Genomic DNA, 57,671 nt, shown 5'->3' on the forward strand with positions numbered 1-57,671 from the left:
CACTCCCCTACTGCACTCGGGTTCCTCCGAGTTCGTCGAGACGAGCCTTCGCTCGGTCCCTGCAGGCCGCGTCGCCGACGCCGAGGAGATCGCGGAATCCGTGGCCTTCCTTCTGTCCGAAGCGTCCCGCTACATCACGGGCACCGAAATGGTCGTCGACGGCGGCCTGACCTCGGGCGGTATCTACCACCGCATCACGAGCGAGCTCTGAGGCGTTTCGGTTCCTCACCCGTAAAGCATGACTTCCGACGTTGCCGCCCCTCGATGCACCTCGGTCGCCCGATAATTCTGGGCAAATGCCGGGCGAGACGGGTGGTAGCGACATGGGTGTCGATGTACTGATTGCAGGAGCCGGACCGATCGGCCTGACGGCAGCGATCGAGCTACGACGACGCGGCATCGGCTGCCGCGTCGTCGATCCATTGATCGAACCACCGCAGTACGCGAAAGCCGTTGGCGTGCAGCCACGTACGCTGGAAGTGTTCGAGAACATGGGCGTCGCACAAGCGGTGCTCGACGCGTCCATCCCGATGCGCGGGCAGATCGCGTATCGGAACGGCGAGGAAGCAGGTCGCATCGAACTGTCCCTGCCACCCGACGTCCCGTACCTCTTCGTCGGACTCCCTCAGTACGAGACCGAACGCATCCTCACCGAGAGGCACTCCGAACTGGGTGGCGTCGTCGAGCGCGGGGTCGGACTCGCCTCGTTCGAGCAGGACGCGGACGGGGTCGTAGCCACGCTGAGCGACGGTTCGACCGTCCATGCCCAGTATCTGATCGGTTGCGACGGCGCGCACAGCGTCACACGTAAACAACTCGGCCTGACGTTCGAGGGCGGTGCGTTCGCCGAGAGTTACATGCTCGGCGACGTCGAGGTCGACTGGTCCGTCCCCACGGGTTACGGCGTCAGAAGCATGCATGTCGCCGACGACGGAACCACCGACGACCTCTTGGTGGCCATCCCGCTGCCGGGCAGGAAGCGTTACCGCATGTCGATGCTCGTCCCGGACGAGCTGGCGGCGCCTCCCAGCGCCGACTCCGTCGAACACGGTTTCACCGGGACGAAGGCGCCAGAACTGCATCACATCCAGGCCGTCCTCGATCGCTTGTCGCCGGAGCCGACGACCGCGTCGACTTTGCGTTGGTCCTCGGTGTTCCGCATCAGTCACCGCATCGTGAACGCCTACGGCCGCGGCCGGGTCTTCGTCGCAGGCGATGCCGCGCACATTCACCCGCCGACCGGCGCGCAGGGCATGAACACCGGCATTCAGGACGCGCAGAACATCGCATGGAAAGTGGCGTTGGCGGTCCGCGGCATCGCTGCGCCGGGACTGACCGACACGTACGACGCCGAGCGCCGACCCGTCGGCGAGGAGATCGTGGGCATGACGGTCCGCAATGCTCGCGAGGGCATCGGCGCAGGTGAGAACTCGCTGGAGACGGCGATGCGCAGGCAGGCGCAACTATTGATCTTCTATGCAGGCAGTCCGATCGTCGCTCCGGTCGACGAGACCGCGACGTCGGTCCAACCCGGCGAACGTGCCCCGGATGCGCGGGGTCTGCGCCGAGATTCGGTGGCCTACCCGATTCGTCTGTTCGAGCTTCTCGCGACCGTGAAGCACACGCTTCTGCTCTACGCGGACGGCGCAACGGGCGGGTTGGAGGATCTGGCGTCTGCGGCGGTCGACGCGGCCCATGGGCAGCTGAACGTGTATCTCGTCGTCTCGAGTCCGACGGATTCGGTCGTTCCGGTGATCCACGATGCGGACGGTGAGCTGGCGAAAGCGTACGGAGTCGACGGCCCGTCGGCGTTCGTCGTCCGTCCCGACGGCTACCTGAGCCACCGAGAGTCCCCCGCCACGGTCGAGGGCGTTCTCGCACATCTGAAGAAGACGTTCGCCTGAGGGCGGCTTCGCCGCACGTGCACGAAAATACATAGCGGGCTATGTATTTTCGTGCACATGCGATGACTTCCCCGCGTCGCAACGGTCGTCTTCTCCGACCGCATCCCACCCGATCGGAGAAATCATGGCCCTCGCACATGTCCTCGCAGTTGTCCCCATCTCGGACCTCGACAAGGCGAACGCCTTCTACGAGGCGTTCTTCTCCCGGCCTGCGGACAACAATCCGATGCCGACCCTCGTCGAATGGCAGGTCATCACTGGCGCATGGGTTCAGGTGACACTCGACGCCGACCGTGCCGGTTCGTCGATGCTCAACTTCGCCGTCGACGATCTCGAGAAGCATATCGAGGAACTCTCGACGCGTGGCATCGTCGCCGGCGACATCGTCGACGCCAGCAAGGGCGTCCGACTGTCGGCGATCGAGGATCCCGACGGCAATGTCATCACCCTCATCGGCGGATTCCGGGTCAACTATTGAAACGTTGACTTTTACTCTCGCGCAGCCCTTTTCACAGGTTCGTGTCGGTGGGTTCCGTTACCTGGTGGTCCTCCGCCGTTCGTATGGGGCGCGCAGTCCACCGTTGGAACTTCCGAGATCACCGGTCGCGAGTGATTCCCTGGCCCGGGCGCTCGGGGCGGCGTTCGAGCCTAGGGGTAATCTCCAGTAAGTGATGCCGCTCCTGACCAGTCGACGCTATGTCGATCTCCGTCTGCAGGCGAGCGCTATCTGTCGATGACCGGTACATCCCGGCGTCACCTTCTCTGATTCGAGGACTCTCCTCGGTTTCTCTCCATTTTTCGAAAGGCATTCTGCATGTCTGCGCCCAGCGCTACCCAACCCTCACGCGTGCCCGCCTGGGCCAAGTCGTTCGGGCCTCAGATCGTCGCCGGCCTCGTCCTGGGCGTGGTCATCGGCCTGATCGCGCGGTCGATGCCCGACGCCGCCGACGGCAACGAGAACTGGCTCGTCGGGACCGTCGCAACGATCGGATCCAGCTACGTCAAGCTGCTGACCGTCGCAGTCGTGCCGTTGGTGTTCACCGCGATCGTCAGCTCGATCGCCAACCTGCGCCAGGTCGCCAACGCGGCACGGCTGGCAGTTCAGACGCTGCTGTGGTTCGCGATCACCGCGTTCATCGCAGTGATCATCGGCATAGTGATCGGGCTCGTCGCACAGCCCGGTTCACGGACCGGAGTCGAGGCAACCTCGGCGAAGGATCCCAGCAGCGTCGGTTCCTGGTGGTCGTTCCTGACCGGCTTGGTGCCCAACAACTTCTTCGCCCTGGGATCCAAGACGTCGGTGACCACCGAGGCCGCCGGTGACGGATTCGCAAGCACCGCAACCACTTCGCTGAGCTTCAACATCCTCCAGTTGTTGGTCATCGCTGCCGCGATCGGAATCGCGGCGTTGAAGATCGGCGAGAAGGCGGAGCCGTTCCTGGCGTTCAACGCATCACTCCTCGCGATCGTGCAGAAGGTCCTGTGGTGGATCATCCGCCTCGCACCCATCGGCACGGCCGCACTCATCGCCAATGCCGTTGCCACGTACGGCTGGGACGCAATCGGTTCCCTCGGCGTGTTCACGGTGTCGATCTACATCGGCCTCGCGATCGTGTTCTTCGTCGTGTACCCGATCATCGTTCGGGCTCATGGTCTTTCGGTCCGTCAGTTCTTCTCGGGCGTATGGCCTGCCACGCAGCTCGGCTTCGTCTCACGCTCCTCGATCGGCACGCTGCCGTTGACCGAGCGCGTCACCGAGCGCAATCTCGGCGTCCCGCGTGAGTACGCGTCCTTCGCCGTTCCGCTGGGAGCAACGACCAAGATGGACGGTTGCGCGGCAATCTATCCCGCGATCGCGGCCATCTTCGTTGCCCAGTTCTACGGCGTCGGACTGACGTTCACCGATTACCTGCTGATCATCGTCGTATCCGTGATCGGTTCGGCCGCAACGGCAGGTACCACAGGAGCCACCGTCATGCTGACGCTGACACTGTCCACGCTCGGACTACCGCTCGCCGGCGTCGGACTGCTCCTCGCCGTCGAACCGATCGTCGACATGGGCCGCACGGCAGTCAACGTCACCGGACAGGCGCTCGTGCCTGCGATCGTCGCCAAGCGCGAAGGGATTCTCGACGAGGCTCGCTACAACAGTCCGCGCAACGGCGACCCGTTCGCTGATGACGACGTCACTCCAGCCGACGCCGAGTTGGCAAGGTAGTCAACAGAATTCCCCCTCATCGATGGTCCGCGGCAACCGATCGAACGTTGCCGCGGGCCATCGATGCTTCGTATTCACCGCCGGGATAGGCTGACCACCATGGGATCCAAGGGACCGGCAAGTCGGGGACAGAAGCGCGCAGCCAAGATCAAGGCACGTCAGCGCCGCCAGCAGACCCCCGTGGGACGCACACCCTCCGTTCCGTCCGGCGTCCTCGACGACTTCAGCGTCTGGCTCCACGACGGCGAGATGGCCGAACACGCGGACAGGGTCGTCGGGCTTCTCCGCACCACGTTGTCTCAGATGCTCAAGGCCAACCCGGACTTCTCGGTCACGTCGTGGACACCCAACGACGCACACTTCCTCGTCGACGCAGTCGAGCGCATCGAGGATTCCGATGCCGAGAACGGTGCCGCAGCGGCAACCAACATCGTTCTGACGGTCCTCGAATTCCTCACGTTCCTCGACGAGACGGACGCGTGGACCGGATCCGACGACGACTTCTCGCACTGCATGGAAGACCTCACCGACTTCATCGACAACGACCCCGATGTCCTGGACCCGGAAGACATCGAGTTGCCCGACGTGTCCGTCGAGGACGAGTCGGCGGCATTGCTCGCGTTGCCGCTCGTCGCCGGCGTCGATGCACTCGTCGAACGCGTCGGTTCGGGCGTAGCGGTGTCGGATGTGCCGGAACTGTCGGCGGCGCTCGACGACCTCGATTCCCATGACGCCGGTCCCGCGGACATCACCGCCCTCGATCACTGGGCCGTCGCGTTCGCGTCGGACATCCTGGCGGTCGACGGCAGCGACGTCACACGGGGGCCGAGCATCGAAGGGTTCCGCTCGCGTCAGACCGACAGTTTGCGCGACCTTCTCACGCATCACATTCGACACCAGCTCACGCTCAGCGAAGAGGACGTGTCGATGGGGTTGGCCAACACGTTCGCCGTGCAGACACTGCTGGCAGCGATGACGGACGACCTTCCTCTCGACAATGCCGACGAGGACTACGAGGGCCTGGAAGACGAGGACCTGCGCACCGCCCAGCTGATCGACTACCGCGTGCGTTCGCTCCAGGAGCAAGGCATCCTCACCCGCAACGGCGATTCGCTGGAGGTTCCGGCCGCTCTTCGTCGCGCCGTTCTTGCAGGTGTCGAACTCGCGGAGCCGTTCGGAGACGAGGACCCGTCGGAAGCATCATGATCGGTCTGTAACGGTGGCGGCGTCTTCACCGACATGGTGCTCGGAATTCGAAGAATAGCCGTGAAGCAGCCCTCGGCAGTCGACCTCCCGCTTCGAGCCCCTCGGTCGATCTCGGTGGACCTGCGGTGCTCACGCGCCGCATCACCAGCCCGATTCGAGGACCCCTCATGACCGATCCATTCTCACAGCCCTACGTCTTCCCCGGCGCCGACCGCCCGAAGCGTTCACGACCTCGACTCGGCAAGATCGTCGGGTGGGTCGCGCTCGTCGTCGGCGTCCTGTTCGTACTGGCGTCCCTGATCGACTTCTCTTTCGCCGGCCTGGTCGTAGGGCTGTGCGCGGCCGCCGCCGGTGGCCTGTACCTGTTCGCCGATCCGTCGAAGGGTCGCATCGTCTGGGCGACGCCGGCGATCGCCACTCTCCCGGCGCTGATCGCGTTCGGAATCTCGACGCCCACGCCCGAACCCGAGGAGACGCCGACAGCGGCGGCATTCGCGGCACCTGCCATCGCGGACGTCTCGACGACGACCGCACGTCCGACGACGACGGTTCCCACGACTACTGCACCGACGACCGTGGCTCCCACGACGACCGTGCCGACGACTGTGGCTCCGACGCCGGAAACCGTCCCCGTCTACGTGCCGCCGCCGACGACTGAGTATGCCCCCGCGCCCGCCCCGGCCTACGTTCCCGAGCCGGAGCCCGTGTACGTCCCGCCTGCGCCTGTGGTTGCCGAGGCACCGTCGTACGTGTCGTACGCGAACTGCGCAGCGGTCAGGGCCGCAGGAGCCGCTCCGATCTACCGAGGCGAGCCCGGGTACAGCTCCAAGCTCGACCGTGACGGAGACGGCGTCGGCTGCGAGTAGCAAGTGCCCACGTGCACGAAAATACATAGCCCCTATGTATTTTCGTGCACGTGCGGCGGAGCCGCCTTCTTGTCGGACCCCATCACTACTGTCATTCACGACGGGCGGATCCAGCCGCCCATCGATGGGAGGGCATCCACATGAACGACCGACTCCAGGGTTCCATCGAGAGTGCGTGGGCCTCGTACACCGAAGAGCTGGCCACGTTCGTCCCCACCCTGCGTTCACGGGAAAGCATGCGCATCGTCGCCGAGTCCGGGCTCGATCGCGGTGACGGCGATGCACCGTGGGTTCACGTGCAGCGCACGGACGACGCCCTGGAGTCCGCGGCCGTACTTGCCGGTTACCTGTACGACGGCGTCGAACCGGCCGTCGGCAACGACGACCTGCTCGTCCAACTCGGCTGGACCGAACCGGGCGAACATACCGAGCACTCCGGGCTTGTCACCAGACTGATGACTCGACCCGCAAGCGGCGCAACGGAATTCGCCGAGCGGATCGTGCGGTTGTTCAGAGAGGTCTGGGCGGTGCCGCATCCGGCGTTCCTGTCGTCCGACGCCGACACACGCGACAAGCGTCAGTTCCGCACTGCTACGGACCGGCGACTTCCGGACACCACCGCGGTGCAACCCTTGGACATCGATCATCTGCGGGCGATCATTCTCGACACCGTCGTCGACGCACCTGGAATCGACGTCTCGCGAGAAACCAACGGCGACATCCGTATCGACGGTTTCGCTCTTCCGGTGCACATCTGCTTCGGTCCCGACGCCAATTCCGTGCGTCTGCACGCCCCTTTGGTCAGCGGCGTCGTCATGTCGACTGCGTTGTCGCGCAGGCTGTCTTGGCTCAACACCCGATGGCGGCACATCACGTTCGTCGTCGCAGGCGATCAACTGTTCGCCGACAGTTCTGTCGTGACGCAGACCTACGTGCCCCGACATGTGACGTCGATGCTCTACCACCTGGGATTGTTCGTGGACTCCGTCGACGCCGCGTTCGCCGCCGAACTCGAAGGCACCGTCTACGATCCCACTCACCGCCACGCCGAGCCGGTACCGACCGTCTCGTGGTCCGACGACAGCGGCACGCTCGGAACACTCCGCGCTGCATGCGAATTGACACGGGGTCCTGTCGACGCGGCCACCGTGGAAGCCCTGTGCCGCAAGCAGGACATCGGCGAGCTCATCGAGCGCGCCGAGTTCTCGGCGCAGCGATTCCGCGATCATGCACACCGACTAGGCGACGAGCGCAGGATCCGGGCGGCCGTGATGTGCGACGCCTTTGCCGTCAGCTGGACGTACGTCGCGGACAGTCTGAGCCGCGCTTTTCATCGGCCGCCGACACCGCCCAAGCCGCAACAGATCTCATTGTTCGACCACATGGAAGAACCCGCATTGTTCGATCTCTGAGTCAGATAACTCAACAATGCGCTAAGCTCGGCGGGTGGAGACGGACCAGATCGCGGACAAAGCTTTGACCGACTACCCCAGGCCGTCGGTCGCCGTCGACGTCGCTGTCCTGACGGTGCACGACGATGCCCTGAAGGTGGTGGTCGTTCCGTCTCCGCGAGGTGATGCCCTCCCCGGAACGTTTCTCCATCCGGGCGAACGACTCGCCGATGCCGCCGACCGAGCTCTGCGAACCAAAGCAGGCCTCGGCGGCCTGGATTTCCATCAGATCGGCATGTTCGACGCCCCGGACCGAGACGAGCGCGGCTGGGTCCTGTCGATGGCACATGGTGCAACGGTCGCGCCGGGCTCACTTACGACAAGCGTCGCATTGGTGGAGGTGCACAACGGTTCTCCGACAAGGCCGTTGGCGTTCGACCACGATGCCATGACTGCATTGTCCGTCGAGGACCTGCGTCGGCGATACGCGTCGAGCATCGATCCCGGGCATTTGCTCGGGGACACGTTCACGTTGCTCGAACTTCGGCGCCTCTACGAAGTCGTGTTCGACAACGAATTCGCCAAGGACACCTTTCGACGGCATGTCACGAGCGCACTCGAAGGCACAGGCGAGACGTCCATCGCCGGTGGCGGCCGACCGGCAGAGCTGTACCGACGCACGCCGGAGCCACGTCTGCCGGAGTCGGCCTCGGCGTTGTTTCGGAGTTAGCTCAGCAACCTTGACGTCAGTGCTGCGATTCTGCTGGAGAACGCAACCAGAGTGACCACCTCGACGCGCGTTGCGGCACCGGCCACGGCGGCAACCTGCTGCGCCACAGCATCATCCACCGGCCACCCGTAGGACCCGCCGGAGATCAGCGGAAACGACACAGTCTTGGCACCAACGCTATCCGCGACAGCGAGGCTGCGAACGTATGCAGACCGCAGAATTGCCGACCGGTCCTCGTGCGCCGAATACCGCGGGCCCACAGTGTGAACGACCCATCTCGCCGGCAGACGGCCTGCAGTCGTCGCAACGGCGGCCCCGGCCGCGAGTCCGTTCGGCAGCGAAGTGTTCCGCAACGTCTTGCATTCCGCCAAAATGTCCGGCCCGCCTGCGCGATGAACGGCGCCGTCGACTCCCCCTCCGCCCAGCAAGGTGGAATTGGCCGCGTTGACGATGGCGTCGACACGCAAGGTGGTGATGTCGCCGCGAACGACGTCGATGACGGTCATGGGCGTGCTCCTGCGATATCGGCGGCCAGTGCGACGAGGTCGTCGCCGGACAGGTTCGGATATCCGTGCAGCATCGAGCGCCACCGTGAGGGAACGGCCGACGCTCCCCAGCGGGCTCCGAGCAATCCACCTGCGATGGCCGCGGTGGTGTCGGTGTCGCCGCCGGCGAGTACGCACAGTTCGAGAGCGCGTACGAGATGCCCCGGTCCGTCCTGGTCGGCCCGTGTGATCGCGCACCACGCCGTCTGAACCGCGTGCACCACCCAGCCGTTGTTGTCGAAGTCCGACGGCTGACCGGCTTCCGCCTCGTCGAGTCGCTCCCGCCAGAAGTTCGCGGCGTCCCCTGCGGTGTCCAGCCACAGCCGTACGCCGTCGAAGGTCCCGTGGAGCACCGCGTGGCGGATCGCGAACGACCACATCGCGCACGCTTCACCGGCCTGCGGATCGGAGTGCGTCAGTGCACTGATGGCCTTGGCGGCTGCGGTGCAGTCGTCGGCGTCCGGGAGAAAGGCAAGCGCTACGGGCGCTGTGCGCATCAGCGAACCGTTTCCTCCGGTGCGCCCAGTCAAGGCCGCGGCCTTCGCCGTCATGTCGGCCGCCGACGGGCTGCGGTAGCCCAGGACCTTGCGCGTCTGAATGCCGACGTCGGCCGGATCGGTGTCGTACCAGGCAACGAAGTTCGCTGCGATCGCGTCGAGCCCGGCGGCGGTGCCGATGTCGGAGTCGCGAGCAGCGAGCGCAACTGCCGCAGCCATCGACGTGTCGTCGGTCCATTCCCCTGGTGCCCAATCGAAGGTGCCGCCGCCGATCATGTCGACGACTGTCCCCGGCGCGGGATGGGTGAATTCGTACCCTGCGCCCAGCGCGTCACCTGCGGCGGTCGCCAGAAGTACACCTGCGGCGCGGTCACTCTGCTCCGACGTCAGCTTCATTCGTTCTCCTTAGCTCGTTTCTGCGCTTACCTTAGCGCGACTTCGCGCAAAGCGTCAACCACTACCCCTCCCACGCAGACACACATACTCGCCGCACGAATTTTTCGGCATATACGCAGGCCAGACCGCTACTGAGAAATCGATCACGCTCGCGGCTTCCATTTGCTGATACTTCGAGTTACATTAAAAGCATGTTCGCCCCACGTAGGAGGAAGCGATGACACTGACGTCAGAAGATGGCACGATCTCGATCGACCCCGACGCGGAGACCGAGCAGTACAACGAGACTCTGCGGCTTCTGTCCGAGGGGTCGGTGCACAAGCACTTCGATCCCTACGTCGACATCGACTGGGAGTCCGCCGAGTTCGCGGTGACCGAGAACGATCGCCGCTGGATTCTTCCCACCAAGACCGATCCGATCGGTGGTCACGCCTGGTACCAGTCGCTGCCGGAGGACAAGCAGATCGCCATTGGCATGTGGCGTCAGGCCAACGTGGCCAAGGTCGGTCTGCAGTTCGAGAACATCCTGATCCGCGGCATGATGCAGTACGTCTTCTCGCTGCCCAACGGCTCTGCCGAGGCGCGATACTGTACTCACGAATCCATCGAAGAGTGCAACCACACGCTGATGTTCCAGGAGATGGTCAACCGCGTCGACGACGACGCCCCTGGCATGAGCCGGCCTATGAAGATGCTGTCGCCGATCATCCCGCTGTTCGCGTCGATCGCGCCTGAGCTCTTCTTCGTCGGAGTGCTCGCCGGCGAAGAGCCCATCGACCACATCCAGAAGTCCGTTCTGCGTTCGGGCGAGGAAATTCACCCGATCATGCAGGGCGTCATGGCCATTCACGTCGCCGAGGAAGCCCGTCACATCTCGTTCGCGCACCAGCTGCTTCGCCGTCGTGTCCCCAAGATGTCCAAGGTCGGCCGCTTCCTGTTGTCGCTCGCGTTCCCGATCGTCATGCGCGTCCTGTGCGACGCCATCGTGATCCCGCCGAAGCGATTCTGGAAGAAGTTCGACATCCCCACCCAGGTCAAGAAGGACCTGTTCTGGGAGTCGGACGCTGCGCAGCACACGCTGCAGGACTACTTCGGTGACGTGCGCATGCTGGCTACCGATACCAAGATGATGAGCCGTCCGGCGAAGCTGATGTGGAAGCTGTGCGGCATCGACGGCAGGGCATCGCGCTTCCGCAGCGAGCCGGACCGCAGCTCCAGCCAGTTCGCCGCCTGATCCTCCCCGTCTCTCACAGCGCCAGTTCTCTCCACAGCAGCGCCTGCCGTCAGGAATCGTCATGCCCCACGTTGTCACCCAGTCATGTTGCAGCGACGCGTCGTGCGTCTACGCATGTCCCGTCAACTGCATACATCCGACTCCGGACGAACCCGACTTCCTGACGGCAGAAATGCTGCACATCGACCCGGCATCGTGCGTCGACTGCGGCGCTTGCGTGTCGGCGTGTCCCGTCGATGCGATCGTCCCGAAGTCGAAGCTGACCGACAAGCAGCTTCCGTTCCTGACGATCAATGCCGACTTCTACAAGCAGGAGCGGCCGGCGAGGCCTCTTCTCGCACCGGTCTCTCCGGCACCGGCCGTCACCCGGGAACGGCAGCCGTTGCGGGTTGCGGTCGTCGGATCCGGCCCGTCGGCGATGTATGCGGCCGACGAGTTGCTGACGCAACCGGGCGTGAAAGTCGATGTCTACGATCGACTTCCGCAGCCGCACGGCTTGGCCCGTCTGGGTGTTGCGCCTGATCACGAGAAGACGCGGCAGGTGTCGCGACTGTTCGAGCAGATCTCGGCTCAGCCCGGTTTCCAGTTCCACCTCGGTGTCGAGGTCGGCAAGGATGTCACGCACGACGAACTGCTCGAGACGCATCACGCTGTCGTCTATGCGGTCGGTGCCTCGCGCGATCGTGAGCTGACCGTTCCGGGTGCCGATCTGCCAGGACGCACGTCGGCGACCGACTTCGTCGCCTGGTACAACGGTCACCCGGATCATTCGCACCGCCGTTACGACCTATCGCACAAGCGCGCAGTCGTCATCGGAAACGGCAACGTGGCACTCGACGTCGCACGCATTCTCACGATCGATCCCGAGAGGCTCGTCGGCACCAATGTCCCCAGTCATGTCCTGAAGGCGTTGCGCGAGTCCAACATCGAGGAAGTACTCGTCGTGGGACGACGCGGCGTCGCACAGTCGGCGTTCACGGTCCCCGAATTCGCTGGGCTGCTCAGCACTCCCGGCATCGACCTCTCGATCCACCGAGACGAAATCATGCTCGACGCGACTACCACGAGGCTCGCCGAGACCAACGATCTGCCTCACGCCGTCGCCCAGAAACTGCAGCTTCTCAGACAGGTCGACGACTCCTCCAGCAGCGACAACAAGCGCATCGTACTGCGATACCTGTTGTCACCCACGCGAATTCTCGGAGACACGGCCGTCACCGGTGTCGAGTTCGACCGCATGACGCTCGAGACAGACGAGAACGGCGCTGTGCTCAGCATTGTCACCGGCGAGAAGGAGTCCATCGACGCCGGGCTCGTTCTCACGTCGATCGGCTACCGCGGCGTCGCGCTGCCCGGTGTCCCGTTCGACGACCGACGCGGCGTCATTCCCAACGACGGCGGGCGTGTCCTCGACTCCCCCGGCGGCGCAACGGTTTCGGGATCGTACGTGACCGGGTGGATCAAACGCGGCCCGTCCGGCTTCATCGGTACCAACAAGTCGTGTGCACAGGAAACCGTTCGCAACCTGGTCGACGACTTCAACGACGGCAGCCTGCGCGACATCGATGTGAGCGCGACGCCTCGGCGGTGGCGGCTCCGCCGCTCGTGAGTGAAAATGTATAGAGGGGTACACATTTCCACTCACGAGGGGTAATGGCTCAGTCCGGAATCATGTCGAACGTGTCCGGGTTCGGGCCGTTGCGCCCGTCCTCACCACGATCGAGTGCAGTGATAGCGGAAATGTCGGACTCGTCCAACTCGAAATCGAAGATGTCGAAATTCGACTTCACTCGGTCGGGGGTCACCGACTTCGGGAAGATGATGTCCCCTCGCTGCAGATGCCACCGCAATACCACCTGCGCAGTCGACTTGCCTGCAGCTTCTGCGATCTTCTCGATCGCAGGATCGTCGAGCACCTTGCCTTGCGCGATCGGAGACCACGCTTCCACGGCGATCGCATTGTTGCGGCTGTGGCTTCGCGCTTCCTCGTTGACGAAGTACGGGTGCACCTCGATCTGGTTGACGGCCGGAACCGTCTCCGTCTCCTTCGCCAGCCGCTCCAGGTGCGCCGGTTGGAAGTTGGACACGCCTATCGACCGTGCGCGGCCGTCCTTCGCGAATTCCTCCAACGTCTTCCATGTCGACACGAAGTCTCCGTCGTATCGGGTGGGTAGCGGCCAATGGATGAGGAACAGATCGAGATAGTCCGTACCCAGGTCCTTCAAGGTCTGGTCGAATGCTCGACGCGCATCGTTGGGCGCGTGAAATCCGTTGTTCAGCTTGCTCGTGACGAACACATCTGCCCTGTCGACGCCCGCGTCGCGGATGCCCTGCCCGACTTCCTTCTCGTTGCCGTACATCTCGGCGGTATCGATGTGCCGGTACCCGATGTCGAGCGCCGTCCGGACTGCTGCGGCCGTCTTGTCCGGGTCGATCTGAAAGACACCGAACCCGAGCTGTGGAATGGTCTTGCCGTCGTTCAAGGTGATGGTGGGTACAACGCTCACGTGATTTATCTCCGTTCGTCTTCGAGTACGTCTGCTCGAGTACCCACGACAGCCGGATCTACACGGCAGAAGTGCAGCAGGCGAGATCCGTTGGTCACGAATGTGTCGGTGCCCACTGATACAACTTCCCCGACACCGACTCCAGCCCCTCACTGGCGTCGACGAGCATCTCTACGAGGGGAATCACATGGGCGTCCACGACATCACCCGCACCGCGACGTTGCCTCGCGAACACCGCCGCAGCATCGACATCGACACATTGATGGCGTCCGGCATTCAGCTCGCCTCGGACCCGCTGACGACGAACAGCGCATTGTCCGCGTTCGTCGACCGAATGATTCGGCTCGAATCGAACATGACGTCCATGCTCCTGACCTCCGAGTGTGGCGCCTACTCCGTGGAAGTTTTGGACGCGGTATTCGAGCGCGGTTGGCAGCCAGCAGAATTGGTACACGTCCTCGGCCGCAGCACCGTCAAGTCCGCGCCACAGATGGCTGTCTCGCTCATCGCAGAGCACGCTCGCCGGACGCGAGCCATGTCCACTGCGCCCGATGAATGGAAGGCACAACTGCTGGAGCTCGGCGTCGACCCAGGAACCGATCTCGCACGGTTTCGCGCAGTCAGCAGCTTGAATCCACGTACTTTCTGGACGAGCCTGTTCCGCCTTCTGGCCAGTGTGCGCCGCCTACGCGACATGGTGGAGGTGGGTCCCCCGCCGTCCCGGTGGGGCGAATCGCAGCCCCCATCGCAAGGTGCCGACGCCAAGGTACTGCACCGAATTCGCGCGCTGCTGGCCAAAGCCGAATCATCCACGTTCTCAGCGGAACGCGAGACGTTCTCGGCCAAGGCACAAGAGCTGATGACGGAGTATTCCATCGATACGGCCGTCCTGAGCCAGCGCGGCGATGATCCTGCGGACGGGGTCATCACACGACGATTCACGGTGTCCAATCCCTACGTCGACGCCAAGATGAAGCTTTTGTCCTCGGTCGCGGGCCCGAACGGAGTGAGGACAGTCTGGTACAAGCGGTTAGGGCTCATTGCGGTGATCGGAATGCCCGTCGATATCGAACTGTCCGAGTTGCTGTACACGTCGCTGCTGGTTCAGTCAGCTCAGGATCTCGAGCGCGTGGGGACGCATTCGGGCCTGCGGTCCAAGGGATTTCGACGATCGTTTCTCTTCGGTTATGCCGATCGAATCCGGGAACGCCTGAACGAGGCGCGTGTACGAGCTCAGAACAGTGCAAGCGAGCGTTACGGCACCGCCCTCGTCCCTCTGTTCCAGAAGCGCGATCAGGCCGTGGCGTCGATGGTGGACGAGCTGTTTCCCAACTTGAAAACCACCCGCACGTCCATGTCGAACACCAGCGGATGGGGATATGGCAGACAAGCCGCAGAGAGTGCCGACATCACCGGTGGCCGCGAGCAGCTCGACGAGACGGAGGGGCCCAGGTAAGTGTTGATACTTAGCCCTTGCGCGAATCGTCTTCACCACCGCACTAGTCGCCGGGTGGCGTCCGGCGACCGATCCATTCATCACCGCCACCCTCACGTTCGCCGACCACCCCGACGGCACCGAGTACATCGCACGGGTGATGCACAAGAACGCCGCCGACGCGGCTACCCACCGTGAGCTCGGCTTCTACGACGGATGGGGAACGGTCACTCGACAATTGGCCGAACTCACCGAAATCGCCGAGGCCGGGTGATATGCACGACGTATGACGAAGTGGCGAATGGTGGCGGCGGCAATCGGGACGTCGATGGCGTTGTCGACAACTGCAGGATGCACCACGGACGGCACAGCGACTGCCTCCGACGATGCAACCCCGACGTCGGTCGTTCAGACCTCACAGGCCAAGCCGTCACGAACCGAGGCCACTACCACCCCACAGCCCACCCCGTACGCCTTCACCGCCGCACGGGTTTCCGGGTCCACCGACCGCGTCGACTACGACGTGAACATCCCTCAGATCACAGGCGGCGACGATGCCGTCGTCGCCGAGTTCAACGAGTCGATGCGCGCTGCGCTGCAGGATCAGATCGACGGTTACGGCCAATCGCGCTTCACCTTGTCCGACGCCCGGCCAGGGCCGACCTACGTGGGCGACAGCGTCGTCGCCGCCGTACTGAACACATCCTGGGACGCGAATCCCCCTGGCGCGCACCCGACCTACATCATCGCGACCGTCACGGTGAACACCGAGAACGCCACCCCGGTCACATTGGAGGATCTCTTCCCCGACCTGCAAGCGGGCCTGCAACGACTGTCCGAGCAGTCTGCGCTCCTCTTGCCGAACACAGCCGCGGGCGACGATTTCGAACGCACCGGCATCGAACCGATCGAGAGCAACTTCGCCAACTGGGTGCCCTCCGCCAGCGGCATGAACATCCGATTCGGTGACTACCAGGTCGGCCCACATGCGATCGGGCTCGTCGATGTCACCATCCCCTGGGCCACATTGGCTGACGTCGCCGATCCCTACACCGTCGGCGTGCTCAGCAGTTGAGCCTGCGAACGCACGCATAACGTCCTTCCATAGGGTTCGACGAGCGCTCGACGCGTCGACTGGGCGATCTACTGGCGTCACGATGCGACGGATTGTCGCGCTGACCCTTGACGTCGTCCCACATCACGCCTAACGTACAACCACATGGTTGTAGATGAGGACATCGACCGGCTGTTCCAGGCTTTCGCCGACTCGACCCGTCGGGACATCGTCTCGAAGGTCATCACCGGCGAGCATTCGGTCTCGGGATTGGCCGCTCATTACGCCATGAGTTTCGCCGCGGTGCAGAAGCATGTGGCGATCTTGGAACGCGCCTCCGTCGTCACGAAGGAGAAGCGTGGACGGGAGCAGATCGTGCGAATTCACTTGAACACCATAAGAAAAGCGCGAGGCCTGCTCGATGAGTACGAACTGATCTGGCGGCAACGCGTCGACCGGATTTCCGACATTCTCGACGAAGACGAGGAAGAGGGAGACACACGATGACTGTCATCAGCACGACCAAGAGTGTTCAGGATCTGAATTTCACGATCGTGGCCGAGTTCGACGCGAAAGTCGAACGCGTGTGGCAGATCTGGGAGGACCCGCGGAAGCTCGAGCGCTGGTGGGGTCCGCCGACATGGCCGGCGACGTTCGAAACGCTCGAGTTCCATGAGGGCGGCAAAGCCCACTACTACATGACCGGCCCGGACGGCGACAAAGCGCGTGGATGGTGGCGTATCACGTCGATCGACGCCCCTCGCCGGCTCGCGTTCGACGACGGTTTCGCCGACGACAACTGGGACCCGGTCGAGAACCTCGGTGTCACCAGAACTGCCGTTGCACTGGAGGACATCGACGGCCGCACGCGGATGACGACGACGGCGACCTTCGAGAACGCCGACCAGATGCAGAAGCTGATCGAGATGGGCATGGAAGAGGGTATGGGTCTGGCGATGGGCCAGATCGACGCCATCCTTGCAGCGTAGTCACGGTGTTCGCGTAGTCGGTGCCCGCGCCGACTACGCGAACACCTGGCGCCGTCAGGACGTTGCCCACACCCCCAGCTCGTTGCCGCTCGGATCGGTGAAGTGGAATCGACGCCCACCAGGAAACGGGTACGGACCGTTCACCACCGACCCGCCCGCCGAGGTCACCGCAGCGACGGATGCATCCAGGTCGTCGGAGTAGAGCAACACCAACGGCCCGCCCGCGGAGGCCGCTTCGGACACCTGAGCCAACCCGCCCACCTCGTCCCCATCGGCACCGATGACGCCCGCGTATTCCGGTCCGTATTCGTTGAAGCGCCAGCCGAAGGCTGCGCTGTAGAACGCCTGAGCCGCCGACAAATCGGTGACCGACAGCTCGACATAGTTCAATCGGTGATGTGCATTCTCGGCCATGAGCCGACACTACCCATGTGCACGAAAATGCATAGCCTGCTATGCATTTTCGTGCACATGGGCGAAGCCCCTCACACGGACCCAGAACGCCAACGCGATCAGTGCGATCACTTCGGCGACGACGAGCAGTCGTTCCACGTACCCGAGGGTGACGGCCCGGTACCACGGCGTCGATGTCGTCATGCCGACGACGAGGGCGTACACGATCGGCGCGAGCGAAAGCACGGACAGCGCAGCCAATCCCAGCACGACGCGTGCCCACACTCGCCACCGCACATCACGAATCCACGGCAGCGCGAACGCGATCACTGCGACGGGGATGCTGACGAACGCCACCGCGGCGCCCAGGCGATGGATCGCTCCCCCGAGTCCCAGGGTCGCGTCGTTGCTCCAATCCTGTTTGGGGACGGCGACGACTGCTACGAGTCCCACCGTCCACAGAACCATCGCGCCTGCAGCCACCGACGACGCCCTCGCGAGCCCACTCCGCACGGCAGCCACCAACGTTGCGGCCGAACCAAGAGCCAACAGCAACACTCCGATCGTGAACACCCACTGCTGCGCACCGAGGCCGTATTCGCTGATCGTGCGACGTAGGTGCGCGGGATTGTTCGACGCCGTGTGCAGATCGAGAACGAGCACGACGACGGCTCCGAGAACGATCGAGGCAGCCCCCAACGAGGCCGGCCGAGGTATACGCGTCGAATCGAGAGTCACCCGATCCACTGTGCCCGAGAATCGGGACAAAGCACGTTCGACGACCGAAATCACAGTCGTCGAACGTTCGTCGAGGCCCTGGAACTAATACTCGACGCTGTACCAGTGCTCGACTTCCCCGGACAACCGGCGGAGCCGCACGCTGTCACCGCCCGGCCTCGAGAACAGCCTGACCCCGTCGCCGAGCAGGATGGGTGCAGTGAACACGAGGATCTCGTCGAGCAACTTCTCCTCGATGCATTGCCGCGCGACGTCGGCGCCGAGCACATTGACATACCTCTCACCGGCGGCGTCGCGCGCCGCGTCGACAGCACTGGGCAAGTCGGTGGCGACGGTCACCCCTGCCGGGGGTTCCGCCGGGGGTCGGTGCGTCAGCAGTACGACGGGACCGTCGTACTGGCCACCGAAGGCGCCTTCGTTGTCGGTGCCTCGGTTGGGGTCGTCGCCACCGAATGTGACGTTGCCGCACAGAATCGCGCCGACCTGCGCGAGCAAGCGGTCGGCGGTGTCGTTCTGCTCGCCGACGTACTCGCTCAACCAGGACATGTCACCGCCTGGTCCCGCGATGAATCCGTCGAGCGACATCGTCGCCGAGTACAACAGCTTGGCCATGTCATTTCCCTCCACCGGTGTCGTCACTCGGATGGACTCGCCGACGGACGTAATCTAACCGGCAGATGCAGCTGCAGTGATCGCGACTGCAGCACCGACGAGCGTGAGGTGAGAGAACGCCTGCGGGAAATTTCCGACTTGCCGCTGGTGCGTGACGTCGTACTCCTCGGCGAGCAGGCCGAGGTCGTTGGAGAGACCGACGAGGCGTTCGAACAACGAGCGAGCCTCGGTCACACGACCATTCATCGCAAGTGCGCTGACGAGCCAGAACGAGCATGCCAGGAACTGCCCCTCGTCCCCGGGGAGGCCGTCGTCGGTGTGGGCCGTCGAGTAGCGCGAGACGAAACCGTCGCGTCCGAGTTCCTTGGCAACGGCGTCGATCGTGGACGTGACCCGTTCGTCCGTCGGCGGCAGAAATCCGACGAGCGGTATCAGCAGTACACTCGCGTCGAGCTCCTCGGATCCGTAGTACTGCGTGAATGTTCCTCGCGCCGAATCGAATCCGTTCTCGCACACCTCCTGGTGTATGCGGTCGCGGGTCAAGCGCCAGCGTTCCACGGGCGCATCGAGCGCGAACCGCTCTGCGAGACGGACCGCCCGGTCGAACACCACCCACGCCATCACTTTCGACTGCGTGAAATGCCTTCTGGGACCACGTGTTTCCCAGATACCGTCGTCGGGCAACTCCCAGATGTTCTCGGTGTACTCGATGACGGCGCGCCACCGCGGCCAGAGGCGAGTGTCGATCGCGCCGAGGACCTCCGCGCTCTTGTGTGCGACACCGAGGACTTCACCGTAGACGTCGAGTTGAAATTGCTCCGACGCAGCATTCCCGACGCGGACCGGACGCGAATTCTCGTATCCTGGAAGATGTTCGACGTCGAACTCCGTCAACCGACGCTCCCCGCGGATGCCATACATGATCTGCAGTTTGGCGGGGTCACCTGTTCCGGCTCGCAACATGAAATCCCTGAATGCGACGGCTTCGTCGGTGTATCCGCCGGCCAGCAGCGCCTCGAGTGCGAGGACGGAATCTCGCAGCCAACAGTAGCGGTAGTCCCAATTGCGGACCCCACCGAGCGCTTCGGGAAGAGACGTCGTCGGCGCCGCGACGATCGCACCCGTCGTCTCGTCGGTCATCGCCTTCAGAACCACCAGCGACGTGAGGACCTCGTCGCGGTACGCCCCGTCGTAGGTGCAGCGATCGGTCCACTCACGCCACCACGTCGCGGTCCGTGCGAGCGCCGACTCCGCGTCCTCGACGAGCGGGGCATGTTCGAACGACGGGTGCCACCCGAGCGTGAAATAGTCGCGCTCCCCCGCGGTCGCGAGGAACTCCGTGTCGATCGTGCCCGCGTCGACATGCAGCGGCATCGTCGTGCAGAGATGGAACGACGACGGTCCGGCGGTGGCGAGTGCGCCGTCGGGAACGATCTCGACCCACGGGGTGATGGAGCCGTAGTCCGGCCGCACCGACAGACTCAGTCGCATCAGTACCCGGCCACGAAGACCCTCCACGATGCGCACCAGCCGGGGCGGCCCGTCTCCGCGTCGCGGCATGAAATCGATCAGACGGACAGCGCCGTCGGCGGTCTCGAAATCGGTCTCCAGCACCAGCGTCCCGGGCTGATATCGCCTGGTGACGCCCAGTATCTCGACGTCGGGCGCGATCGACCAGTGCCCATGTGTCTCGTCGCCGAGCAACGCTGTGAAGCACGACGCGGAGTCGAAACTCGGCAGGCAGAGCCAGTCGACGGACCCGTCGGCACCCACGAGCGCGGACGTCTGTAGATCACCGATGAAGCCGTAGTCCTCGATACGCATTCCGCGACACCCCCGTGCGTGCAGTGCAGATCCTTCGATGCTGCTCCGCGGCGTCGAACACGGTCAAGGTTCTGCTGTCGATTCACCCTTTCTGCGACATGCCCGACGCGCACAATGGGGACCGGAGGAACTGTCGAGCACATCTGTGGGGGCGAGATGACCGACGAACCCGACGTCTCACGGCCGCCTGCATCGCTGCGACGGATGTTGATTCCGCTTGCGCTCGCACAGTTCGTCTGCAGCTTCGCCGGGTCCAACATGAACGTGATGATCAACGACATCAGCGTCGATCTCGACACCACGGTTCAAGGCGTCCAGACCACGATCACTGCGTTTCTGCTGGTCATGGCTGCACTGATGATTCCGGGTGGGACGGTGACCGATCTGTGGGGACGCAAGCGATGTTTCGTTCTCGGTCTGTCGCTCTTCGGCGTCGGCGCCCTTCTCAGCGCGTTCTCTCCCGGTCTGTGGCTTCTGTTTCTCGGCAATTCGATTCTGGAAGGCGTCGGGACCGCGTTGCTGATTCCGCCGGTCTACATTCTCGCGACGGTTCTGTTCACCGACATGAAGTCTCGTGCGCGAGCATTCGGCGTGATCACCGGGATGGGCGGCATCGGTGCGGCGGCAGGCCCGTTGATCGGCGGGTTGATCACGACGGCGATCGACTGGCGGGCCGCGTTCGTGTTCCAAGCGTTGATCGTCGGAGCCGTCGTGCTCATGAGTCGGCGGATCGAGGACCCTTTGCCTGCGGATCCGACCAAACCGTTCGACGGCGTCGGCGCGCTGCTGTCCGCGGCCGGCCTGGTCTCGTTGGTGATGGGGATTTTGCAGGTGGACAACGATGTCACGGCGTCGGCGATTCTCGTCGCAGCCGGGGCGGTATTGCTGATCGGATTCTTCGTCCACGTCCGAACCCGGGAGCGCGACGGCAAAGTACCGCTGCTGTCGATCGCGTTGTTCCGGAATCGAACGTCGAATCTCGCGTTGGTCACTCAGAACATTCAGTGGCTTCTCCTGATGGGCATCGCGTTCGTGGTGTCGGCTTTCCTGCAGGTGGTTCGGGGGTACAACGCGATCCAGACGGGTGTCGTCTTCACTGCGTCGACGGCCGGAATCCTGGGCGCATCGTTGTTCGCGGAGCGATTGGCGGCGCGTTATCCGCAGCGCACGTTGATCCTCACCGGATTCGTCACCACTTTTGCCGGCGTCCTCGTGTTGTTGTTTCTCGTGCGCGAGTGGCCGAGCGCGTGGGCGTTCACGCCAGGATTGCTGCTGATCGGCGTGGGCTTGGGAGCCATGCTGACCCCGTCGGTGAACGTCGTGCAATCTGCTTTTCCCGATGATCGACAGGGTGAGATTTCGGGCCTGTCGCGGTGCATCTCCAACTTGGGTTCGTCGTTGGGGACGGCCGTCGCAGGAACAATTCTGGTGGCCGGGCTCGCGACTCCGGAGAGGTCCTACGCGCTGGCGATGATCGTGCTCGCGGTGATCGGGCTGGTGGGGTTCGTCGCCGCGTTGTTCCTCCCTCGACGGTAGTTCAGCGGCCGGTTTCGACGGGGAATCCGCGCTTTCGGAGCTCGTCGACGAGATCATCTCGCCCCGAGAGGAATTCGCGATTCATGACCTTGTCGTTGGTGTCGAACAATGTCGTGAGAAACGTCCGGCCCTGGTCGTTGCGTATGCCCGCGTCGGCACCGGCTCGGACGAGTTTCAAGCACATCGCGACATTGTTGACGTTGGCGGCCGAGAAGAGCGGTGTCTGCCCGCTGACCGTCTGAGTGGTGTTCAGATCTGCACCGCGGTCGACGAAGAGTTCGAGCATGTCGTCGCGGCCGTAGAGGGCGATGCTGTGCAGCGAGTTGCCCCCGAACCTGTCGGGTGCGTTCGCGAGTTCCGGATCGAAATCGAGCAGGGCCTCGATCGAGCCGACATTGTCCCTCAGAACTGCGTAGTTGACGGCGTTGTACTTGCCGCTCGTTTCAGCCAGCGGATCCGCGCCGGCTTCCAGCAACGTCGTCACCGCCCGGGGTGACGCGAATTCGACGGCCCACATCAGCGGTGTGATCGCCGCGCGCTTCGAGTCGTGATCGTTGCTGAGCGACTCGATGTCGGCGCCGTCGGCGATCATTCGACGCAGTTCGTCCGCGTCACCGTCGGCTGCGGCGTGGATGAGTTCCACGACACGACTGTCGTCGAAGTACCGATCGGCATCAGCTCGAAACCCGCTCAGGAATCGGTCCAACTGGGCGCAGCTGGTACAGAAGAGCGCCACGAGCAGTAGCAATGTCCACCGTCGCATGTGCATTCCTTTCGCAGTTCGTCACCACGTTAGAGCTACATCTGTACTCCAGCGATCTCGTCGACGCCGCCCTTCCCGTCGAACGCCAGCTGACGGAACGCGACCTTCTCGACGAAGAACCTGTCGTGGCTGACGAGGATCACGGCACCGGGGAATGCCGCCAACGCGCGTTCGAGGACCTGGGTGCTGCCGAGGTCGAGGTGGTTGGTCGGCTCGTCGAGCACGATGACTCCGGCCCCGAAGAGCAGGCACTGTGCCAACGCGACGCGCGCTTTCTGACCACCCGACAACGTGCCGATCTTCGACTTCAGGTCCAGCTCGGAGAACTGCAGCAACGTCAGGAAGCGGTTGACTTCCTTCTTCGTCGCACTGAAGGCGAGGCTGCCGGGCATGGCATTGACGGCGTGCGTGACGGTGTCGTCGAGATCGAGATCCGCGAGCACCTTGTTGTAGTAGATGAACGACGGCGCCTTGGTCTTCCACTTCACCTTGCCGCTGTCCGGCTGCTCGGACTCGGTGAGGATGTCGACGAGCGTGGTCTTGCCGCAGCCGTTCGGCCCGGTGATCGCGATCCGGTCGCCCCGATGAATTTCGAACGATACGCCGTCGAACAGCGGTTGTTCGCCATAACTTTTCGAGATCTCGTGGATCTCGGCGAGGTTGTCGTGCACGTGTAAGCCGCCGTAGATCGCGGTGACGACGGTATCGACAGGGCGAGGGTTCTTGGCCTTCTTGATGTTCGCGAGGCGACGTTTCAGGACCCCACTCGGGTTCTTGACCGCCTCCTTGCGATCGTTGATCGCCTCCTGCTCGTAGGCGAGCAGTTGCTGCTCGCTGCTGAACTCGCGTTCGAGGTTCTTGAGTCGGAACTGTTTCTGCACAACGTATTCCGAGTAGGAGCCGTCGTACATCTGTAGGTGGTGGTTCTCGATCTCGACGATGTTCGTGACGACCTGCTCGAGAAAATGCCGGTCGTGCGAGACGACGAGCAGCGCGCCGCGGAAGTCTCGCAACCACCGTTCGAGCCAGGCGATGCCGGCGACGTCGAGGAAGTTGGTCGGCTCGTCGAGCAGTAGGACGTCGGGCGCCTCGAGGAGAATCTTGGCCAGCGCCGCGCGGTTTCGCCAGCCGCCGGACAATCTGCCCACCGGAAGATCGCGTCGTTCGGCGTTGAAACCCAGCATCGACAGCACGGTGTCGATCTGCTGGTGATACGTCCAGCCGCCGCTGTTCTCCATCGCGTCGAGAAGTTCGGCCTGGCGATCGACGAGCTTGTACATCTGCTTCTCGTCGAGGTCGCCGCCGAGCGCTGCTTCGACCTCGGCCAGTTCGGTCTCGAGTGCGTGCACCGCGCTGAACAGCGATTCGAGTTCGTTCTGGATACTGCGTTCGCCGTCGAGTTCGGAGAACTGCGAGAAGTAACCGATCCGGGCGCCCTCGGTGGTATCGACGGTTCCGGTGTCCGGTGCCTCGCGACCGAGCAGCAGGTTCAGCAGCGTCGTCTTGCCGGTTCCGTTGCGGCCGATGAGCCCGACGCGATCACCGTCTGCCAGGCGGAAGAACACCTCACGGAGAATCACCCTCCCGTCGTATCCCTTGGCGACATCGTTCATGCGGATCCAGCTCAACTTCGGCGCTCCTGGGACGTGATAGGCGGGAGGGCCAACTCTACGTGAGCGAAAATGTATAGCGGGCTACACATAAACGCGCACGAGGCGAAAACCTCTGTAAATTTCTTTTCGCCGAGTGTCGATCCACGCGCGGCTCGTTCGACGAGTAGGCAGAGGGACCGAAAAGGAGGTCCCCGGACGGAGGGAAACCCCATGAAGTACATGCTGATCATGCGCACCACCGACGAGGCCATCGAAGCATCGAAGGACATGAACTTCGACGAGATCATCGCCGCGATGGGCCAGTACAACGAGAGTCTGATCAAGGCAGGGGTCCTGCTCGGTGGCGACGGCCTCGCCGGCCCGGAGGAAGGCTTCATCGTCGACTTCGATGCGGAGACACCCATCGTGTCCGACGGCCCCTACGGCGAGACGAAGGAACTGTTCTCCGGTTTCTGGATCATCCAGACGAAGACGAAGGACGAAGCCGCCGAATGGGCGAAGCGCTGCCCTCTCGGCCCGGGCAACAAGCTCGAAGTCCGACGCGTCACCGAATTGGAAGACTTCGACCAGACCAACGAGTGGGTGCAAAAGGAAGCAGGCTGGCGCGACGAGCTCGGCCACGACCGCCCGGTCAGCTCGTAGGCCATGTCCGAGGACGTTCGACGGGCGGTCGACGCGGTCTGGCGCGTGGAGTCCGCCAAGATCATCGCGACGCTCGCCCGTACCGTCGGCGATCTCGATCTGGCCGAGGATCTCGCGAGCCAGGCGCTGGTCGAAGCAGTTCAACAGTGGCCCGATTCGGGAATACCCCGCAATCCTGCGGCGTGGTTGACGACGGTGGCACGCAAGCGCGCGATCGACGGTTGGCGACGGAGCGAGAAGCTCGACGAGCGGTATGCCCATATCGCTCGCGAGTTGGCCACCGACGCGTCCCGGTTCGAGGACGTCAGCTGGGATCCAGACCATATCGACGACGACATCCTGCGGCTCATCTTCGTTTCGTGCCATCCGGTGTTGAACCGAAAGAGTCAGGTGGCGTTGACACTTCGTGTGGTCGGCGGTCTCACGACCGAGGAAATCGCAGCGGCGTTCCTGACGCCGGTTGCGACGGTCCAGCAGCGCGTGGTGCGCGCGAAGAAGTCGCTCACCGCTGCGAAGGTGCCGTTCGAGGTTCCGGGTCGCGACGAGTTCGCGACCCGGCTCGGCGGCGTTCTGAGCGTGCTGTACCTGATCTTCAACGAGGGGTATTCGGCAAGCTCGGGTACTCAGTGGATACGTGCCGATCTCACTGCCGAGGCGTTGCGGCTGGGCCGCATCCTTGCCGAACTGATTCCCCAGGAGCCCGAGGTGCACGGATTGGTCGCGTTGATGGAGCTCAACGCATCCAGGTTCGGAGCGCGAACCGACACAGCAGGAACGCCGATTCTGTTGTCGGACCAGGACCGAACCCGCTGGGATCGCGGGCAGATCACACGCGGCATCGCCGCTCTCGCACGCGCCGACGCACTGGGCCGCGGTCGCGGGCCGTACAGCCTGCAGGCAGCGATCGCCGAATGCCACGCGAGTGCAGCGGTGTTCGCCGACACGGACTGGAAGCGAATAGTGCTGCTGTACGAGGCTTTACAACAGTTGGCGCCCTCCTACGTGGTGGCGTTGAACCACGCGGCGGCGGTATCGATGGCCTACGGTCCCGCCAAAGGTCTCGAGTACGTCGACCGACTCGTCGCCGCAGGCGGGCTCGCGAACTACCATCTGCTCCCCAGTGTCCGCGGTGACCTTCTCGCCCAACTCGGCCGCGTCGAGGAGGCTCGTGCGGAGCTTCTCGACGCGGCCAGGCTGGCGGGTAATGAGCGCGAGCGGGAGTTTCTGGTGGCCAAGGCAGGGCGACTTCGTCGCCATGTGCACGAAAATACGTAGCGGGCTATGTATTTTCGTGCACATGTGGCGCAGCCACCAGATCCAGATACCGCTGCTTCATCGTCTCGATGACCTGATCTCCGTCGGTCGCCCAGACCTTTTCGTTGAAGATCTCGACTTCGATGTCGCCGCGGTACCCCGCGTCGCGGACCCAGCTACCGATCGAGCCGAAATCGATGACGCCATCCCCCATCATTCCGCGCGAGAGCAATGGGTCGGCTTCCATCGGCACCAACCAGTCGCACACCTGGTACGAGCTGATCCGACCGCGCTCACCCGCCGTCGCGATCAGGCTCTCGAGGTCCGGATCCCACCAGACGTGGAACGTGTCGACGACGACTCCGACGGCCTCCGCGGGATGCGGCTCGGCCATCGAGAGCGCTTGTCCCAGTGTCGAAATCACGGCGCGATCTGCGACGTACATCGGATGCAACGGTTCCAACGCGATGCGCACTCCGCGGTCGAGCGCGTACGGCACCAGTGAAGCCAACCGCTCCTCGACACGAGCGCGGGCGCCGATCAGGTCGCGGTCGGGAATTCCACCCATCACCATCACGAGTTCCGGTGCACCCAGTTCAGCCGCTTCATCGAGCGCGCGACGATTGTCGTCCAAGCCGTCGTCGTCGATGGCCGTCAGGAATCCGCCGCGGCAGAGACTGGACACGCGAAGTCCTGCGTCGGACACCATCTTCGCCGCCTGCGCGACGCCGACTTCCTGTACTCGATCTCGCCACGGGCCGATTGCTCCGAGACCCGCCCGTGCCGCTCCGTCGACGGCTTGTTTCAGCGTCCACGAGTTCACTGTCTTGGTGTTCAAAGACAAAGCGGCGTAGGGGTTCATGACGTCACCCCGTTCAACTCCAGGAACAGCCCCATACGATGGACGGCCAGTGCCGGATCCAGCAGCAGCCCAGCGCGATCGGCGAGCACGAACAGTTCCGTCAGATGTTCGACGCTTCGGCCGGACGCCAGCCCGCCCACCATCGAGAATCCGGATTGCTTCCCGTTCAGCCAGGACAGGAACGCGATTCCGGTCTTGTAGTAGTACGTCGGTGCCGCGAAGATGTGGCGTCCGAGTTCCTGCGTGGATCGCAGGATCTCTTCTGCACGTTCGGAATTCCCACGATCGAGCTCCTGCAACGCCGTGGACGCAGCCGGATAGATCCCGGCGAAGATGCCCAGCAGTGCATCCGAGTGGCCCTGCTCGTCACCGATGATCAGCTCGGGATAATTGAAATCGTCTCCCGTGTAGAGCCGCACACCGTCCGGAAGCGCTCTGCGCAAGGCGATTTCATGATTCGCGTCGAGCAGCGACACCTTGACGCCGTCGACCTTGTCCGCATGCTCGGTGATCAGCTGAAGGAACGTTGCCGTGGCTGCGTCTATATCGACACTGCCCCAATACCCTTCCAGCGCCGGATCGAACATGGTTCCGAGCCAATGCAGGATGACGGGACTGTCGACCTCGTTCAACAAGGTCGAGTAGACGGACAGATAGTCCTCGGGCGACGACGCGACCTGCGCCAGGGCGCGTGACGCCATGATGATCACGTTGGCACCGGCATCGGTGACCACCGAGACCTGTTCGCGATAGGCGTCGAGCACCTCGGAAAGACTGGGCGACGCACCCAGGTCCAGCTGGTCCGTTCCAGCGCCACAGGCCAACAATCCGCCGACTCGCTTCGCTTCGGCACCGGAACGACGGATCAGTTCCGCAGTCGCCGCCCAGTCCAGGCCCATGCCGCGCTGGGCGGTGTCCATCGCGTCGGCGACTCCGAGCCCGTACGACCACAATTCACGCCGATAGGCCAGCGTGGCATCCCAGTCGATGTCGGCGAGGGCACCAGGTGTGTTGTCCGCCGTCACCCGCGGAACGACGTGCGCGGCCGCGTAGACGATGCGTGAGGTGAATGGCACCGAAGGCTTGGTCCACTCCCCCGGCTCGCCCAGAACATGAACACCTTTGCCGGGCAGCGCAATCGACGGGTCTGACACTGTAGTCGTCACAGCGTGATCTCCGGAACATCGAGACGACGGCCCTCGGCAGAGCTCTTCAGACCGAGTTCGGCCAACTGCACGCCGCGCGCGGCGGACAGCAGTCCGTATCGATGCGGGCGCTCGGCAACGACGTCGCGCAGGAATTCCTCCCACTGCAACTTGAAGCCGTTGTCGAGGTCGGCGTTCGCGGGCACCTCGAGCCACTGATCCCGGAACGGTTCCGTCACAGGAAGATCCGGGTTCCACACCGGTTTCGGCGTGTGCGAGCGATGCTGTGCGACGCACTTGCGCAGGCCTGCGACAGCGGACCCGTGCGTTCCGTCGACCTGGAATTCGACGAGCTCGTCTCGGAACACCCGGACTGCCCACGACGAGTTGATCTGCGCGACAACGCCGTTCTCGAGCTCGAAGATGCCGTACGCGGAATCGTCGGCAGTAGCCGCGTATTCACGGCCCTCCTCGTCCCAGCGTGTCGGAATATGGGTCGCGGCTTTCGCCGTAACGGTCTCGACCTTGCCGAGAATGCCTTCCAGCACGTAGTTCCAGTGGCAGAACATGTCGATGATGATTCCGCCACCGTCCTCGGAGCGGTAGTTCCAACTCGGCCGCTGCGCGGGCTGGCCGTCACCTTCGAACACCCAGTAGCCGAATTCACCACGCAGCGAGAGGATACGGCCGAAGAAGCCTTCGTCGACGAGTCGCTTGAGCTTCACCAACCCGGGCAGGTACAGCTTGTCGTGCACGACGCCCGCAGTGATGCCTGCGTTCTCGGCGATGCGTGCGAGTTCGATGGCTTCGGTGAGCGTCTCCGCCGTCGGCTTCTCGGTGAAGATGTGTTTGCCCGCTTTCATCGCCGACGCGAGTGCTTCCGCGCGTCGGGACGTGACCTGGGCGTCGAAATAGATGTCGATGCTGGCGTCGTCGATGATCGAGGTGGCGTCGGTGCTGTACTCGGCGATCCCGTACTGCGCGCAGAGTTCCTGAAGCTTGGCCTCGTTGCGGCCGACGAGGATCGGCTCGACCTGAACGCGTGTTCCGTCGTCGAGCAGAACGCCGCCCTGCTCGCGGATCGGAAGGATGGAACGCAGGAAGTGCTGCCGGAAGCCCATGCGGCCGGTGACGCCGTTCATGGCGATGCGCAGGGTGCGAGTGGAGTTGGGCATAAGGTTGCCTTTTCTGGGGAATGGATCGGAAAGATCGGCACGCGTCGAGCGAATGAACTCAGCTTCGGAATGCGCTTTCCAAGCTATGCTGTCGGAAGCGGTTGGTCAAGCGATATCGAGAAGGAGCAGTTATGGCAGCAGTGCGATTGAGCGACGTCGCGGCAGCCGCGGGAGTCTCGCAGGCCACCGCGTCGCGCGTGCTCAACGGCTCCTCCCGCATCCCGGGCGAGGGCGTCGCCGACCGCGTTCGTGCCGCTGCCGCCGACCTCGGATATGTCGCGAACGCCCAGGCCCAGGCGCTGGCGAGGTCGTCGACGGGCTTGATCGGACTCGTGGTGCACGACGTCGCCGACCCGTATTTCTCCTCGATCGTCCGCGGCGTGCAGAACGAAGCCCGCACAGCCGGAAAATTGGTGCTCCTGGCCAGCACCGAGCGTGACTTCGACATCGAACGTCAGTCGGTCAGCACGTTCATCTCGCACCGCGCCGACGCGATCATTCTGGCCGGCTCGCGACAAAGTGGTGATCTCGATCGGGATCTCGAACAAGAATTCGCCGCGTATCGCAAGAACGACGGAAAAGTCGTGGTCATCGGGCAACCGCTGCCGTTCGGTTCCGCCGTCGAACCGGAGAATTTCACGGCATCGGCGCAGCTTGCGGAGGCGTTGATCGGCGAGGGCCATCGACGTTTCGCCGTCATCGGCGGGCCAGGCAACATCCGTACGTCCGTCGATCGCCGGAACGGATTCGTCGACGCCCTGAGCCGGCACGGGCTTGCCCCGGAAATCGAAGTGGCAGGCGACTTCTCGCGCGACGGCGGATACAGCGCTGCCCGACGCCTCGCCGCGGCGCTGGAATTGCATCCCGACCACGGACAGGAGCGGAGCCTGCGGAGCGACCCAAGTGACATGCCCCCCTGCGTCTTCGCGGTCACGGACGTCATGGCGATCGGTGCCATCGCCGCGTGGCGCGGCCTCGACCTGCGGGTTCCCGAGGATGTCTGCGTCGCGGGGTTCGACGACATCCCGACCCTGCGCGACCACTTCCCCAGCCTCACGACGGTCGCACTGTCACTCGTCGAGATCGGCGAACGGGCAGTTCGGCTCGCACTGGACACACCGGCCGACGTGCACGAGTACGCGCCCGGGACAGTAGTTCTGCGCGCCAGCAGCGCTCTGAACAGGTAGTTTTTACCCACCCTTGACAGTGTGGGCGCGGTCACACTACATTCGGCACCAGCTTCGGAAAGCGCATTCCAATGGCGGCGCCAGGAAATGCAGTTGGCCCGCACCACTACTAGCTTGAGGACTCCACATGGCGGTAACAACGTCGGTCGAGACCCGTTCCGCTGACCCGGCGGCGTCCACTCCCGCGCCGACGAATCGACGACGGAGCTCGAAGGCCACCTTGCCCTCGTTCCGAAACACATGGTCCGGCCTCTGGCGGCCCCTGGCCCTCGTGGCCGTGCTGATCGCAGCATGGTGGGCCGTCACCGAATCCGAACTGGTTGCGCCCTATATCCTTCCGTCTCCCGGTGACACCTGGTCCACGATGACGGAGAACGCGTCCTACCTCGCCGGCCACACCTGGGTCACGACGTACGAGACCATTGCAGGCTTCGTCATTGCCGCGATCGTGGGCGAGGCGGTAGCGGTTCTGATGATCTACTCGTCGTCCATCGAGAAGACGATGTATCCACTGATCCTGTTCGCGCAGGTCATCCCGAAGATCGCCATTGCGCCGCTGTTCGTCGTCTGGCTCGGATTCGGTGCAAGCCCCAAGATCCTCGTCGCCGTGTTGATGGCGTTCTTCCCCATCGTGATCGCAGGCATGGCAGGTCTGCGGTCGGTCGACCCGGAGATTCTGGAGCTCACCTCCACCATGGGCGCCAGTAAGTGGAAGACGTTCGCCAAGGTCCGTTTTCCCGCATCCCTGCCCCAGCTCATGTCCGGGCTGAAGATCGCAGCCACACTCGCTGTCACCGGTGCGGTCGTCGGCGAATTCGTCGGAGCCAACGAAGGACTCGGCTACGTCATCCTCCAGGCCAACGGAAACATCGACACCGCAATGCTGTTCGCTGCTCTGATCATCATGTCGGCGCTCGGCATCATCCTCTTCATGATCATCGAGATCGCAGAGAAGTTCCTCATCCCCTGGCATGCGTCGCGTCGATCCACTGCATCCGCGTCCGCAGTCTGAAACAACGGAGACACCAATGAATTTCAGAACTCTCGTAGTCGCGGCTGCCGCTGCATCGTCACTCGTGCTCGCCGGTTGTAGCGGCGCGGGCGCATCGGAAAAGGCTCCCGGCGAGGACGGCGAAACCACCGCGACCTCCCTCATGCTCAACTGGTATCCCTACGGCGAGCACGCACCGTTCTATTACGGCGTGCAAGAAGGTATTTTCGCCAAACACGGCATCGACCTCACCATCACCGCAGGCCAGGGCTCGACCAAGACCGCGCAGGCCGCCGGGTCCAATCAGACCGACTTCGGCTGGGCCGACTCCGCCGCGGTACTCAGCAACATCGACAAGGGCGTGCGCATCAAGAGCGTCGGCGTGTTCCTGCAGACCACGCCGTCCGCGGTGCAGGTCTACGCCGACGGACCGATCCAGTCGACAGCAGACCTCGCAGGAAAGACGATCGCCGTCTCCGCAGGCGATGCGCCGACGACGACCTTCCCGGCGTACCTCGATGCAGTCGGCGTCGCCGAGGACTCGGTGTCACAGCAGAGCCTCGACTCTGCGGGCAAGGTCGCCGCGATGCTGTCCGGCCAGGTCGACGGCTTGATCGGCTTCGCACACGATCAGGGCCCCAACATCGCGAACAAGAGCGGTCGCGAGATGCGGTACCTGAAGTACTCGGACGCGGGCCTGAATTTCTTCAGCAACGGACTGATCGCCAACACGTCCACGATCGAACGGTCCCCCGAACTCGTCCAAGCCATGGTCGACGCCACCACCGAGTCGTTCGAGGCGGCCATCGCCAATCCCGAGGCGGCTGTGGCCTCGATGGTCGGCAAGGACCCGCAGACTCCACCCGAGTCCGTCCTGCTGCAGCAGTGGCAGGAAACCATCCCGCTCCTGACGACGCCCAACACCGAGGGCAATGCCCCCGGCGTCAACTCCGAGGAGGATTGGGTGTCCACGATCGCCGTGCTGTCGGACGCAGGATTGCTCGAGAGCGCCGAAGATCCGTCGAAGTACTGGGACTCGTCCTTCACCAGCAGTGAGGCCTGACATGACTGCCACATTCGATCGCCCCAAGACCGTGACAACCGACACCGCCGTCGCCGTGGACAACCTCAGCGTTCGGTTCTCGTCCAAGCGCGGTGAGGTGACCGCCCTCAGCGACGTCGACTTGACGGTTCGTGAAGGCGAATTCGTCTCCATCGCCGGACCGTCGGGATGCGGTAAGTCGACGCTGCTGAAAGTCGTTGCCGGACTGACCAATGCCAGCTCCGGAAGCGTCAGCCTTCGCGGACGTGAAGTGAAGGGCCCACAGCGAGGCATCGGCTACGTGTTCCAGCGGGCAGCGCTGCTCGAATGGCGTACTGTGCGCAAGAACATCCTGCTGCAGGGCGAGATGCGCGGCATGAGCAAGAAGACGACCGCAGCCAAGGCCGACCAGCTCATCGAGATGACCGGCCTGTCCGGCTTCGAGAACGCCTTGCCGCACGAGCTGTCCGGCGGTATGCAGCAACGTGTTTCGCTGTGCCGGGCGCTGCTGCACGAACCGGAGGTGCTGCTCATGGACGAGCCGTTCGGTGCGCTCGACGCACTCACCCGCGAGAAGATGAACGTCGAGCTCCACCGTATCTGGCGCGAAACCGGTACGACGGTCATGTTGGTGACACACTCGGTTGCCGAGGCCGTGTACCTCGCCAACCGCGTCGTCGTCATGAGCCCACGGCCGGGCCGCATCGTCGAGATCCTCGACGTCGACCTGCCCGCCAAACGCGACTACAGCCCGACGATGGAGCAGCCGGAGTTCACGTCCGTCGCCAATAGGGTCCGTGATCTGCTGGGGGCGACCACCAGCGCCGATTAGGGCGGCTTCGCCGCCACGTGCACGAAAATACATAGCGGGCTATGTATTTTCGTGCACGTGTGGCGCAGCCACACTCTCTCGTTAACCAAACGAATGGTACAAATTACACATCTCGGCGACGGCCGCCGACGACGTGGACACGAACGAGGGTCATGGACGACAAGGCGTCGCGCCTGCACGACAAGGTGATGACCGCGTTGGTCATCACATCGATCGTTTCGGCAGGCATCGTCGTCGCCGGCCTGACCGCGGCGCCGGAAGAACCCGCGCTGACGGTCCAACCCGTCACTCCGACGCAGGAAGCCCCGACTCCTCCTCCTGAGGAGTACGTGGTGGTCACGCCAGAAGTGGAGTATCCGACATCGATTCCTGGATGCGACGACGTCGATCCCCCTGTGGAGGACAGCTATTCCTCCTTCATCACGATGGGTGACCAGAGCTACGACAACCCGATCGCGCCGTGGTTCAGTGGCCCGAAGGCACAACTCATGTCCGAAGCACTGCTTTCGGCACTACCGACCCACATTTCGTTCGAAGACGGCGTTCCCTACTTCGATCCGATCCCTGTCTACAACGGTGCACCCGAGGAGGTGACCGTCGACTCGACCAACGCATACGGGTCTGTCATCACCGATACGGGAACCGGGTCCCTCAGCGTCGCTGTTTCCCAAAGCACTCGAGGCGTCGAACCGTGCGTCGCGGGTGATCTCGACGAACGATCGACGATGCCCGACGGAACCGTCGTCGACGCCTTGACCACCTGGCGCGAAGTCAACGGCGACCGTACGTACGCGCGAAGCGTGACGGCCTACCACCTCGATGGGTCGCAGATCTCGGCCTACTCGGCAGCCCCGGACAGCGAAAACGCACTACCACTGTCGGTCGACGAACTCGTCTCCGTCGTCACCGCGTCGGGGTTGAGGACGTCGAGCAGTGCACCTCCAGGAACGCCGGGAAACATCTCCGAATGCAGCCCGTTCGGACGGAACGAGTCGACCAGAAAGTTCACCGGAACCGATATCGCGGCACTCAACTCGGCGTTGACGAATGCCGCCGTCGGTACGCTGGCTCCCTCTCCGGCGCTGGGCGCGTTGCGTCCGAGCGCATGGGGCGATGGGCTCTGCCAAATAGTGAACAGTGCCGCGGGAACGCTGACGATCTCGGTCGGGGATGCGCCTGCACCCGACCCCGGACTGTACGCGAGCGGCACAATGGCGTCGGTGGAGACGCCGTCGGGTCTCAGTGTCACCGTGCAGACCGAACTCCCTTGGGAACGCGCAGAATTGGAGCGCATTGCCGTCACACCCGGATTGGACCAGTAGTGAAGCCCCGCACGCAACTGGCAATTGCAGGCCTCGTCACCGTCGTATCCGTCTCGGCCGCCACAGTGTTCCTGGCGCAGGACAGAACAGCCACGATCAAGCGGATCACCGACGCGACGCCGGGGGCCCCTGGATTGGCCTGGGCCTTGGACGCGTCCGCAAGCGGACTGAACGGCGCGACTTTCTCCGACCCACGGAGCGGGTCCGAATATCCCTGGGGCGTAGGGGCGATTCGGATCGACGACACGTTGTTCACGCTCGCCGTCGTCGGCGGTGGCGACGGCCCCAACACGGATGCTGTCATGGTGGCGGTCGACGTCGATTCCGGCACGGTGCGGTGGACCGCGCCCGCACAGGAGTTGGCTACGTGCGCCGACGAACCGCTCGACGGAGCCCTTGTGTGCCAACGAGTTCCATACTTGCCGCACCCCGGACTGATCACGTACGACATCGCGTCCGGTGAGTCTCGCACGGTACCGTCGTCGCCCGACGCCTTCGCGATCACCGTCGCAGAGGATCGCCTGTATACCGCCGAGGGCAACCTCGAGGATGCCGATGTGCGTCTTCATCGCGGAACGCTGGAGCGCCCCGATGCCGACTGGAGTGCACCGGTCACAGCATCGGGCGGCTGGGAGGACCAGTACGCAGATCGCCTGAAAGTCGACACGGAGATCGGGCAGTTCGATATCGGTGGCCAGTTCGCATCCTTCGATGCGGCTACAGGCAAAGAAGTCTGGTCGACGGACATCCTCGACGACTGTGTCATCGCCAAGTACCGCTCAGCGGGCGACCTGGCGGTGGCCACCGAATTCGATTGCGCCGGTGACTCGTCCGACGTCACCGCAACCCGGGCCTACACCTCCGACGGAGATGTACTCGTGTCTCACCCGGGCCCGGTCGAGCACTATCTGGCCATCGACGATCCGACTGATGCGTCCGTCCCGGTAGTGCTGGGCGACGCCGCGTTCGATCGTACGAGCGGCGAAGAGCTGTGGCGCAGCGACCTTCTGATCTTCGACGATCCCGGCGACGAGTGGAACGATCCTCGTATTCGGGGCACGTTGGGGGCAGTCATCGGCGAGGTCGGGCTTCTCAGCCGGGACGGCACGACGATCGGGATCGATCTGAATTCCGGCGAAGAACTCTGGAGGGCACCAGAGCGGTGGTCGATCATCGGCAGTGACGGAGACACCGTTCTCGCATCCGAATCGGGACATCTGAATGCCCTCGATTCGCTGAGTGGCGAACTGCTCTGGTCGGCCGAATACTCCAAGATGATCCCCGACGGTGCCAGCCCCGACACCCTCATCGAAGGAGCAGACGGTTCGTACACCCTGATGTCCGGATCGACTCTTGCACGACTGATCCCGCTCCCCTGACCGGGTGGCGACGACCGCCGATCGTTAGGATCCCGGCTAGATGCCTAGCAGACGGGACCGAAGATGACCGACGCCACGACCCATCCTTTCGACGACGCACTGGCCCTGACCAGCCTCGAGCCCGGCACCTACCTGGGCAAGACTTCGCCTGCGTACAACAACATGGTCGGCCCGTTCGGCGGGCTGACTGCAGCCACGCTGATCCGCGCGATCGAACTGCACCCCGACCGCCACGGGGATCCGATATCGCTGACCATCAACTTCGCCGGCCCGATCACGGAGGGCGAGTTCCAGATCTCCACCCGCGCGGTGCGCACCAATCGGAGTAACCAGCACTGGTATCTGGAGGTCAGCCAGAACGGCGAGATCGCGACGACTGCCACCGCGGTGTTCGGCACCCGACGCGAAACATGGGACGACGACGAAGCCACTCCCCCGGATGCGCCTGCCCCGTCCGAACTCGAGCAGAGCGGCTTCCCGGATTTCATCGCGTGGGCCCGTAATTACGAGATGCGCTTCGCATCAGGAGCTTTGACGGAAGAGGCATCCGACAGCTCCACGATCACTCTGTGGGTCCGCGACACCCCCTCACGCGCATTGGATTTCACGTCACTGACGTCGATGGCCGACATCTTCTACCCTCGCGTGTTCCAGCGTCGGGGGACGTACGTTCCCGCGGGCACCATCTCATTGACCATTCACTACTTCGCCACTGCGGAAGACATAGCAGCGCAGCATGATTCGTACGTTCTCGCCCACGCCCATGCCCGACGCTTCCACCGCGGTTACTTCGATCAGTCGGCCGAACTGTGGAGCAGCGACGAGAAACTTATTGCCACGAGTCACCAGGTCGTGTACTACAAGGACTGATCCGGCAGGTCGTCACAATCCGACCCATATTCACGGACCGAACAGTGCCAGGGGAACAACGGCGATTCCGTCGCTTCGTCGGTAAGCGTATTCGCCTGTCGTCACTACGACAGCGTCGAGCATGCGTTCGCCGACTGAGTCGCGCAGCCATTTCAGGTGGCGTACGTCGTGATCGTCGACGTCAGGTGACACCTTGACCTCGACCGCAACGAACGCTCCATCTCCCCGCTCGACAATCAGGTCTACCTCGTGAGCGCGGGTTCGGAAGTGGTACACCCGCGCCTCGTTCGCTTGCGCGTATACCTCCAGGCTCTGCGTGACCAAGGATTCGAACAGGTGACCCAAGCGGACACCTGCCGCCCCGCCGGGTGACATCAAGGTATCCGCGGTCACTCCGAGAAGTCGACAGGCCAGAGCCGGATCGACCAGGTGATGTTTCGGTGCTTTCGACAGTTGCCCCATCGAATTGTCCTGAGGCAGCCACGCTTCCACATCATTCAGCATGCGAAGCCGGCTGAGGACGTCACGATAATTGATGGACGTCTGGCGGGTAGGTTTGGTGACCGAGCCCGGCGTGGCGGCATCACGTACCGACTCCCACGAGGCCGATGTAGAGACGGCCGCAGCGTAGGAGGACAGCCACGCACGAAGCGATTCCGGTCTGCGAACGACATGTCCTTGCTCCGGGAAGTCGTGCTCGACGATGTTGTCGAGATAGCCGTCCAGCGCCGCGCGTAGCGCTCGTCCCTCGAGATTCCGCATTCCGGGGAACCCCGAACCCACGATTTCGTCCACGTAGTCGGCCAACGAGGCACCGGCGGAACCTGTGACATCAGCGCGTTCACCTGTCAGCAGACCCCTGAGCGACACTGCTCTACCAGCATCCGGCCAGCGCTCCGCGATACTCAACGGCCACATACGCACCCGCACGATTCGCCCAGCACCGGAATGCGTCACCGCATCGGACGGTGGTGCGCTCCCAGTCAGCAAGAACTGACCTCCAGTTGCATCATCATCGACGGCACGCCGAACGAGGTCCCACGACGGCGGATACCGCTGCCACTCATCGAGCAACACCGGCTTGGCGGAGCGTCGGAGAAGTCCGGCATCCGCTGAGATCAGCTCTCTATCAGTGCCTCGATCCAGGGCGACGAACGACGCTGCTCGTCGCAACGCCGTCGCCGTTTTACCGACGCCCTTCGCGCCGTCCAGGCTGATCGCGGCCAAATGGGGCATAAGGTCGTCGAGTTCTCGGTCCACGATACGGACGAGATAGCGTGACTGTTCCACATCACTACCATACAGATTAGTCGCATCAAATCATACGCTTCAGCAGTCTTTTACTGTACAGATATGTCGCTAGTCGTCAGCTGCGCGAGCGTCGGCGGCACCTGTTCATGCTGCGTCACTTGCTGATACCGTGCGCCCACGTCGAACAGCACGCTCTCGCGACCCGCCGCAGCCGTCAACTGCGCCCCGATCGGCATACCCGACGACGGATGGAACCCGATCGGCAGAGCAAGTGTCGGCCCGTCGTGCAGTGACCACGGGTACGTCAGCTGCCCCATCCGCCGCGACTGCTCCACCACTCCCGCTCCCCCGGCAATGAACGGAACATCCACGGGCATTGTCGGTGTCAGCACGACATCGACATCCGAGAACAAGCCAGCCAGCCCCGCGCGATACTCGTCCCGCCCAGCCAAAGCAAGAAGCCTTTGGTTCTCGGAAATACTCGACCCCAACGAAATTCGTTCCAGAGTCGCCGGTTGAAACAGCTCGGGAGACTGCTCGAGCCGCTCCCGATGCCGACGCGCCAGGTCGTAGTAGATCAGCGTGTAGACGATGTCCTGCGCCGAACCAGCTCCTGGCACATCGACGGGCACGAGTTCGTAACCGAGAGATTCCAATTCACGAGCCGCAGCAGATACCGCATCGGCAATCGCGGGATCGATGTCGTCGGTGACGAACACACGCGGCACTCCGATGCGCCGAGCCACACCCCCGAGATCCGTCGCACGAGAAAGTACCGAGAACAGCCGAGCAACCTCGCCGACGGTTCGAGCCATGGGCCCGACGGTGTCGAAGTCCTCGCTGACGGGATAGACGCCCTCGTTGCTGATCGCTCCCCACGTCGGACGAAGACCCGTGACCCCACACGCCGACGCCGGAAGCCGCACGGACCCCCCGGTATCGGTGCCGAGTGACGCGTCGACCAACCCTGCCGCGACGGCCGATCCCGAGCCGCCGCTGGACCCACCCGGCACCCGCGAGAGATCCCACGGGTTACGCGGCACTGGCCCGGCAGTGTTCTGCGACGTCACACCGACGGCGAATTCGGCCATGTTCAGTTTGGCCGTCACAGACGCACCTGCACCGAGCAACCGCGTCACGACGACCGAATCACGCGACGCCACTTGCCCTTCGAAGAATCGCGATCCACACGTGGATACGACGCCGGCAACATCGATGTTGTCCTTGACGCCGATCCTCATGCCCGACAACGGGCCCGAACCATTCCCGGCGCGGTCACACCACGTGATGACCGCGCCGAGGTCGGTCAGGCTGCACTCCCGGCACGCAGGCCTGCAGTTGCGTCCTCGTCGACGATCCACTTCTCCGTGTCCACGACTACACCGTAGTCGCGACGCGCATCCTCGGCCGTCAGGTACTCATCCCAGACGTCGCTGAGCACCTGGAACGGATCGCGCTTGAACGGATCACCGAAACCGCCGCCCGACGGCAACTTGATCTCCAGCGTGTCACCGGCATGGATCGTTTCCTGAGTCACTTTGGAGTACAACACTTCTTCGCGGTCGGTTCCCGCATTACGCGTGAACGATCCCGACACACCGTCGTGCCCACCGAGCGCACCCGCGGGTGCGTCGGACCGGTTGTCGGCCTCGGATCCGAGGAACGTGTCGGTCTCCATGAGCCACTTGCGGACGCTGCCGATGCCGCCGCGCCACTGCCCGGGAGCCGGTGCCTCGTCACGCAATTCGTAGCGCAGTGCTCGCATCGCGTGGTTGAGCTCGAGCTCTTCGATCGGGTTGTTGCGGGTGTTGGCCATCAGCGCGTCGACGGCGTCCATACCGTCTTTGCCGTTGCGGCCACCGTACGACCCCTCGTTGATCTCGATGTAGACCCAGTACGACTCACCGTCCGGCGCGATGCCGGAGTAGGCGATCGCACACAGCGCAGCAGACGAGCCTGCGACGGCGTGATCGGGCAACACCGGCGCCAAAGCCAGGTTGATCGAGTCGAACACACGGTTGACCTGCGAGAACCGAGCAAAGCACGACGCCGGGAAGTCAGGGTTGAAGATCGTGCCCTCGGGGGCGTACGCCTTCACAGGCCGGAAGCAGCCGTCGTTCTGCGGCACGAATTCTTCGGTGACGTCCTCATCGAGCAGAATCGTGCGAATCGCCGACACCGCAACCGGGAGCACGGATCCCTCGAACGGCACGTTGAACGCCGTCGGCACCTGACTGTTCGATCCGGTGAGGTCGATGAGGATGTCCTCGCCGTCGACCTGGACACGCACGGCGACGGCCAGTGGCTCGCCGCGGTTCTTGCCGTCGTCGTCCAGGTAGCCGATGGGCGCGGAGTAGCTGCCGTCGGGGATTTCCCGAATCTTGCTGCGCAGCATGTTCTCCGAGTAGTCCATCCACCGCTCACCGGCACTCATGACGGTGTCGAGACCGTATTTCTCGAGCAGTTCGGTGAACCTCTTCTCACCGATGCGCGAGCAGGCGATGAGCGCTTCGAGGTCGCCGCGGTTCTGCTCGGGGGTGCGGACGTTGTCGAGGATGTGCTGGATCAGGTAGTCGTTGCGGACTCCGGCCTCGTAGATCTTCATCGAGTCCATGAGCTTGCCCTCGGCCCAGACGTCGACGACGTCCATGCACAGGCCGGGGAAGTTGCCTCCGACGTCGGACACATGCCCTGTGCAGCCGGCGAATCCGATGTGCTCGCCCTGCCAGAAGATCGGGATGATGACGCCGTAGTCGGGCGAGTGCGCGGCACCGTGGTACGGGTGGTTGTGCAGGATGACGTCACCGGGCTTGTACGTTCCCGCGAGTCGACGGTTCACACCGCGGATGTAGGCGGGAATCGAACCGCAGTGCATGGGAGTCGAATCCGACTCGCACAGTTCGCGTCCGTTGACGTCGAAGATGCCTGCGCCGAGGTCCTCGGATTCGCGGATGAGGCTGGAGTACGCCATCCGGTACAGGACCTGGGCCATCTCCTTCGCCATCGACTGCAGCGCACCACCGATGACGCGCAACGTGATCGGGTCGACCTCGACGTCGTTCCACGTGCGGGTCGCTTCGCCCGCGAGGGATACACCGGTCTTGGGCATCAGCGCCTTGCTCATGCGGGGTTCCTCTCGATGATGATGTGGCCGACGGCGTCGACGGTCGCGTGCTGGTTCATGCCGATGATGGTGGTCGAGTCGAACTGTTCGACGATCGCAGGACCGGCAAAGGCGTTGCCCGCCAACAACAAGGACCGTTCGTACACAGGTGTGTCGACCCACTCCGGCTTCGCGGTCTCGTCGGCCCAGAACAGCGCCTGTGTGGTGGTCTTGATCGCGGCCGACGCGTCGGCGCCGCCTTTTTCGATCTCCGAGATCCGAACGTGCGGAACCGCCCCGACACCGGTGACGCGAATGTTGATGAGCTGCACGGGCTTGTCGTCGAAACGCTGCGAGTACGTGCGTCCGTGTGCTTCGTGGAAGGCCTCGGCGGTGGTCTTGACCCACACGTCGTCGATGGCGCCGTCCGGCGCCTGAACTCGAAGCTCGTAGCCCTGACCGACGTAGCGGCAGTCGACACTGCGTTCGAGCGAAATATGCTCGGGTGCAACACCGTCGGCTTCGAGCTGCGCGATGGCCTGCTTCGACAGACGATCCATCTGCGACGCGATGAGTTCGATGTCCGGATCAGCCGACGACGTCCACACCGTCGTGGGTACTTCGTAGCGGATGTCGGTGGTGAGCAGACCGACGGCGGAGGTGATACCGGGATGGCCGGGCACGATCACACGTGGGATACCGAGCTGGTCGGCGATCTGCCACGCGAACAGCGGTCCTGCACCGCCTTCGGCGATCAGCGAGAAGTCGCGCGGGTCATAGCCTTTGCGTACCGAGTGCAGACTGATCGCCTCGGTCATCGAGTGCGCCAGAATCTTGAAGATACCCATCGCGGCCTCGTCGAGCGGAGTCTCCAGCTTGTCCGCGATGTGCGTCTGAATCGCCTCGCGGGCCAGTTCAGGCTTCACTTCCATGGTCCCGGACAGGAAGCTGTTCTCACGCAACCAGCCCATCATGACCATCGCGTCGGTGGACGTCGGCTCGGTACCACCGCGGTTGTAACAGGCAGGGCCAGGCACAGCGCCGGCACTACGAGGTCCGACGCGGAACATGCCACCGTCGTCGACGACGGCGATCGAGCCGCCACCAGCGCCGATCGTGTCGACCTCGGCCATCGGGACCATCGCGTGATAGTCGCCGATACGCGTGTCGAGCAGGTGCTTCATACGCAACGCACCATCCGGCGCGACGCCGACGTCTGCCGACGTGCCACCAACGTCGAGAGTAATGACGCTCGGAAATCCCGACGCCTTGCCGATGGCGCAGCCACCGAGCAGACCGGCGATGACGCCACTGGTCAACAGCGACACCGGGATCTCGCTGGCGCTGCGCGAGGTGACGAGCCCACCGGCCGACGTCATCAGATGGACGTCCTCACCGACCTGCGCAGCGCGCGCCTTGTCGGCGAGATTCTCGATGTACTTCGACGTCTTCGGGCCGATGAACGCGTTGAGCGCGGCCGTCGAAAAGCGTTCGTACTCACGGTATTGCGGCGCCACCTCACTGGACAGCGAAATGAAGACCTCGGGAAACTCTTCGAGAATGATTGCCTTGACGCGTTGCTCGTGCGTCGGATTGCGGTACGAATGCAGGAAGGCGACGGCAATCGCCTGCACACCACGATCTTTCAGCAGCCGGACCTGTTCGCGCACGGCGTCTTCGTCGAGCGGCGTCAGGACGTTGCCTGCGGCATCGATGCGCTCGGGGACGACGCGACGGTTGCGGCGCGGCACGAGCTGCCATTTCTGCCACGGAAGATCTTGGTAGTTGGAGTAGTTGAGCGGACGCTTCTTCCGCGCGATGTGCAGGAGGTCGCGGAAGCCTTCGGTCGTGATCATGCCGACGTCGGATCCGTTGTGCTCGAGCACGATGTTGGTCGCGACAGTCGTGCCGTGGAAGAACATGTCGATCTCGGACGGGTCGATGCCGGCGCGCTCGGCGAGAACTCCGATGCCGTCCATCGTTCCGATCGACGGATCGTGGTTGGTCGACGGCGTCTTGTGCACCACCACGGTGCCGTCGTCGTACCACAGCACGAGATCGGTGAACGTGCCGCCGACGTCGACTCCAATTCGTTTCATCAAGCTTCCATTTCTGCCGGCGCCCTCGAAGGAGCGGAAGGGACGACCGAGTGATTCGTCGGCCCTGAAAGTGTCGGGCTCACCGCGCTTGGGGTGACACGAGTCATAGTGCCTGTCTCCGCCGATGAAAGCAATACCTCAGATGTTTCCCGCATGAAAACCGTGCCCTGACGCCCGAACCGCCCGATCCATGCGACATGGGCGTCGAAAGAGCGGATGATTAACAGGTCTGGATATGCGCGACGCAGACCGACACACCGGATAGGCTCGTGCGCGTTCAGCCCAGCACTTTCGAGTAGAAGGATCGCGACGTGAGCGACACGACCGCCGATGCGGCGCCCAAGGCCGGTCCGGCGTACGCAGTTCTGGCCGGCCACCTGCGCGAACGCATCCTGTCCGGTGAGTTGCAGCCCGGCGCCAGACTTCCCGGCGATACCGAACTCAGCGCCGAATTCGGCGTCGGCCGGAGCACCATTCGCGAAGCGCTCCGCTCGCTGGCCAGCCAGAACCTCATTCTCACGACGCGCGGAGTGACGGGCGGAAGCTTCGTCGCCGAGCCAAGCGTCGGGCACATCAGCGCCCACCTCGAAACCGGCGTCGCCCTGATGGCCGCCGCGGAGGCCGTCACAGTCGACCAGCTGATGGAGGTTCGCAACTTGATGGAGGTGCCCGCGGCAGGGATCGCCGCGTTCCGGCGCACCGACGACCACGTCGCACAGCTTCGGGCGAGCATGTTCGATCCGACCGGCGCACAGGGCCCCGAAACATACACGCGGAATCAGGAGTTTCACCTCGTCCTGCTGCGCGCAGCGCAGAATCCCCTGCTCGAGCTCATCACTGCGCCCGTGTTTCGCGTGTTGTCGGGCAGGTTCGGACGCGATCACGCGCCCGACGGCTTCTGGCAGTGCGTCGACCACGATCATCGGGCGATTCTCGACGTCATCGTCGCAGGTGATTCGATGGCCGCAATGGATCTGATGCGCAAGCACCTCGACCACCTCGGCGACTCGTATCGTCAGATGGATCGACTGCGCGCCGAGTAAGTATCTGCTCTTTCGACGCGAATCTTCGCGGTTGCTCGACGAAAAGTGACCCTTGACTCATTAAACGTCTGATGTTTATGGTTCAGGGGCAGGCATTCGCCGAACCAACACGAGGAGACACGGTGGCAACCCATCCGGCCGTTCTAGGGCGCTTCTTCGAGGACTACGTCGTGGGTGACGTGTACCAACACCCCCTCGGACGGACGATCTCCGAGACCGACAACACGTGGGTCACGCTGCTGTCGATGAACACCAACCAGAACCACTTCAACGCACACCTGGCCGCGCAGAACCCCATCACCGAGGGACGCGTCATCGTCAACTCCGGCCTGACAGTTGCTGTGGTACTGGGCATTTCGGTACTCGACATGAGCCAGAACGCAATTTCGAATCTCGCGTTCACCGACATCAAGATGTCGCACCCCGTCTACGCGGGCGACACAATCTACGCCGAGAGCATCTGCACCGGGCTGCGTAAGTCCGAGTCACGCCCGTATTCAGGAATCGTCTCCATGATCACCCGAGGCCTCAATCAGGATGGCGTGGAGGTGATTTCGTGGAAGCGCTCCGTCATGGTCGCCACGCGTGAAAGCGGCATCGGGCAGAACTACTTCCCCGAGGCTGTCAGCGGTCCACTCGAACTACCGAAGGAGACGGACGCATGAGGCCTCTCGAAGATGTACGCATCATATCGCTCGAACAGTACGGCGCAGGCCCCTTCGGCAGCGTCCACCTCGCTGATCTGGGTGCCGATGTCATCAAGATCGAGGATCCGAGCGTCGGCGGCGACGTCGGACGCTACGTGCCCCCGTACAACCAGGGCGAGGACTCGTTGTTCTTCGAGACCTTCAACCGTAACAAGCGCAGCCTCTCACTCGATCTGTCGACGCCCGCCGGCCGCAGCGTATTCGAGGATCTGGTGCGCGGTGCCGACGCGGTGTATTCCAACCTGCGCGGCGACGTACCGAAGAAAATCGGAATCACGTACGACGACCTGAAGCACCTCAACCCCGCGATCGTGTGCTGCAGTCTCACCGGCTTCGGGATGACGGGACCGCGCGCGAAAGAGCCTGGTTACGACTACATTCTGCAGGGTCTCGCCGGCTGGATGGACGTCACAGGTGACCCCGACGGCCCACCCACCAAGTCGGGTCTCTCGCTCGTCGACTACTCCGGTGGTTTCGTCGCCGCGATTTCCCTGCTGTCCGGCCTCCACGCTGCCCGACGCGACGGCGTCGGCGGAGATTGCGATGTCTCGCTGTACGACACGGCGATGTCGCTGCTCACCTACCCCGCCACGTGGCACCTCAACGCAGGTTTCGAGCCCGTGCGCACGAAGAACTCGGCGCACCCGTCTCTAGTTCCGTTCCAGGCCTTCGAGGCGAGCGACGGTTGGCTCGTCGTGGGATGCGCGAAGGAAAAGTTCTGGGAGCGTTTGGTTATCGCGATCGGCAGGCCCGAACTGGGCGCCGATCCTCGGTTCACCAGCTTCGCGTTGCGCGGCACCAATCAGGGCGAGTTGCTCCCCATTCTCGAGGAGGTCTTCGCGACGGCGTCGGTCGATCACTGGCTGTCACTGCTCGGGCCGGCCGGTGTTCCGTCCGGACCCATCAACGACATCGCGCATGCACTGACCGAACCGCACACGCTCGCACGGAATCTCATCGTCGAGACGTCCCATCCCGTGTACGACACCATCCGCCAGGTCGCATCCCCCGTGAACTTCGGCGCCGAGAAGCCACAGTACCGACGCGCGCCCCAACGCAACGAGCACTTCGACGAGGTCGTCGGCTCACTCGGCTACGACGCCCAGCATATCGAGAAGCTCACTGCCGAAGGAGCATTCGGGACGTCCGAGGTTCGGGCGTGAGCACCGCAGTCCTCGCCGAGTGGGCACTGAGTGTCGACGAGCTACCGGATGAGGTTCGGCGCGCAGCATCACGCCACCTGCTCGATGGCGTCGGGAATGCTGTTGCTGCAGCCCGACTCGGCGCAGGCGCGGCGGGATGGTCGGTGGCTACTGCGTTGGGCGGCTCCTCCGAAGCGAGGCCACTGACCGGCACACAGCCGCTGTCGGCGCCGGCGGCCGCTATGGCCTCGGCGGTGCTCGTGCACGCACTCGACTTCGACGACACCCACGCGGGCGCCCTCGTACATCCGACGGTGGTGTCGCTACCAGCGGCCTTCGCCGTCGGGCAGGAAACCGGAGCCACAGGCGCAGAGATCCTGACTGCCTTCGCTCTCGGTCTCGAAACTGCGTGTCGCTTGGGCGCAGTCAGTCCGCACGGTTTCCATGCTCGGGGCATGCATGCGACTGGGGTCGTCGGCCCGTTGTCGTCGGCTGTGGTGGCCGGGCGTTTGTTGGGGCTGTCACCGTCGGTTCTCGTGCACGCGTTGGGCATCGCTGGCTCGTCGAGTGCAGGCCTACTCGAATTCCTCGACAGCGACGCCGATACGAAGTCACTCCATCCCGGATCTGCCGGTTTCAACGGCATTCTCGCGGCCCGACTCGCCGCCGCCGGTGCCGGCGGGCCCGCGTCGGTACTCGAAGGCAAGCGTGGTCTGTACGCCGCCTTGTCCGACCGCCCTGCAGACCTGGCCGTCCTGACCGCCGATCTCGGTACTTCGTGGGAGTCCACCCGCATCGGGATCAAGCCCTACCCCAGTTGCCAATTGATGCACGTGACACTCGACGCGGTGAAGGCTGCCGGTTTTTCGTCTGGGGAGATCACCGACATCGAGGTCTTCGTGCATCCCGATTCGAGGCCCATCGTCTGTGGACCGAACGCCGGTGTCGCCGCACCGCGCAGTACATACGACGGCAAATTCGACCTGCCGTGGTCCGTCGCCGCACTGCTGCACGACGGCGCGGTGACGGTCGGAACCTACACCCCGGAATCCATTGCACGACATGAGGTTTTGGATACCGCCCGCGCGGTACGCGTCACCGACATGACGTACGACGGGCCCGCCGCGTCGGCTCCGGGACGTGCACTGATCACCCTTTCCGATGGCAGCGTCCTCGAAGGCCGTGTCGACGGGAGCAGGGGCAGTGCCGCATTCCCGCTCGACGACGCGGGCCTGCGCGAGAAGTTCCTCTCGAACTGCGGGAATCACTCCAGCGCACCAGAACTCGCCGACCTGCTCCTCACTCTCGACGATCAACCCGACCTCACTGCGGTGCTGGACCTGGCCGCCGACATCTCCCGATAGGACTACCGCCGTGGACTTCACGTACACCGAAGATCAGCTCGACTTCCGAAAGGCACTGCGCCACTTCGTCGACAAGGAGATCGTCCCCGTCGCGAACGAGTGGGAGAAGAGCGGACGCTACCCCACCGAGATCGTCGACCACATGAAGGCCATGGGCCTGTTCGGGATCACGACGCCCGAAGAGTACGGCGGCCTCGACCTGGACAAGGTGTCGTTCACCCTCGTATACGAGGAACTGGCGCGCGGGTGGATGGGCGTCGCTGGCATCCTCGGCAGCCACAACCTTTCGTGCTGGATGATCAACAAGCACGGCACCGACGAGCAGAAGCAGAACTTGTTGCCCAAGTTGGCCTCCGGTGAATGGCGCACCGGCGTCGGCCTGACCGAACCCGGCGCGGGCACCGACCTGCAGGGAATCAAGACGACGGCCAAGCGCGACGGCGATCATTACATCGTCAACGGCGCGAAGACGTGGATCACCAACGCCCGTCACGCGAACGTTCTGCCCGTGCTGGTCAAGACCGATCCAACGGCGTCGCCCGCGCACAAGGGCATGAGTCTGCTGCTGATCGACACCACGCTCGACGGCTTCGAAGTGCAGCGTGACATGGGAAAGCTGGGATACAAGGGCACCGAATCCTGCGAGATTCTGCTCGACAACATCCGCGTACCCGTCGACGCGTTTCTCGGTGGGGTCGAAGGCCGTGGCCTGCAGCAGGCGCTGTCGGGGCTGGAGATCGGACGCCTGAACATCGCCGGCCGAAGCGTCGGGATCGCACAGGCGGCGTACGACGCCGCACTGCAGTACGCACGTGAGCGCACTGCCTTCGGGCAGCCGATCGCCGACTTCCAGGCCATCCAGTTGAAGATCGCCGACATCGCGACCCAGCTGCAGGCCGCGCGTCTGATGACGTACTGGGCTGCATCGCAAGCAGATTCGGGCAAGCGGGTCGACATGGAAGCCGGTATGGCGAAGTACTTCGCGTCCGAGACCGCGATCACCGCGAGCCTCGAAGCCATGCGCATTCACGGCGGTTACGGATACTCGACGGAATTCGTCGTCGAGCGTCTGTACCGCGACGCACCGTTGATGGCCATCGGTGAGGGTACCAACGACATCATGCGTACCGTCATCGCGAAATCCCTTGTCGCGGGTAGTGGAGTTATCGGGTGAGCGGTGCGCTGACCTATCTCTATGTACCAGGGACCATGCCCGAGCGGTTCGACAAGGCCCTCGCTTCCGGGGCAGATGCCGTCGTACTGGATCTCGAAGACGCAGTTGCGTTGAACGACAAAGAATCTGCCCGACGCACGGCCGCCGAGTGGGTCTCGCAGTGCATGCCTGGTGCCGTCGAGATCTGGGTGCGCGTCAATCCTGGTGATCTCGAGGATGTTAGGGCGGTTGCTCATTCTCGGTTGACGGGTGTGTGGTTGCCGAAGGTGGGGTCGGCTGCTGAGGTCTCAGAGGTTGCCGACCTGTTGGCCGAGATCAGCCCGCACGCAGCGATTTCGGCGATGATCGAGACGGCGGGCGGGGTGTTCGACGCACTGTCGATCGCGCGTGCACCCCGCGTGAGGTTCCTGCAGATCGGCGAAGTGGATCTGGCTGCGGATCTCGGTGTGGACGGTTCGGATGATTCCCTACTGTTCGCGCGGAGTCACGTCGTCGCGGCATCGGTGGCGGCTGGCATCGAGCCGCCGCTCGCAGCGGTGTCGCGCAATTTTCGCGATCTGGATGCGTTCGAAGCTGATACCCGGAAGCTCGCTGGCCTCGGGTTCGTCGGGCGGGCGTGCATCCATCCCGCGCAGGTCTCAGTGTCGCGGGAGGTGTTCGTGCCCGATGAGGCTCAAATCTCGGAGGCCGAAGCCGTCCTCGCAGCTCTCTCTGGAACGGGAGTCGCCGTCGACTCGCGGGGTTTCTTGATCGACGAAGCCGTCGCCCGGCAAGCCAGGCGGGTCATGGAGCTCCGCCCCTCGTGAGTGTTTATGTATAGAGGGCTATAGATAAACACTCACGATGTCGACGAGGCTTTCGATGCCGACGAGATCCGAGGCGTTGCGCGTCAGTAGTCGTGCGCCATGCGCATGTGCAGTGGCTGCGATCATCAGGTCGAAGGCTCGCGCCTGGGGTCGACGACCGCTCGCACGCACGGCCGCTGCAAGCTGACCGTAGCTTCGCGACACTGTGTCGTCGACAACCAGAGGCTCGAAGGCTCGCTCGACAGCTACGAGTCTTTGGAGCCGAAGCGCGCGCTGCTCCGGCGTTGCAGCAACCAGGACACCGAAGTGCAACTCCGCAAGTGTGATTGCGCTGATCGCCAGTTCCCCCTCGATCTCGTCGATCGAATCCCCGATGACCACGCTCGTATCGAGAATCGACTTCATCGCTCCCACGGATCCTGAACGTCGTCGTCGACGCCATGGAGGTCGTCGGACAGGGTCGGGTCGGAGGCCGACTCGAAGACGTCGGCGATATCGCTGAAGCTCTGCCATTGTTTCCGGGCGGTGGGCCCCAAGACCGCGCTCGGACGCCCCGCGACAGTGATCAGCAGGGTTTCACCTGCCTCGGCACGCTTCACGTAGTCCGACGCGTGCTGTCGTAGTTCCTTCAGACCGATCGTGTCCATACGACACGGTAGCACCTGTGCTACATAAGCGACGGAACTTTTCCGCAAGCCAAGGCGCATACACAAGTCAAGAAAGGGCTACCTCGACCCGCCACAATGCGCGGCCGCCCGCGCAGACCCCTCGATCGGGTTGTCGTAGGTAACCACCAGCAGCACGGCCGCTGGGTCCGAGATCGAGCGCAGCCGGTGCGGCGTGTTGGCGTCGAAGTACACGCTGTCACCGGACTCGAGAACCGTGACCCGACCGGGAATCTCGAACTCCGCAGTGCCCGAGTGCACGAAAACGAACTCCTCCCCCGGGTGGTCCATGAACCTGCGACCCTTGGACGCCGAAGGGTGAACAACGAAAGGCTGCATCGCTTTACCGACCTGCGAAGGCGCGATCGGAGAGTAGCCCGGCGCAGCATCGGACAGCCGAGAAATTGTCATCGACCCGCTGTCGACTTCATCCGAAAACAGTTGGCCCACATCGGCATCGAGTGCAGACGCAATCTTGAGTGCCACGGAGATCGAGGGTGTACTGACCCCTCTTTCGACTTTGGACAGATAGCTCTTGGTCAACCCCGTGCGCTCTGCCAGATCGTCGAGCGTCAAACCTGCCCCACGCCGGTGAGTTCGTAGAAATGCCGCGGCCATCGCCATCCTTCTGTCGATACTTGGTGTCCCCACACTACTTCTTGCGCTTCTGCGACCCAATATGACACAGTGTGTCCTGTAGGTGACCGAGTGTCATTGCGAGGAGGAACAGATGGCGGACACGATGCACGCAAGCAAGCACGAACTCATGGCCGAAGCCGAGAGACAGATGAACACCGAGGTCACTCCAGGCGACTGGACCCCGCGGCAGAAGATTGCGCTGACCTGCAGAGCCCTGTTCGACGCGGGCCATGACTCCGGTCTCGCCGGTCAGATCTCGACCCGAGCCGAAGAGCCGGGGACCTTTATCACCCAGCGCTTGGGCCTGGGGTTCGACGAGATCACCGAGGACAACCTCCTGGTCGTCGACGAAGACCTCAACGTCCTCGATGGTGAGGGAATGGCCAATCCCGCCAACAGGTTTCACAGCTGGATCTATCGCGCCCGACCCGATGTCAACTGCATCGTCCATACTCATCCCCTGTACGCCACGGCGTTGTCGATGCTCGAGATCCCGCTCGTGGTGTCGCAGATGGATATCGCTCCGCTGTACGACGACTGCGCGTTTCTTGCCGACTGGCCCGGCGTACCTGTGGGTAACGAAGAGGGCGAGATCATCTCGGCCGCACTCGGAGACAAGCGGGCAATCCTGCTGGCGCATCATGGCCAACTCGTCGTCGGAAATACCATCGAGGAAGCGTGTTCGCTCGGCCATCTGATCGAGCGCGCCGCACGACTGCAGTTGCTCGCTATGTCGGCCGGTGTGATAGCGCCGTTGCCACCACGTCTGGCGAAAGAAGCCCACGATTGGACCCTGCGGCCCCGTCGTAGCGAAGCCAATTTTGCGTACTACGCCCGAAAGGCATTGCGTAACCATCCCGACGCCATTTCCGGCGCTCGGTGACCACTCCCAGGAAACGAGACATCGACATGACAGACATTCGCGGAATCGTCGCGTACCCGATCACCCCATTCGACCGCGAGACCGGAGCGTTCGATCCGAAGCCGTTGCACAGCCTGCTCGACTCCATGATCACGAGCGGTGTCGACGCGATCGCGCCCCTCGGGAGTACCGGCGAAAGTGCGTATCTCTCCGATACGGAGTGGGAGGCCGTTGCACGCGAAACAGTGGCCTACGTGGACCGTCGGGTTCCAACGGTCGTCGGCGTGTCCGACCTGACCACTGGCGGAGCGCTGAAGCGAGCCCGCATCGCCGCCGAAGCAGGCGCTGATGCGGTGATGATTCTGCCCACGTCGTACTGGCATCTCGACGAGCGTGAGATCCGTGAACACGTCACCACCGTTGCCGACTCCATCGGCATTCCGACAATGATCTACAACAACCCCGCAACCACCGGGATCGACATGACGCCGGAGTTTCTCGTCGAACTCGTCTCCGCTGTCGAGGGCATCACGATGATCAAGGAGTCGACAGGCGATATCACGCGCATGAATCGCATTCGTGAACTCGGTGGTGGAGAAATTCCGTTCTTCAACGGCAGCAATCCTTTGGCCGCCAAAGCATTCGAGGCAGGCGCGAGCGGTTGGTGCACGGCCGCGCCCTGTCTCGCCGCCGAACAGGTCGTCGAGTTCTGGCGACGCCTGCGGTTGGGCGAGTCCGATTCTGCTGCAATGCTTTTTCAGCAGATCGAGCCGCTGCTGAATGCGATCGTCAGTCGAGGGCTGCCGTCTACGGTCAAGGACGGGTTGCAGCTTCTCGGAATCGACGCCGGTGTCCCCCGTCGCCCATTACTTCCTCTCGACGACGCAACCCGAGCTACCCTGTCCGACGCCCTCGAGCTCGCACGTCCCTAGCAGCACCCTGCGTCGACGCATGTCGATTTGCGTGGCTGGAGCGTCAGTCCCGCACCGACCGGTCCGGCTCACCCCGGAACCTGGAGACGGGCCCGTCGATACGGAGTTTCTTCCACAAGTATCTCGATACCCGGTTCATCATCCCGAGTTCCGAGGCAAGCATGCGCACATCGCCGAAGTACGACTGCAGCTGATCGCTGCCGACCGGACCGTCCCAGTACGCCTCCTTGACGACTGCGCGCGGAATACCCAAGTCCGACGCCAATTTTCGCGGAGGTGCCATGATCACCCCGGCGAGCCATCGCATGATCACAGGCGTCGACACGGCAACGAGCCACTTGGTGAACCGACTCTGATTCGGATAGTGCTGACGCAGAAAGTGATGCGCGAACGAGATGTGCCGCGCTTCCTCTGCGATGTGAATCTCCATGGTGCGCAACATCGCCGGCGGAACTTCGTCGCCCTGACGGATGACTTCCTTCTGCCAGTGATCGATCGGTTCCTCACCGGCGAGGATGCCCACGAAAAAGATCAGCGGCAACGACGCACCGAGCATGCCAATGTACGGCGACGCCAGCCGAAAGTCCTTCCGCATCCCTGGGACGTCGGCACCGGAACGGTTCACCAACTCCTGAAACATCTGAATGTGGTTGCACTCCTCGGTGATTTCGTGGAGGCAGTAGCGGAATTCGAGCGAGTTGTTCGGCATCGCCACGATGAACTGCATCATTCCGCGAATGAGGATGCTCTCGAACGCGGCGCCGACTTTGACCGCGTTGATCTGAATGTGGTGACCCACCTCGATCTGCCGAGCGCGCGGCAGGTTTCGATACCACCCGGTCCCGCCGAGCGGGTGGTACTCCGGCAGAACCCACCTCGGATCGTCCGACGTCATCTGAAACTCGTCGCTGTCCCAGTCGATGTCCAGGTAGGGGTCGAAATTGCGACGCACCGACCCCTCGGACAGCACGTCCAACATCTCCCGATAGGCCTCGACGGGAAGCCGATTCTTCGAGGGAGTAACTGTAACCATGTCGCCGTGCACCTCGTCCCGGTTGTGCGTTTACCGTGCTCACAGGCGATCGATCGCAAAACAAGCACGCTTGCTGGTAACTGAGGTTACACACACATCAGGCAGCTGCGCTACCCGTGCGTGCGTAGTTGGCCTCCAGACAAACTACGCACGCACGGGCGCCGCAGGCGCATTTATCCGGTGACGCCGGTCAGCTCGTTCGGCGTCTGCGCCAGCTCGGCCGAGACCGTTACCGCACCGGTCGACAGATCCACGGCGTGGATCTCGTTGGTTGCCGGCTCGGAGACGTACGCAGTCCCGTCCTGGACGAACAGAGCCGGACGCGGCTCCTGCCACTTGATCGGCTCTTCCCACGCGGCGACGACCGGAATCGTCTGCGTGACGGCCTTCGTGTTCACGTCGATGACGTGCAGCGCGCCGTCGGTTCCGAGGACGATCGCCTCCCCTGCCGGTCCACGTCCGAGCGAGCGGAATGTGTAACTGGTGCCGAGATCCACGAGTGTCAGCTCGCCGGACACCGTGTCGGTGAGGGACACACGCGTCGGGCGCTCGAGTTCCGCGTCGGGATCGACCTTGTAGTCGCCGAGCAGCACCGGCGAGCTTTCGTCGCCCGCCTGGTTGCCGATCCGGCCGTATGCGTCGGGACTCTGCACCTTGGTGATCGCGCCGTCACGGTAGATCAGCAGACCGTCCTCGCAGCCGACGACCACGGTCTCGTTCGCGGCAACGGCTTCACCGTGGACGCCCGGGCATTCTTCGTTGCGCACGATCTCCTTGCGGTCCGCGTCCAGCACGACGATGCCGGTGCGCTCGTCTTCGTTGCCGATCGTGGTCAGTAGCGAGCCGTTCGAAAGCTCCACGGCGACACCATGATGCGCTTCCGGCGTCGTGTAGCGCTCCGCTTCCGGCTTGCCACCGTCGAGCAGCGCCGCGGAGTCGAAGACGTCGACGTTGCCGGTGCCGTCGTCGAACAGCACGGTCTTGCCGTCGTGGCGCACGACGTGGCCAGGCGTGGTCGCATCGAACTTGACGTCGGTCAATACGGGCGTCGACGTGAAGTGCTCCGATCCCTCGCTCCACGTTCCCGCGTCCAAGGCAGTGAAAGCGCCCGATCCACTGACGAACACATGGCGTCCGTCACCGGCTGGATTGAGCCGGGTGAAGCCGTCGATACCGGTGATGTCGTCGACGGTCTCGAGTGTCGCCGCGTCGAGAATCAGGACGCCGCCGTCGTAGCTGGTGGCGATGCGAGGCGTCGCCGAGGAGTTCGTCTGCGCTGCAGGAGATTCAGCTGATGCATCAGCTGTCGTTTCGGAGGAGCAGGCGGCCAGGAGGGCCACCGAAGTACCCAGCGCGACGGCTGCGCCAAGTGTGCGAGATGAGCGAATTGTCTTCATGGCATCAGAAGTACAGGGCTTCGTAAACGCATGTCAAAGGGTGTAGTGCATACAAATGCATGTGTCACAACAGGTTTGGCGCTCCGCACCTGTGCGCGCAAAGTTGGTCTCCAGACAAACTTTGCACGCACGGGCGCGCTAGCGCACTAACCCTTCGGCGATCGCCGTCGAATTGAAGTCCATCATGTCCAGATATGTCGGCGCCTCGGAGTTCTCGTCACCCAAGGATTCCGTGAACAGCTTCACGACGCTTATCTCGACACCGGCTTCCGACGCCATCACCTGTGCCAATCGGTCGGGTTGCGACGAGTCGACGAAGATCGTGGGGACCCCCGCATCCCGCACTGTCCCTGCGAGTTCCGACAGATCCGATGCGCTCGGCGACGCCAATGTCGTACCACTGGGAATCACTGCCCCGATCACCTCGAAACTGTAGCGATCGGCGAGGTAGCCGAACACATGATGATTCGTCACCAGCTTGCGGTTCTGGATCGGTGCGAATCGGTCCGACATCCGCGCATCCAAGTCCGCGAGCTCGGCGTCGTACTCCGCCACTGCCGCATCGACATTCACACCCAGCGCCGTCGATACGGCATCCCCGATCAAGCCGACAGCCGTCCGCATTCGCTGCGGATCGGTCCAGATGTGCGGGTCCTCGGCCCCGCTCGACTGTCCCGTCACGTACTGCACCGGGTCCACCCCTGGCCCGACTTCGAGAATGTCGATCCCCTCCGACCGTGCCGCGTCGATCGTCTTCGCGACACCTTCTTCGAGCCCGAGGCCGTTCACGATCATCAGCTCCGCAGACTCGACTTTCGCCGCCTCTGCAGCTGATATCTCGAACGAATGCGGATCCGAGTTCGGCGGCATCAACACCAGCACGTCGGCCTGGTCCCCCACGATATTCGACGTGATATCGCCCAGAATGTTCGTGGTCACCACAACAGTCGGCTTGCCCGACGCCTCGGCATCGCTACAGCCTGCGAGCACAGCCAACAGTGGAAGCGCCAGTAGCATCAGTCTTTTCATGCGCCGACCACACCGATCGAACCCGGCGTGTAGTCCAGATCGAATGTGCGCGCAATGCGCCCGCCGTCGCGATAGTCGATTTCGACGACGGCATTCGCCGCGGGGTCGGACACGTAAGCGCGCGTTCCGGCGACAACCAGGGACGGTTCGTCATTATCTCCGACGGGTCCCGCGAGCACCGGCGTCGACGACAGTTCCGCGCCTGTCACTGCGTCGAACGTCCGGAACGTCCCGTCCTGCTGCAGCGACAACGCGGTCTTGCCATCGCTCGAAATCCCCGACGCCACAGCCTCATCCGCGGTGCGCGCATCGACCCACTCCCCCGACTTCGTATCGAGCACCAACACGCCGCTCTCGGTCGGAGCGGCAACAAGCGAACCTCGGGAACCGTGCTCCAACGACCATGCGCGGTCGGCGTTCGCCGGATACGGGAACTTCGTCGTCGTGAAGTCAGCTGCGGCATCGACTTTCAGCACCCCGTCGCCGCACGCAACGACGAAGTAGTTCGAGAACACTGCCTCTCCATGCATGTCGGGGCACATGCCGTCGAGTGCACGAATCGTGTCTCCGTTTCCGCCGCGCAGCTCGAGACCGTTCGGCAAGTCTTCTTCCGTGCCACCGGTCGACACGACGAAGTGGTCCGACAGCGGAACCGCAATGCCGTGCTGCGGGCTACTTTTCAGACTTGTTGCAATGGTCGACTCGCCCTTGCTCAGCGAATCGAAGTCGACGACGTCGGCCGTCCCGGTGCCGTCGAAGAACACCGCGACCTTGCGGTCACCGGCGATGACGTGCGCGGGCTCGACGCCGTCGAGCTGACCGATCTCGACCGGATCCTTGACGTACGAGTGCGAGTGGTCGCCGTGTTCGATGCTCCACGATCCCGGATCGAGCACCGTCGCGCGCCGACCATCGGTTGCGACGACGTATCGGCCGTTGATCGTCGTGAGGCTTGCTGCGGAACCTACATCGTAGGAATGGACCCGATCCTCGGCGGCCAGGTCGAGCACCTCGATCCTCCCGGAGTCCGCGTCGGCGATCACGAGTCGGGGTTCGGCCCCCTCGACCTCCGTCGATCCGGCCTCCGCGGCCAGGTCACTTCCTGCGCGCGCGGTGCCGGTCTCCTCGGTGGCCTCTTTGGCCGGCTCGCCACTACTGCACCCAGCTACCGCCAGCGCCACGACGCCGACAGCCAACACCAATTTCCGCACGACAACGAACTCCTGAATCAGACATGATAACGATTGTCGTTACAGTAAACCATGGGTAATAC

56 protein-coding genes (1 of these 56 only partly in view) are annotated in these 57,671 nt (G+C 63.5%); 33 read left to right on the forward strand and 23 right to left on the reverse strand.

Annotated elements, in window-relative coordinates; genetic code table 11:
- The 8 genes from CHB96_RS13190 to CHB96_RS13225 form a co-directional block, all read left to right on the forward strand.
- Positions 1–211: the final stretch of an SDR family NAD(P)-dependent oxidoreductase gene (locus CHB96_RS13190; RefSeq protein WP_089246875.1), read on the forward strand. The gene continues 560 nt to the left of window position 1, outside the view; 211 of the gene's 771 nt are visible here — the last part of the coding sequence; its start codon lies beyond the left edge, outside the window; the stop codon is at positions 209–211.
- A 112-nt stretch (positions 212–323) separates the two neighbouring features.
- Entirely contained in the window at positions 324–1,904 is a 1,581-nt protein-coding gene (locus tag CHB96_RS13195; RefSeq protein WP_089247298.1) for an FAD-dependent monooxygenase, read from the forward strand.
- A 124-nt stretch (positions 1,905–2,028) separates the two neighbouring features.
- Complete coding sequence (locus tag CHB96_RS13200) at positions 2,029–2,382, forward strand: VOC family protein (protein WP_089246877.1); 354 nt, start codon at positions 2,029–2,031, stop codon at positions 2,380–2,382.
- Between the two features lie 336 nt (positions 2,383–2,718).
- A complete protein-coding gene (locus CHB96_RS13205; RefSeq protein WP_089246879.1) occupies positions 2,719–4,122 on the forward strand; it encodes a dicarboxylate/amino acid:cation symporter in 1,404 nt (467 codons plus the stop codon).
- 99 nt (positions 4,123–4,221) lie between these two features.
- Positions 4,222–5,328, forward strand: a complete 1,107-nt coding sequence (locus CHB96_RS13210) for a hypothetical protein (protein WP_245865612.1) — start codon at positions 4,222–4,224, stop codon at positions 5,326–5,328.
- A 167-nt stretch (positions 5,329–5,495) separates the two neighbouring features.
- Positions 5,496–6,194 carry an excalibur calcium-binding domain-containing protein gene (locus CHB96_RS13215; protein ID WP_089247302.1) on the forward strand — a complete coding sequence of 233 codons (699 nt, stop codon included), beginning with the start codon at positions 5,496–5,498 and terminating at the stop codon, positions 6,192–6,194.
- A 140-nt stretch (positions 6,195–6,334) separates the two neighbouring features.
- Positions 6,335–7,606, forward strand: a complete 1,272-nt coding sequence (locus CHB96_RS13220) for a T3SS (YopN, CesT) and YbjN peptide-binding chaperone 1 (protein WP_089246881.1) — start codon at positions 6,335–6,337, stop codon at positions 7,604–7,606.
- A gap of 34 nt (positions 7,607–7,640) precedes the next feature.
- The gene (locus tag CHB96_RS13225; protein ID WP_245865614.1) at positions 7,641–8,315 is read left to right on the forward strand and encodes an NUDIX hydrolase; all 675 of its coding nucleotides are present in this window, start codon (positions 7,641–7,643) and stop codon (positions 8,313–8,315) included.
- On the opposite strand, the gene CHB96_RS13230 is transcribed toward CHB96_RS13225, so the two are convergent.
- The gene (locus CHB96_RS13230; RefSeq protein WP_089246883.1) at positions 8,312–8,821 is read right to left on the reverse strand and encodes an O-acetyl-ADP-ribose deacetylase; all 510 of its coding nucleotides are present in this window, start codon (positions 8,819–8,821) and stop codon (positions 8,312–8,314) included. The genes CHB96_RS13225 and CHB96_RS13230 overlap by 4 nt on opposite strands.
- Positions 8,818–9,753: an ADP-ribosylglycohydrolase family protein gene (locus CHB96_RS13235; RefSeq protein WP_089246885.1), complete on the reverse strand. Its 936-nt coding sequence runs from the start codon at positions 9,751–9,753 to the stop codon at positions 8,818–8,820. Before CHB96_RS13235 ends, CHB96_RS13230 begins: the two co-directional genes overlap by 4 nt.
- Positions 9,754–9,970: 217 nt before the next feature.
- Between CHB96_RS13235 and CHB96_RS13240 the strand changes: the two genes are divergently transcribed.
- Entirely contained in the window at positions 9,971–10,987 is a 1,017-nt protein-coding gene (locus CHB96_RS13240; RefSeq protein ID WP_089246887.1) for an AurF N-oxygenase family protein, read from the forward strand.
- 61 nt (positions 10,988–11,048) lie between these two features.
- On the forward strand, positions 11,049–12,596 hold the full coding sequence (locus CHB96_RS13245; RefSeq protein WP_176444283.1) for an FAD-dependent oxidoreductase: 1,548 nt from the start codon (positions 11,049–11,051) through the stop codon (positions 12,594–12,596).
- A 49-nt stretch (positions 12,597–12,645) separates the two neighbouring features.
- Here CHB96_RS13245 and CHB96_RS13250 read toward each other — a convergent pair whose 3' ends face one another.
- Positions 12,646–13,494 (reverse strand): aldo/keto reductase, encoded by an 849-nt coding sequence (locus CHB96_RS13250; RefSeq protein ID WP_089246891.1) that lies wholly within the window; start codon positions 13,492–13,494, stop codon positions 12,646–12,648.
- 187 nt (positions 13,495–13,681) lie between these two features.
- On the opposite strand from CHB96_RS13250, the gene CHB96_RS13255 reads away from it, so the two are divergent.
- The 5 genes from CHB96_RS13255 to CHB96_RS13275 all read left to right on the forward strand — a co-directional run bounded on the left by CHB96_RS13255 (position 13,682) and on the right by CHB96_RS13275 (position 16,972).
- Positions 13,682–14,950, forward strand: a complete 1,269-nt coding sequence (locus CHB96_RS13255) for a DUF2786 domain-containing protein (protein WP_089246893.1) — start codon at positions 13,682–13,684, stop codon at positions 14,948–14,950.
- Between the two features lie 25 nt (positions 14,951–14,975).
- Entirely contained in the window at positions 14,976–15,203 is a 228-nt protein-coding gene (locus CHB96_RS13260; protein WP_281254421.1) for an SRPBCC domain-containing protein, read from the forward strand.
- A gap of 12 nt (positions 15,204–15,215) precedes the next feature.
- Positions 15,216–16,004, forward strand: a complete 789-nt coding sequence (locus CHB96_RS13265; protein ID WP_089246895.1) for an RsiV family protein — start codon at positions 15,216–15,218, stop codon at positions 16,002–16,004.
- Between the two features lie 144 nt (positions 16,005–16,148).
- Positions 16,149–16,490 carry an ArsR/SmtB family transcription factor gene (locus tag CHB96_RS13270; protein ID WP_089246897.1) on the forward strand — a complete coding sequence of 114 codons (342 nt, stop codon included), beginning with the start codon at positions 16,149–16,151 and terminating at the stop codon, positions 16,488–16,490.
- Positions 16,487–16,972 (forward strand): SRPBCC family protein, encoded by a 486-nt coding sequence (locus CHB96_RS13275; RefSeq protein ID WP_089246899.1) that lies wholly within the window; start codon positions 16,487–16,489, stop codon positions 16,970–16,972. The genes CHB96_RS13270 and CHB96_RS13275 overlap by 4 nt, the downstream gene beginning before the upstream one ends.
- 54 nt (positions 16,973–17,026) lie before the next feature.
- Here CHB96_RS13275 and CHB96_RS13280 read toward each other — a convergent pair whose 3' ends face one another.
- The 4 genes from CHB96_RS13280 to CHB96_RS13295 form a co-directional block, all read right to left on the reverse strand.
- The gene (locus CHB96_RS13280) at positions 17,027–17,386 is read right to left on the reverse strand and encodes a VOC family protein (RefSeq protein ID WP_089246901.1); all 360 of its coding nucleotides are present in this window, start codon (positions 17,384–17,386) and stop codon (positions 17,027–17,029) included.
- A gap of 39 nt (positions 17,387–17,425) precedes the next feature.
- Positions 17,426–18,103: a DUF998 domain-containing protein gene (locus CHB96_RS13285; RefSeq protein WP_245865618.1), complete on the reverse strand. Its 678-nt coding sequence runs from the start codon at positions 18,101–18,103 to the stop codon at positions 17,426–17,428.
- Between the two features lie 84 nt (positions 18,104–18,187).
- Positions 18,188–18,715 (reverse strand): dihydrofolate reductase family protein, encoded by a 528-nt coding sequence (locus CHB96_RS13290; protein ID WP_089246903.1) that lies wholly within the window; start codon positions 18,713–18,715, stop codon positions 18,188–18,190.
- A 54-nt stretch (positions 18,716–18,769) separates the two neighbouring features.
- The gene (locus CHB96_RS13295) at positions 18,770–20,539 is read right to left on the reverse strand and encodes a glycoside hydrolase family 15 protein (protein WP_089246905.1); all 1,770 of its coding nucleotides are present in this window, start codon (positions 20,537–20,539) and stop codon (positions 18,770–18,772) included.
- Positions 20,540–20,695: 156 nt separating this feature from the next.
- Here CHB96_RS13295 and CHB96_RS13300 point away from each other — a divergent pair, with 156 nt between their 5' ends.
- Entirely contained in the window at positions 20,696–22,075 is a 1,380-nt protein-coding gene (locus tag CHB96_RS13300) for an MFS transporter (RefSeq protein ID WP_217899949.1), read from the forward strand.
- 1 nt (position 22,076) lies between these two features.
- On the opposite strand, the gene CHB96_RS13305 is transcribed toward CHB96_RS13300, so the two are convergent.
- Both CHB96_RS13305 and CHB96_RS13310 read right to left on the reverse strand, forming a co-directional pair.
- On the reverse strand, positions 22,077–22,838 hold the full coding sequence (locus CHB96_RS13305) for an ankyrin repeat domain-containing protein (RefSeq protein WP_245865619.1): 762 nt from the start codon (positions 22,836–22,838) through the stop codon (positions 22,077–22,079).
- Between the two features lie 35 nt (positions 22,839–22,873).
- Entirely contained in the window at positions 22,874–24,466 is a 1,593-nt protein-coding gene (locus tag CHB96_RS13310) for an ABC-F family ATP-binding cassette domain-containing protein (RefSeq protein WP_245865622.1), read from the reverse strand.
- Positions 24,467–24,661: 195 nt separating this feature from the next.
- On the opposite strand from CHB96_RS13310, the gene CHB96_RS13315 reads away from it, so the two are divergent.
- Both CHB96_RS13315 and CHB96_RS13320 read left to right on the forward strand, forming a co-directional pair.
- The gene (locus tag CHB96_RS13315) at positions 24,662–25,093 is read left to right on the forward strand and encodes a YciI family protein (RefSeq protein ID WP_089246911.1); all 432 of its coding nucleotides are present in this window, start codon (positions 24,662–24,664) and stop codon (positions 25,091–25,093) included.
- Positions 25,094–25,096: 3 nt separating this feature from the next.
- Positions 25,097–26,368, forward strand: coding sequence for an RNA polymerase sigma factor (locus CHB96_RS13320; protein WP_089246913.1), 1,272 nt, complete (start codon positions 25,097–25,099; stop codon positions 26,366–26,368).
- A 4-nt stretch (positions 26,369–26,372) separates the two neighbouring features.
- Here the strand turns inward: CHB96_RS13320 and CHB96_RS13325 are convergent, their stop codons facing one another.
- From CHB96_RS13325 to CHB96_RS13335, 3 genes are read right to left on the reverse strand one after another with little or no spacing between them, the layout of a single operon-like run.
- Positions 26,373–27,209, reverse strand: coding sequence for a sugar phosphate isomerase/epimerase family protein (locus CHB96_RS13325; RefSeq protein WP_089246915.1), 837 nt, complete (start codon positions 27,207–27,209; stop codon positions 26,373–26,375).
- Positions 27,206–28,375: a dihydrodipicolinate synthase family protein gene (locus CHB96_RS13330; protein WP_089246917.1), complete on the reverse strand. Its 1,170-nt coding sequence runs from the start codon at positions 28,373–28,375 to the stop codon at positions 27,206–27,208. Before CHB96_RS13330 ends, CHB96_RS13325 begins: the two co-directional genes overlap by 4 nt.
- Complete coding sequence (locus CHB96_RS13335; protein ID WP_089246919.1) at positions 28,372–29,529, reverse strand: Gfo/Idh/MocA family protein; 1,158 nt, start codon at positions 29,527–29,529, stop codon at positions 28,372–28,374. The genes CHB96_RS13330 and CHB96_RS13335 overlap by 4 nt, the downstream gene beginning before the upstream one ends.
- Positions 29,530–29,660: 131 nt before the next feature.
- Here CHB96_RS13335 and CHB96_RS13340 point away from each other — a divergent pair, with 131 nt between their 5' ends.
- The 7 genes from CHB96_RS13340 (at position 29,661) to CHB96_RS13375 (ending at position 37,152) form a co-directional block, all read left to right on the forward strand.
- Complete coding sequence (locus CHB96_RS13340; RefSeq protein ID WP_089246921.1) at positions 29,661–30,716, forward strand: LacI family DNA-binding transcriptional regulator; 1,056 nt, start codon at positions 29,661–29,663, stop codon at positions 30,714–30,716.
- A 127-nt stretch (positions 30,717–30,843) separates the two neighbouring features.
- Complete coding sequence (locus tag CHB96_RS13345) at positions 30,844–31,728, forward strand: ABC transporter permease (protein WP_089246923.1); 885 nt, start codon at positions 30,844–30,846, stop codon at positions 31,726–31,728.
- A gap of 16 nt (positions 31,729–31,744) precedes the next feature.
- A complete protein-coding gene (locus CHB96_RS13350; RefSeq protein ID WP_089246925.1) occupies positions 31,745–32,770 on the forward strand; it encodes an ABC transporter substrate-binding protein in 1,026 nt (341 codons plus the stop codon).
- Position 32,771: 1 nt separating this feature from the next.
- A complete protein-coding gene (locus tag CHB96_RS13355) occupies positions 32,772–33,581 on the forward strand; it encodes an ABC transporter ATP-binding protein (protein WP_089247310.1) in 810 nt (269 codons plus the stop codon).
- Between the two features lie 152 nt (positions 33,582–33,733).
- On the forward strand, positions 33,734–34,903 hold the full coding sequence (locus CHB96_RS29685; protein WP_176444284.1) for a hypothetical protein: 1,170 nt from the start codon (positions 33,734–33,736) through the stop codon (positions 34,901–34,903).
- Positions 34,903–36,282, forward strand: a complete 1,380-nt coding sequence (locus CHB96_RS13370; protein ID WP_176444285.1) for an outer membrane protein assembly factor BamB family protein — start codon at positions 34,903–34,905, stop codon at positions 36,280–36,282. Before CHB96_RS29685 ends, CHB96_RS13370 begins: the two co-directional genes overlap by 1 nt.
- Before the next feature lie 63 nt (positions 36,283–36,345).
- The gene (locus CHB96_RS13375; RefSeq protein ID WP_089246933.1) at positions 36,346–37,152 is read left to right on the forward strand and encodes an acyl-CoA thioesterase; all 807 of its coding nucleotides are present in this window, start codon (positions 36,346–36,348) and stop codon (positions 37,150–37,152) included.
- A 30-nt stretch (positions 37,153–37,182) separates the two neighbouring features.
- On the opposite strand, the gene CHB96_RS13380 is transcribed toward CHB96_RS13375, so the two are convergent.
- Genes CHB96_RS13380 through CHB96_RS13395 form a run of 4 tightly spaced genes read right to left on the reverse strand, consistent with a single transcriptional unit; the run spans position 37,183 to position 43,605 of the window.
- Complete coding sequence (locus CHB96_RS13380; protein WP_245865624.1) at positions 37,183–38,442, reverse strand: ATP-binding protein; 1,260 nt, start codon at positions 38,440–38,442, stop codon at positions 37,183–37,185.
- 50 nt (positions 38,443–38,492) lie between these two features.
- Positions 38,493–39,764 carry an amidase gene (locus CHB96_RS13385; protein WP_245865626.1) on the reverse strand — a complete coding sequence of 424 codons (1,272 nt, stop codon included), beginning with the start codon at positions 39,762–39,764 and terminating at the stop codon, positions 38,493–38,495.
- Positions 39,710–41,527: a hydantoinase B/oxoprolinase family protein gene (locus CHB96_RS13390; RefSeq protein WP_089246937.1), complete on the reverse strand. Its 1,818-nt coding sequence runs from the start codon at positions 41,525–41,527 to the stop codon at positions 39,710–39,712. Before CHB96_RS13390 ends, CHB96_RS13385 begins: the two co-directional genes overlap by 55 nt.
- Positions 41,524–43,605, reverse strand: coding sequence for a hydantoinase/oxoprolinase family protein (locus tag CHB96_RS13395; RefSeq protein WP_089246939.1), 2,082 nt, complete (start codon positions 43,603–43,605; stop codon positions 41,524–41,526). Before CHB96_RS13395 ends, CHB96_RS13390 begins: the two co-directional genes overlap by 4 nt.
- A 311-nt stretch (positions 43,606–43,916) precedes the next feature.
- On the opposite strand from CHB96_RS13395, the gene CHB96_RS13400 reads away from it, so the two are divergent.
- The 6 genes from CHB96_RS13400 (at position 43,917) to CHB96_RS13425 (ending at position 49,841) form a co-directional block, all read left to right on the forward strand.
- Entirely contained in the window at positions 43,917–44,648 is a 732-nt protein-coding gene (locus tag CHB96_RS13400; protein ID WP_089246941.1) for a FadR/GntR family transcriptional regulator, read from the forward strand.
- 122 nt (positions 44,649–44,770) lie between these two features.
- Positions 44,771–45,313, forward strand: coding sequence for a MaoC family dehydratase (locus CHB96_RS13405; RefSeq protein WP_089247314.1), 543 nt, complete (start codon positions 44,771–44,773; stop codon positions 45,311–45,313).
- Complete coding sequence (locus CHB96_RS13410) at positions 45,310–46,518, forward strand: CaiB/BaiF CoA transferase family protein (RefSeq protein ID WP_089246943.1); 1,209 nt, start codon at positions 45,310–45,312, stop codon at positions 46,516–46,518. The genes CHB96_RS13405 and CHB96_RS13410 overlap by 4 nt, the downstream gene beginning before the upstream one ends.
- Positions 46,515–47,861 carry an MmgE/PrpD family protein gene (locus CHB96_RS13415; RefSeq protein ID WP_089246945.1) on the forward strand — a complete coding sequence of 449 codons (1,347 nt, stop codon included), beginning with the start codon at positions 46,515–46,517 and terminating at the stop codon, positions 47,859–47,861. The genes CHB96_RS13410 and CHB96_RS13415 overlap by 4 nt, the downstream gene beginning before the upstream one ends.
- 10 nt (positions 47,862–47,871) lie before the next feature.
- Positions 47,872–49,035 (forward strand): acyl-CoA dehydrogenase family protein, encoded by a 1,164-nt coding sequence (locus CHB96_RS13420; protein WP_089246947.1) that lies wholly within the window; start codon positions 47,872–47,874, stop codon positions 49,033–49,035.
- Positions 49,032–49,841, forward strand: coding sequence for an HpcH/HpaI aldolase/citrate lyase family protein (locus tag CHB96_RS13425; protein ID WP_089246949.1), 810 nt, complete (start codon positions 49,032–49,034; stop codon positions 49,839–49,841). The genes CHB96_RS13420 and CHB96_RS13425 overlap by 4 nt, the downstream gene beginning before the upstream one ends.
- Positions 49,842–49,859: 18 nt before the next feature.
- Here CHB96_RS13425 and CHB96_RS13430 read toward each other — a convergent pair whose 3' ends face one another.
- From CHB96_RS13430 to CHB96_RS13440, 3 genes are all read right to left on the reverse strand, one after another.
- Positions 49,860–50,246: a type II toxin-antitoxin system VapC family toxin gene (locus tag CHB96_RS13430; protein ID WP_089246951.1), complete on the reverse strand. Its 387-nt coding sequence runs from the start codon at positions 50,244–50,246 to the stop codon at positions 49,860–49,862.
- Positions 50,243–50,488 carry a type II toxin-antitoxin system Phd/YefM family antitoxin gene (locus CHB96_RS13435; protein WP_089246953.1) on the reverse strand — a complete coding sequence of 82 codons (246 nt, stop codon included), beginning with the start codon at positions 50,486–50,488 and terminating at the stop codon, positions 50,243–50,245. Before CHB96_RS13435 ends, CHB96_RS13430 begins: the two co-directional genes overlap by 4 nt.
- Before the next feature lie 78 nt (positions 50,489–50,566).
- Positions 50,567–51,130: a helix-turn-helix domain-containing protein gene (locus CHB96_RS13440; protein WP_089246955.1), complete on the reverse strand. Its 564-nt coding sequence runs from the start codon at positions 51,128–51,130 to the stop codon at positions 50,567–50,569.
- Between the two features lie 106 nt (positions 51,131–51,236).
- On the opposite strand from CHB96_RS13440, the gene CHB96_RS13445 reads away from it, so the two are divergent.
- Together CHB96_RS13445 and CHB96_RS13450 are read left to right on the forward strand one after the other, a co-directional pair.
- Entirely contained in the window at positions 51,237–52,028 is a 792-nt protein-coding gene (locus tag CHB96_RS13445; protein WP_089246957.1) for an aldolase, read from the forward strand.
- Positions 52,029–52,054: 26 nt separating this feature from the next.
- On the forward strand, positions 52,055–52,939 hold the full coding sequence (locus CHB96_RS13450) for a dihydrodipicolinate synthase family protein (protein ID WP_089246959.1): 885 nt from the start codon (positions 52,055–52,057) through the stop codon (positions 52,937–52,939).
- Between the two features lie 43 nt (positions 52,940–52,982).
- Here the strand turns inward: CHB96_RS13450 and CHB96_RS13455 are convergent, their stop codons facing one another.
- The 4 genes from CHB96_RS13455 to CHB96_RS13470 form a co-directional block, all read right to left on the reverse strand.
- Positions 52,983–53,972, reverse strand: a complete 990-nt coding sequence (locus CHB96_RS13455; RefSeq protein WP_217899950.1) for an AurF N-oxygenase family protein — start codon at positions 53,970–53,972, stop codon at positions 52,983–52,985.
- A gap of 173 nt (positions 53,973–54,145) precedes the next feature.
- Positions 54,146–55,369 (reverse strand): zinc metallochaperone AztD, encoded by a 1,224-nt coding sequence (gene aztD, locus CHB96_RS13460; protein ID WP_089246963.1) that lies wholly within the window; start codon positions 55,367–55,369, stop codon positions 54,146–54,148.
- A 138-nt stretch (positions 55,370–55,507) separates the two neighbouring features.
- Positions 55,508–56,398: a metal ABC transporter substrate-binding protein gene (locus CHB96_RS13465; protein ID WP_089246965.1), complete on the reverse strand. Its 891-nt coding sequence runs from the start codon at positions 56,396–56,398 to the stop codon at positions 55,508–55,510.
- The gene (locus CHB96_RS13470) at positions 56,395–57,609 is read right to left on the reverse strand and encodes a hypothetical protein (RefSeq protein WP_245865629.1); all 1,215 of its coding nucleotides are present in this window, start codon (positions 57,607–57,609) and stop codon (positions 56,395–56,397) included. The genes CHB96_RS13465 and CHB96_RS13470 overlap by 4 nt, the downstream gene beginning before the upstream one ends.
- Positions 57,610–57,671 lie beyond the last annotated feature (62 nt).

It is taken from the genome of Rhodococcoides kyotonense, assembly GCF_900188125.1.
Taxonomy (GTDB): Bacteria; Actinomycetota; Actinomycetes; order Mycobacteriales; family Mycobacteriaceae; genus Rhodococcoides; species Rhodococcoides kyotonense.

Bases quoted from the DNA above. Each gene is read 5' to 3' on its own strand.
- CHB96_RS13280 (WP_089246901.1), bottom strand. From the start codon at position 17,386: ATGGCCGAGAATGCACATCACCGATTGAACTATGTCGAGCTGTCGGTC.
- CHB96_RS13255 (WP_089246893.1), top strand. From the start codon at position 13,682: ATGGGCGTCCACGACATCACCCGCACCGCGACGTTGCCTCGCGAACAC.
- aztD (WP_089246963.1), bottom strand. From the start codon at position 55,369: ATGAAGACAATTCGCTCATCTCGCACACTTGGCGCAGCCGTCGCGCTG.
- CHB96_RS13390 (WP_089246937.1), bottom strand. From the start codon at position 41,527: ATGAGCAAGGCGCTGATGCCCAAGACCGGTGTATCCCTCGCGGGCGAA.
- CHB96_RS13240 (WP_089246887.1), top strand. From the start codon at position 9,971: ATGACACTGACGTCAGAAGATGGCACGATCTCGATCGACCCCGACGCG.
- CHB96_RS13300 (WP_217899949.1), top strand. From the start codon at position 20,696: ATGACCGACGAACCCGACGTCTCACGGCCGCCTGCATCGCTGCGACGG.
- CHB96_RS13230 (WP_089246883.1), bottom strand. From the start codon at position 8,821: ATGACCGTCATCGACGTCGTTCGCGGCGACATCACCACCTTGCGTGTC.
- CHB96_RS13335 (WP_089246919.1), bottom strand. From the start codon at position 29,529: ATGCCCAACTCCACTCGCACCCTGCGCATCGCCATGAACGGCGTCACC.
- CHB96_RS13305 (WP_245865619.1), bottom strand. From the start codon at position 22,838: ATGCGACGGTGGACATTGCTACTGCTCGTGGCGCTCTTCTGTACCAGC.
- CHB96_RS13210 (WP_245865612.1), top strand. From the start codon at position 4,222: ATGGGATCCAAGGGACCGGCAAGTCGGGGACAGAAGCGCGCAGCCAAG.
- CHB96_RS13375 (WP_089246933.1), top strand. From the start codon at position 36,346: ATGACCGACGCCACGACCCATCCTTTCGACGACGCACTGGCCCTGACC.
- CHB96_RS13445 (WP_089246957.1), top strand. From the start codon at position 51,237: ATGGCGGACACGATGCACGCAAGCAAGCACGAACTCATGGCCGAAGCC.
- CHB96_RS13275 (WP_089246899.1), top strand. From the start codon at position 16,487: ATGACTGTCATCAGCACGACCAAGAGTGTTCAGGATCTGAATTTCACG.
- CHB96_RS13265 (WP_089246895.1), top strand. From the start codon at position 15,216: ATGACGAAGTGGCGAATGGTGGCGGCGGCAATCGGGACGTCGATGGCG.
- CHB96_RS13270 (WP_089246897.1), top strand. From the start codon at position 16,149: ATGGTTGTAGATGAGGACATCGACCGGCTGTTCCAGGCTTTCGCCGAC.
- CHB96_RS13455 (WP_217899950.1), bottom strand. From the start codon at position 53,972: ATGGTTACAGTTACTCCCTCGAAGAATCGGCTTCCCGTCGAGGCCTAT.
- CHB96_RS13450 (WP_089246959.1), top strand. From the start codon at position 52,055: ATGACAGACATTCGCGGAATCGTCGCGTACCCGATCACCCCATTCGAC.
- CHB96_RS13350 (WP_089246925.1), top strand. From the start codon at position 31,745: ATGAATTTCAGAACTCTCGTAGTCGCGGCTGCCGCTGCATCGTCACTC.
- CHB96_RS13355 (WP_089247310.1), top strand. From the start codon at position 32,772: ATGACTGCCACATTCGATCGCCCCAAGACCGTGACAACCGACACCGCC.
- CHB96_RS13325 (WP_089246915.1), bottom strand. From the start codon at position 27,209: ATGAACCCCTACGCCGCTTTGTCTTTGAACACCAAGACAGTGAACTCG.
- CHB96_RS13320 (WP_089246913.1), top strand. From the start codon at position 25,097: ATGTCCGAGGACGTTCGACGGGCGGTCGACGCGGTCTGGCGCGTGGAG.
- CHB96_RS13245 (WP_176444283.1), top strand. From the start codon at position 11,049: ATGCCCCACGTTGTCACCCAGTCATGTTGCAGCGACGCGTCGTGCGTC.
- CHB96_RS13345 (WP_089246923.1), top strand. From the start codon at position 30,844: ATGGCGGTAACAACGTCGGTCGAGACCCGTTCCGCTGACCCGGCGGCG.
- CHB96_RS13410 (WP_089246943.1), top strand. From the start codon at position 45,310: ATGAGGCCTCTCGAAGATGTACGCATCATATCGCTCGAACAGTACGGC.
- CHB96_RS13195 (WP_089247298.1), top strand. From the start codon at position 324: ATGGGTGTCGATGTACTGATTGCAGGAGCCGGACCGATCGGCCTGACG.
- CHB96_RS13215 (WP_089247302.1), top strand. From the start codon at position 5,496: ATGACCGATCCATTCTCACAGCCCTACGTCTTCCCCGGCGCCGACCGC.
- CHB96_RS13395 (WP_089246939.1), bottom strand. From the start codon at position 43,605: ATGAAACGAATTGGAGTCGACGTCGGCGGCACGTTCACCGATCTCGTG.
- CHB96_RS13295 (WP_089246905.1), bottom strand. From the start codon at position 20,539: ATGCGTATCGAGGACTACGGCTTCATCGGTGATCTACAGACGTCCGCG.
- CHB96_RS13235 (WP_089246885.1), bottom strand. From the start codon at position 9,753: ATGAAGCTGACGTCGGAGCAGAGTGACCGCGCCGCAGGTGTACTTCTG.
- CHB96_RS13465 (WP_089246965.1), bottom strand. From the start codon at position 56,398: ATGAAAAGACTGATGCTACTGGCGCTTCCACTGTTGGCTGTGCTCGCA.
- CHB96_RS13340 (WP_089246921.1), top strand. From the start codon at position 29,661: ATGGCAGCAGTGCGATTGAGCGACGTCGCGGCAGCCGCGGGAGTCTCG.
- CHB96_RS13205 (WP_089246879.1), top strand. From the start codon at position 2,719: ATGTCTGCGCCCAGCGCTACCCAACCCTCACGCGTGCCCGCCTGGGCC.
- CHB96_RS13315 (WP_089246911.1), top strand. From the start codon at position 24,662: ATGAAGTACATGCTGATCATGCGCACCACCGACGAGGCCATCGAAGCA.
- CHB96_RS13430 (WP_089246951.1), bottom strand. From the start codon at position 50,246: ATGAAGTCGATTCTCGATACGAGCGTGGTCATCGGGGATTCGATCGAC.
- CHB96_RS13435 (WP_089246953.1), bottom strand. From the start codon at position 50,488: ATGGACACGATCGGTCTGAAGGAACTACGACAGCACGCGTCGGACTAC.
- CHB96_RS13220 (WP_089246881.1), top strand. From the start codon at position 6,335: ATGAACGACCGACTCCAGGGTTCCATCGAGAGTGCGTGGGCCTCGTAC.
- CHB96_RS13290 (WP_089246903.1), bottom strand. From the start codon at position 18,715: ATGGCCAAGCTGTTGTACTCGGCGACGATGTCGCTCGACGGATTCATC.
- CHB96_RS13440 (WP_089246955.1), bottom strand. From the start codon at position 51,130: ATGGCGATGGCCGCGGCATTTCTACGAACTCACCGGCGTGGGGCAGGT.
- CHB96_RS13200 (WP_089246877.1), top strand. From the start codon at position 2,029: ATGGCCCTCGCACATGTCCTCGCAGTTGTCCCCATCTCGGACCTCGAC.
- CHB96_RS29685 (WP_176444284.1), top strand. From the start codon at position 33,734: ATGGACGACAAGGCGTCGCGCCTGCACGACAAGGTGATGACCGCGTTG.